A 57,076-nucleotide genomic window follows, 5' to 3' on the forward strand; every position below is an offset into this window, starting at 1 on the left:
TCGACCTCAACCTCTGCAGACGATAAGTGACAAAACTGTTCGCGATGTCCTCGCACACCTGTTCGCGATGTCTCCGGTCCAAACACCCCCTTGCGGGGGAGATGTCCGGCAGGACAGAGGGGGGTGTGACGGAACGGGCCTTCGCTATCTGCGCGCCTAAATCATCTCCAGCCCGCGTTTGCGCGTCGGTGGCGGAAAGCCACGGTCGAGATCGGCGATGTCCTGAGGCGTAAGCTTGATGTCGAGCGCGGCGACATTCTGGCGGACGTGCTCCTGGCTGCTGGCCTTCGGAATGGCGATGACGCCGGCCTGATGCATCACCCAGGCCAAGGCGATCTGGGCGGCCGTGGCGTTGTGGCGGGCGGCGACGGCGTCGAGCCTGGCATTGCGCGCCAGCGCGCCCTGCTCGACCGGCGAATAGGCCATCAAGGGAATGTTGCGCTGCCGGCTCCAACGCGCCAGGTCGAATTCGAGGCCACGCCGGACCAGATTGTAGAGCACCTGGTTGGCCTGGACACTGCCGCCATCGGGCAAGGAGGTCAGCTCTTCCATCTCGTCGGTGTCGAAATTGCTGACGCCCCAGTGGCGGATCTTGCCGGCCTTTTTCAGGGCCTCGAAGGCCGCGACGGTTTCCGTCAATGGCACGCTGCCGGGCCAATGCAGCAGATAGAGATCGATGCGGTCGGTGCGCAGGCGTTTCAGGCTGTTTTCGCAGGCGCGCTGCACGCCCGCGCGCGAAGCATTTGATGGCAGAACTTTCGAAACCAGGAAGGTCTCGTCGCGGCGCCCGGCAATGGCTTCGGCCACCACCTCCTCGGCGCCGCCGCTGGCATACATTTCGGCGGTGTCGATCAGTGTGATGCCAAGGTCGAGGCCGAGCTTGAGGGCGTTGACCTCAGAGGTGCGGCGATTGTTATTCTCGCCCATCTTCCATGTGCCCTGGCCAAGCACCTGAACTGCTTCGCCAGAGGGCAGTTTGGTGGTTCTGATGGTCGATGGCATGGCGGGCTCCAGTTGGGGCTGGATCGCATCATAGGCTGGACGAGAAATCCAGAGGCGTTCTCGCCGCGCTGGCTATGGCTGAAGACTTACTTCACCGGATGGGCGGCGAGCCAGGCCTGCATCTGCTTGATCTCGGCTTCCTGCGCGGCGATGACGCCTTCGGCGAGCTTGCGGATTTCCGGGTCCTTGCCATTGGCAAGTTCGACCTTGGCCATGTCGATCGCACCCTGATGGTGCGGGATCATGCCTCTGACGAAATCGACGTCGGCATTGCCGGTATAGTCGGACGCCATCATGTCGGCATGCATCTTGTCCATCGCCGCCTTGTAGCCTTCGGTCGAAGGGCTGGTCGCATCCGCCGCCATAGCGCCCATGTCGTGTTTCATTTCCTCACTCTGCGCCGGAACGCTTTCGAGGAAGACGGCAACCAGCATTCCGGCCGCCATCAGCAGCAGCACGAGTTTTTTGGCCAAGGTCATTCATGGTCTCCTGTTGAGTGGTTTCGTATTTGGGGGCTTGGATCAGAGTTTCAATGTTCTCAGCCGCAATGCGTTTGCGATCACCGACACCGAAGACAGACTCATCGCCGCGGCCGCCAGCATCGGCGACAGAAGCGTGCCGGTGAGCGGATAGAGCACGCCGGCGGCGACCGGCACGCCCAGCACATTGTAGAGGAAGGCGAAGAACAGATTCTGACGGATGTTGCGGATCGTCGCCTGCGCCAGCGTGCGGGCGCGCACGATACCGTTGAGGTCGCCCTTGACCAGAGTGATACCCGCGCTTTCGACGGCGACATCGGCGCCGGTGCCCATGGCGATGCCGACATCGGCGGCGGCAAGGGCCGGTGCGTCGTTGACGCCGTCCCCGGCCATGGCAACGCCGGCGCCTTTTGCGCGCAGTTCCTCGACAAGGGCTGCCTTCTGTTCCGGCAGCAGGCCGGCGCGGACCTCGTCGATGCCGAGGCTTCTGGCGATCGCGTTGGCCGTGCGTTCATTGTCGCCGGTTGCCATGATGATCCGCAAGCCGCTTTCATGCAGCGCCTTGATCGCCTCGGCCGTCGTTGCCTTGATAGGGTCGGCGACGGCGACGATGCCGGCCAGTTTTTTGTCGACAGCGACGAACATCGCCGTCTTGCCTTCGAGTTGCAACGCCTCGGCCTTGGCCGAGATGGATGCGATGTCGACGCCAAGGTCGGCCATCATCGCGGCATTGCCGAGCGCGACCGTCTTTCCCGAGACCGAACCGGACACGCCCTTGCCGGTGACCGCCTCGAAGGCGCTGGCCTCGGCAACTGTCACGCCGCGCGTAGCGGCGCCGTCGACGATGGCTTCAGCCAGCGGATGCTCCGACCCCTTCTCCAGACCGGCGGCAAGCGCCAGCAATTCCTCCTCGGAAAAACCGTTTGCCGCAACGACATCGGTCAGCTTCGGCCGGCCTTCGGTCAGCGTCCCCGTCTTGTCGACGATCAGCGTGTCGACGGAAGCGAAGCGTTCGAGTGCTGCGGCCTCCTTGATCAGCACACCGGCATGCGCTCCGCGCCCGGTGGCGGTCATGATCGACATCGGCGTGGCAAGGCCGAGCGCACAGGGGCAAGCGATAATCAGCACCGACACCGCCGAGACGATGGCAAAGATCAGGCTGGGCTCGGGTCCAAACACGGCCCAGGCGGTGAAAGCGACAATCGCGACAAGGACGACGGCCGGGACAAAGTAGAAAGAAACGCGATCGGCCAACCCTTGAATCGGGGCGCGCGAGCGCTGCGCCTTGGCGACGAGCTCGACGATGCGCGCCAGCGTCGTCTCGGCGCCAACCTTCTCAGCGCGCATGATCAGCGCACCATTCTTGTTGAGCGTGCCGCCGGTCAGCGCATCGCCCTCGACCTTCTCGACCGGCAACGGCTCGCCCGTGATCATCGATTCGTCGATCGAGGACCGCCCTTCCAGCACCGTGCCATCGACCGGCACGGCGTCACCGGGGCGTATGCGCAGGCGATCGCCGGCCTTGACGGCGTCGAGGGGCACGTCGTTTTCGGAACCATCGGCGGCAATCAGCCGCGCGGTCTTCGGCGCCAGATCGAGCAAGGCGCGGATCGCCGAACCGGTCTTTTCACGGGCGCGCAGCTCCAGCACCTGACCAAGGAAGACCAGCGCAACGATGACGGCGGCAGCCTCGAAATAGACGGGCACCGCACCGCCATGGCCGCGGAACTGATGCGGGAAAATGTCCGGAAACAGCGTGGCGACGACGCTGTAGAGATAGGCAGCGCCAACGCCGAGCGAGATCAGCGTCCACATGTTGGGGCTGCGGTTGACCAGCGAGTCCCAGCCGCGGTGGAAGAAGGGAAAGGCGGCCCAAAGCACCACCGGACTTGCCAGGACCAGTTCGATCCAGACCTTTGTCCGGTCCTCGACCAGGCCTTCAAACATCAAGCCGATCATGGGCGCCATTGCGATGATCAGAAGGGGGACCGAAAGGACAGCGCTCACCCAAAACCGCCTGGTGAAATCGACCAGCTCGGGATTTGGCCCTTCATCGCCCGTCGGCACGCCCATCGGCTCCAGCGCCATGCCACAGATCGGGCAGGATCCTGGCTTGTCGCGGATGATTTCGGGATGCATCGGGCAGGTGTATTGCGTGCCTTTGGGCATCGGCTGCGGTGCCGGCCTGTCGCCGAGATATTTTTGCGGCTCCGCCTCGAATTTCGCCTGGCAGGCGGCCGAGCAGAAGTAAAAGCCCTGGCCTTCGTGGCGGGCAAAGTGCCTGGCTGTCGCGCGATCGACGCTCATACCGCAGACCGGATCGGTGGCCGTCAGGAATTTTTCCGGCTCGGCGACGAATTTCGTGCGGCAGCCCTGGCTGCAGAAATGATAGGGATGGCCATCATGCTCGGTCGTCGGCTTGCCGGCGACCGGATCGACAGTCATGCCGCAGACCGGATCGCGGACGACGCTCTTCGTGGTGGGCACGGCGCCTTTTGTCGAGCAGCAGCTACCATGCGCGTGATGATCGTGATCGGAATGCGTCATTCGAAAATGCCTTGATTTATCGGCGTGTGACGTGGAGATAGGGCTTCCAGTAACTGGAAGGTCAAGGGCTGTTTCGACTTTTCTTCTCCGGTCCACGGCGCGTCCATCCTCCCCCAGAAAAAGTCTCACGCGGCAACACCACGCCTGCTAGAGAGCGAGCGTCCCGGGGGTGAGATTTTCTTTGGCAATGAAGCGTCTGGTCATCAATCTCGATCGGTCTCCCGATCGCCTTGCCCGTGTGACGGCGGAGTTTGCCCGCATCGGCGTCCCGTTCGAACGCGTTCAGGCCATCGACGCACGGGATCGGCCGGACCTGGACCAGCTGCCGCAAAATGTCGGATATCGGAACAGGCTGCCATTGACTGACGGCGAGATCGCCTGCCTGCTCAGTCACCGGGCCTGCTGGGCCGCCATAGCGCAAGGCGACGCTCGCTACGGGGCAATCTTCGAGGACGACATCGTCTTTGCCGCGAAAGCCGGCGCATTGCTTCGCGACAGCAACTGGATTCCAGCCGATGCCGAAGTCGTCAAGCTCGAAAGCTATTTTTGCAAGACCGTGATCCGACGCAAGCGCATTGACATCGGTCACGGCTTTTCCACATCCAAACTCGACGCTGGACATATAGGAACGCCGGCTACATCATCTCCAGGCAAACCGCGCTCGACCTGATCAAGGCCACCGAGGAGATCGGCATCGCTGTCGACGACCTTGTCTTCAACCCCGAGTTTTCGGTTTTGCGAGGCGAGACAATCTATCAGCTTGTTCCTGCGCTCTGCGCGCAAGATCAGTTCCTTGGCGACAGGGCGCTCCAATTGCCAAGCCTGCTCAGGGAAAAGCGGGATATCCAGTGCGCCGCCGGGACCGGGAAACGCAGAAAGACAGCCATAGCGAAGGTCAAAGCCGAGGCTCGGCGGATAGGCAAGCGCATTGTCGATTTCTGTCGACTGAAGCGGAGAATGGTTATTCCATTTACTTATCCGAGCCAAAGCTCAACCGGGTCTTGAACCGGCTTTCAACGCCCCATACCCAGCGCCACGAAAACGCGCTATAGACGCCGCCGAACGGCAAGGCCGACTGGATATATGGCAAGAATCTCCCTGAAGCTCGACGAATTGATCGACGGCGAAGCCTTGCGCCGCGAGATGACCGCGCTGACCGCGGCCACGGCGGATGATGGCTCAGGGCAGGCCGCGCGCAATGGCGTGCTCCAACTGCTCAAGGGACGACTGGCGGAAGGGCGCGCCATTGCCGAACGAATGCTGATGGACGATGGCGGCGGCAGCGCCTGCGCGGCGCGGCTGTCGCATCTCATGGACGAGATCATCCGGGCGCTTTACGATTTCGCCGTCACCCATGTCTACCGGGTCAAGAACCCGTCCTCGGCGGAGCGCATGGCCGTCGTCGCTGTCGGCGGCTACGGCCGTGGAACGCTGGCGCCCGGATCCGACATCGACCTTCTGTTCCTGCTGCCCTACAAGCAGACGCCGTGGGGCGAACAGACAGTCGAATACATGCTCTACATGCTGTGGGACCTGGGGCTGAAGGTCGGCCACGCCACCCGTAACATCGACGAATGCCTGCGCCTGTCGCGCACCGATGTCACCATTCGCACCTCGATCCTCGAAGCACGTTTCCTGTGGGGCGAGGAAAAGCTCTATGATGAACTGATGCTGCGGTTCGATCATGAGGTGGTGCGCACGACCGGCCCCGAATATGTCCAGGCCAAGCTTGCCGAACGCGATGACCGCCATGCCAAGGCCGGCGAAAGCCGCTATCTGGTCGAGCCCAACGTCAAGGACGGCAAGGGCGGCCTGCGCGACCTGCAGACGCTGTTCTGGATCGGCAAATATTTCTATCGGGTGCGTACCGGCGAGGAACTGGTCGACAAGGGCGTCTTCACCGAGGGCGAATACCGCGAGTTCCAGAAGGCGGAGGATTTCCTGTGGGCGGTACGCTGCCACATGCATTTCCTCACCGGCAAGGCCGAAGAGCGGTTGCATTTCGACATCCAGCGCGAGATCGCCGAACGGCTCGGCTACACCACACACCCCGGCCTGTCGGCGGTCGAGCGCTTCATGAAGCACTACTTCCTCGTTGCCAAGGACGTCGGCGACCTGACCCGCATCTTCTGCGCGGCGCTCGAGGAGGAGCAGGCCAAGCACGTTCCTGGCTTCAACCGCATCTTCCTGACTTTCTCCAGGCGCAAACGCAAGCTGGCCGGCACCTCCGATTTCATTGTCGACAACCACCGCATCAACATCGCCGACGACCAGGTGTTCGAGCGCGATCCGGTCAATCTGCTCAGGCTGTTCTGGTTCGCCGACAAGCACGGTCTGGAATTCCACCCTGACGCGCTCAAGCTGCTGACCCGTTCGCTCGGCCTGGTCAACAAGTCGCTGCGGCGCGACGAGGAGGCCAACCGGCTGTTCCTCGACATATTGACCTCGGATCGCAATGCCGAACTCAATCTGCGTCGCATGAACGAAGCCGGACTGCTCGGCAAGCTGATCCCGGATTTCGGCAAGATCGTCGCCATGATGCAGTTCTCGATGTACCACCACTACACGGTGGACGAGCATCTGATCCGCTGCATCGGCGTGCTGGCCGAGATCGAGCGCGGCGACGGCGAAAAGGTCCACCCCCTCTCGCACACGCTGATGCCGGGCCTGAAGAAGAGCCGCGAGGCGCTCTATGTCGCCGTATTGCTGCACGACATTGCCAAGGGCAGGCCGGAGGACCATTCCGAGGCGGGGGCCAGGATCGCCCGTCGCATCTGCCCGCATATGGGGCTGTCGCCTGCCGATACCGAAACCGTGGCCTGGCTGGTCGAGAACCACCTCGTGATGTCGATGACGGCGCAGACCCGCGACCTCAACGACCGCAAGACCATCGAGGATTTTGCCGCGATCGTGCAGTCGGTCGAGCGGCTGAAGCTGCTTTTGATCCTCACCGTCTGCGACATCAGGGGCGTCGGACCCGGTGTCTGGAACGGCTGGAAGGGCCAGCTGCTGCGCACGCTCTACTACGAGACCGAATTGCTGCTGACCGGCGGGTTTTCGGAAGTGTCGCGCGCGCAGCGCACGGCGGCGGCGCGCGAGCGCCTGGCCGAGGCGCTTGCCGACTGGCCGGACAAGGCCCGCAAGCGCTATGTCGGCCAACACTACGAGAATTACCTTTTGACCGTCGATCTCGCAGACCAGTTGCGCCATGCCGAGTTCATCCGCGAAGCGGACGTGTCAGGCAACAAGCTTGCCACCATGGTCAAGACCCACCAGTTCGAGGCGGTGACCGAAATCACCGTGCTGGCGCAGGACCACCCCCGCCTGCTCTCTGTCATCGCCGGGGCTTGCGCCGGAGCCGGCGGCAACATTGTCGACGCGCAGATCTTCACGACGTCGGATGGCCGCGCGCTCGACACGATCCTGATCAGCAGAGAATTCGATCGCGACGAGGACGAGCGCCGGCGCGCCGAACGGGTCGGCCGGCTGATCGAGGACGTGCTGTCGGGCAAGAGCTGGCTGCCGGAAATGATCGAGAAGCGCACCAAGCCGCGGCGCGGCTCCAAGGTGTTCAAGATCCCACCGCGTGCCGAAATCCGCAACACGCTGTCGAACCGTTTTTCGGTCATCGAGGTCGAGGGCCTCGACCGGCCGGGACTGCTGTCGGAGATCACCGGAACGCTTTCCGACCTGTCGCTCGACATCGCATCGGCCCACATCACCACCTTCGGCGAAAAGGTCATCGACACTTTCTATGTCACCGATCTCACTGGCCAGAAGATAGATAGCCCGGCCCGCATCGCCACCATCCGCAATCGGCTGATGGCAACGCTCGAAGGCATCGTGCCCGAACGCGGCGGCAAGCCCAGGGCGGCGGCCGAGTGACAACGACCATCACTTTGTCCCAATTGCGCAGGCAGTTCCCAAAAGCATGAGCCTCGTCAAGAAATTCGCAACGGTCGCTTCCGGCACGCTGATGAGCCGCGCGCTCGGTTTCGGCCGCGAGATGCTGATGGCTGCTGCACTCGGTACCGGACCGGTTGCCGATGCCTTCAACGCCGCTTTCCAGTTTCCCAACACCTTTCGCCGGCTGTTTGCCGAGGGGGCCTTCAACGCCGCCTTCGTGCCGCTGTTCGCCAAAGAGATCGAGACCCACGGTACCGAAGGCGCCAAGCGCTTTTCCGAGGAAGTATTCGGCGTGCTGTTCACGGCGCTGCTGGCGCTGACGATCATCATGGAACTGTCGATGCCGCTGATCGTGCGCTATCTGGTGGCGCCGGGTTTTGCCGGCACGCCGGGGAAGTTCGACACCACGGTGACGCTGGCGACGATCATGTTTCCCTATCTGATCTGCATGTCGCTGGGCGCGATGATGGCGGGCATGCTGAATTCGCTGCGCCGCTATTTCGCCGCCGCAGTGGCACCGGTGTTCCTCAACATCATCCTGATCGGCGTGCTCGCCTATGCCTGGTACAAGGGCTCGGATGCCCTCGCAGTCGGCTACGGGCTGTCCTGGGGCGTGCTTGCCGCCGGACTGGTGCAGTTGGCGATCGTCTGGGTGGCGGTGCGCCATGCCGGCATCTCGATCGGCTTTCGCCGTCCCAAAATGACGCCCGCGGTCAAGCGGCTGCTGATCCTGGCGCTGCCGGCGGCCATCACCGGCGGCATCACCCAGATCAACCAGCTGATCGGTACGGCGATCGCCTCGGCGCAGAACAGCGCGGTGTCCTCGCTCGCCTACGCCGACCGCATCTACCAGTTGCCGCTCGGCGTGGTCGGTGTTGCGGTGGCGATCGTGCTGTTGCCCGAACTGTCGCGGGCGCTGAAGTCGGGCAATCTGATCGAGGCGGCCAATCTGCAGAACCGCTCGGTCGAGTTCACGCTGTTCCTGACTTTGCCGGCAGCCGCGGCACTCTGGGTGATGTCGGAACCGATCGTGCGGCTGGTCTATGAGCGCGGCGCGTTCGCCGCCAACGGATCGACGCCGACGGTGGCGGCGATCCTGGCCATCTTCGGCCTCGGCCTGCCGGCCTTCGTGCTGATCAAGGCGTTCACCCCAGGCTATTTCGCCCGTGAGGATACGCGCACGCCGATGATCTTTGCCGCCATCTCGGTGGCGGTGAACGTCACCACGGCGCTGACGCTGTTTCCACGGATGGGGGCGCCCGGCATTGCGGTGGCCTCGGCCGTCGCCGGCTGGGTCAACGCGGTGATGCTGCTCGGCGTCTTGATCCGGCGCGGCCATTGGGGCCGCGACGTACCGCTGATGAAGCGCATTCCACGTCTGGTGCTGTCCGCCGTGGTGATGGGCGCTGCGCTCTATTTTGCCGAACACTGGTTCGCCATCAGGCTTGGGCCGGGCTCGCCGCTGGTGGTCAAGGCGGCGACGCTGCTGTCGCTGGTTGCCGGCGGGGCGCTGCTTTATTTCATCACCGCGTTTGCCACCGGCGGCGCCGATTTCGGGATGATCCGGCGCAATGTCGGACGGAAAGGATCGCCGCCGACTAGGGAACAGTCTCCAGATCCGTGAGCCGGAATTTATTGCAATGTCCCACCCCTCATTGCGACGATAGCGGCTGCTTCGACAAACATTAGTCTTCTCCAGACAATTCGTCGTAGACGGAGGGTGGCAAGGTGTTGCGCGCCTGCCCCCTCAGTTCAATTCCGAGTTCGGCCCGAAGCCGTGCCGCGGTCTCCAGCGGCGTCTCGCGGCTGCGCCTGCGCTGCAGTGCCTCTTGCATACCGACCACGCCGGCGGGGCGCTTCTGACCTTCAGATCCGGTGGGCATTCAAGGCGTCTCCTCCAAGGTCGCTATGTAATGCACCCGGCTGCCGCTCGCGTACATGATGAAGTGCTTGTTGCCAAAGCGGTCGTTTTTGACAGTGAGCGACGTAGGAAGCGCGGAGCGTTTCGTGGCAATGGGGTCGTGGCGACGGGTGGCAGATGGCTCGCGGCTAGCCGCGATAGAAGCACGACTAATTGCCCTTCGGCCAGCGACTTCTCTGGGATGGAATCCTCCCATTGATCGGGCGCCCCGTGGCGTACAATCTTCCAAACTCGCGCCAAGTCTCCGGCCCCTGCTTTCCGCGAAGCATATAGGTGCTTTTGCATATTTCAAATTTCAAACTGAGACACTCCCGGTTTCTTGTCCCTGTTCCTTGTAGTCTGCTCCAAGGCCCAATGGCCTCTTGATCCTCTCACCGCTCTCGTCCATAAGCGCGCCGTCGCAAGACTTTCGCCGCGCGCGGTTTCCAGCCGCGTGATTGGCTCCGAAAAGTCTGCAACTTTTCGGAATCACGCTTATACGGCCCTCCACAAGCCATGAGGACAATCATGACCGCCTTCAAGCCACTCGTCTTTTCCGGTGTCCAGCCGACCGGCAATCTGCACCTCGGCAACTATCTCGGCGCCATCAAGAAATTCGTCGCCCTGCAGGAAACCTCCGATTGCATCTATTGCGTCGTCGACCTGCATTCGCTGACAGCTCAACTCGTTCATGAAGACCTAGCCGACCAGACGCGGTCGATCACCGCTGCGTTCCTGGCCTCGGGCATCGACCCGAAGAAGCACATCGTCTTCAATCAGTCGCGGGTCATGCAGCATGCGGAGCTCGCCTGGATCTTCAATTGCGTGGCGCGCATCGGCTGGATGAACCGCATGACGCAGTTCAAGGACAAGGCCGGCAAGGACCGCGAGAACGCGTCGCTCGGCCTGCTAGCCTATCCTTCGCTGATGGCTGCCGACATCCTGCTCTACCGTGCCACCCACGTGCCGGTGGGCGAGGACCAAAAGCAGCATCTGGAACTCACACGCGACATCGCGCAGAAATTCAACAACGACTTCTCCGACCGCATCGCGGCCCTTGGCATCGGCGTCGAGATGCAGGTCGGCGAAGAGACCGTGAACGGCTATTTCCCGCTGACCGAGCCGGTCATCGGTGGGTCGGCGGCGCGCATCATGTCGCTGCGCGACGGCTCCAAGAAAATGTCCAAATCGGACCCGTCGGATTTGTCGCGCATCAACCTGACCGACGATGCCGATGACATCTCGAAGAAGATCCGCAAGGCCAAAACCGACCCGGAAGCGTTGCCGAGCGAGCTGGACGGCCTGGCCGGCCGGCCCGAGGCGGAGAACCTGGTCGGCATCTATGCGGGTCTCGCCGAGATGTCGAAGGCGGATGTACTCAAGGAATTCGCCGGCCAGCAGTTTTCCGTGTTCAAGCCGGCCTTGGCCGATCTTGCAGTGGAAAAACTGGCGCCGATCGCCAGCGAGATGCGCCGCATTTCGGATGACCGCGCCTATGTCGACGCGGTCCTCAAGGATGGCGGCGAGCGCGCCGGCGTGCTGGCCGAAGCGACGATGAAGACGGTGCGCGACATTATCGGCCTGTTGCAGGGCTGATCGCGACATCGGGTGCACTGGCACAAGGCCGGCGGCTTGCCGCCGGTCCCCCGCAGTGGCAGATTGCGGCCGCACGACACCGAGTAGATAGACATGGTCTCCAAACGCCTCAGCCGCGAAGCCGGCCATCGCAGGAAATTCCTGACGATCATCGACGACACGCCGGAATGCGAGCGCGCCGTCGCCTATGCCTCGAAACGGGCGCAGAGCACCAGCGGCACGCTGGTGCTGCTCTATGTCATCGTGCCGGACGATTTCCAGCATTGGCTGGGTGTCGAGAAGATCATGCGCGAGGAAGCCAACGCCACGGCGCGCGCCGCACTCGACAGCTATGCCAACAAGGTGCGCCAGAAGCTCGGCATCGAGCCCGAGATGGCGGTGCGCGAAGGCAAGCCGACGGAAGAGATCCACAAATTGATCGAGGAAGACCAGGACATCGCCATCCTGGTGCTGGCCGCCGGTGCGGGCAAGGAAGGCCCGGGGCCGCTGGTCGGCGCCGTGGCCGGCAAGGGTGCCGCCTTCCCGATCCCGGTGACTGTCGTGCCGCAGAACCTGTCGGACGAGGAAATAGACAGCCTGGCCTGAGATTTTGCTCTTCAGGTGATGCCGCTCCGATTTTGGGCGCGAAAAAACATTCCGCCAGCCAGCCGTTCCGGCGATGCGTTTCGCTTGAATGTCCATCCAATTGAGCCTATTTAGAATTGTTCCAAACTAGATGCCCAAACGGGCACGGAGACGGCCATGTTCATCCAGACCGAATCGACGCCAAACCCGGCGACGCTGAAATTCCTGCCCGGCAAGGAAGTGCTTCTGGAAGGCACCGCCGATTTCCGCGATGCCGACAGCGCCGCCGTCGCCTCGCCGCTGGCCGGCCGGCTGTTCGAAATTCCTGGCGTCACCGGCGTTTTCTTCGGCTATGACTTCATCACCGTGACCAAGGATGGCCCCGACTGGCAGCATCTGAAGCCGGCGATCCTCGGCGCCATCATGGAGCATTTCATGTCCGGCGCGCCTGTCATGACCAAGGCTGGCCCGGCCGCAGAGACCAGCCAGACCGGTGAGTTCTACGACAAGGCCGACGAGGAGCTGGTCATCACCATCAAGGAACTGCTCGATACACGGGTGCGCCCGGCGGTCGCCCAGGATGGAGGCGACATCACCTTCCGCGGCTTCGAGAACGGCACGGTGTTCCTGCACATGAAGGGCGCCTGCGCCGGCTGCCCGTCCTCGACGGCGACGCTGAAGCACGGCATCCAGAACCTTCTGCGCCATTTCGTGCCGGAAGTGCAGCAGGTCGAGCAGGTCTCGTAGAGACCTCCTTCTCGAGGCATTAGAGGCAAACAACAAAAAACCGGGCCGAATTGCCCGGTTTTCTGCTTGGGACGTCCGTTGTTGCCTAGACGGTCCGCGTACGAAAACTGCCTCTAGAGAACGATGACCTTGGCGCCGACCGAGGCGCGGTCATAGAGGTCGATAATGTCCTGATTCATTAGGCGGATGCAGCCAGACGACATAGCCTTGCCGATCGAATTCCATTCCGGGCTGCCATGCAGGCGATAGCCCGAATCGCCGCCCTTGTTGAACAGGTACATGGCGCGCGCGCCGAGCGGGTTCTTCAGGCCCGGCTCCATGCCGCCGGCAAACTTTTCCAATTCCGGCTGGCGCTGGATCATCTGCCTCGGCGGTGTCCAGGTCGGCCATTCGCGCTTGAGCGCAATGTGGGCGGTGCCATGCCACTCGAAGCCCTCGCGGCCGACGCCGATGCCGTAGCGAATGGCCCTGCCGTCGCCCTCGATGAAGTAGAGGAACTTGTTCTGCGTATCGACTATGATCGTGCCCGGCTTTTCCGGGCTGTCGTAGTTCACTTCCTGCCGATGGTACTTCATCGGCACTTTCTCGATCGGGATCCGCGGCAGCTGATAACCGGCGTCGGTGACCGCGCCGTAGTCGTTGGAGAAGATCTGCGAGCCGATGGTGCTGCAACCGGCGATAGCAGTGGAGAGCGCCAGTGCGGCGATGATTGCAAACGACTTCATGCGCATCAGGTGATCCGGTGCCCCGCCCAACTTCGGCGGCACGAGTCGGCCGCTCTCTCATCGTCATTCATGCTGGCATTTGCTTTGCTTGCCAAGCGCGCGATGCCTATATGCCTGCCTTGACGTACCGGTAAGCGTATCACTATGGCATTTTGGCAACAGGACTCACAGGATTGTGAAGCAAATTCAAGGGGCCTGCTCCATGGGCTCCTGGAAATCGAGGAGAACCGTCATGAATGTCGGTGACGCCGCCCACCGCTCCGGCCTGCCGGCCAAGACTATCCGCTACTATGAAGAGATCGGCCTGATCGCCCCGGCGCGGGCCGCCAACGGCTACCGCGATTATTCCGGAGACGACATCCATCGGCTGGCCTTCCTGCGCCGCGCGCGCAATCTGGGCTTTTCCATCGACGATTGCCGCCAGTTGATGGCGCTTTACCAGGATCGCAGCCGCGCCAGCCACAACGTGCGCGAAATCGCCGCCGCCCATGTCACGGCGATCGAGGAGAAAGTGCGCGAGTTGCAGTCGATGCGCTCGACGCTGCAGAAACTGATCCATGCCTGCCACGGCGACGAAAGGCCGGATTGTCCGATCCTTGATGACATGGCGGGAGCGGCGTTGCTCAGCGACAGGGGCACCTCTGCGGCTGCATAATGACCCTACGTCGACGAGGCCCGACGCCTGGTCGACTCCTGCCGGGAGGACGTCCACAAATGGTCTCGATGAGCGTCGAACTGCGCAATATGGGGGGCACGCAGGCGGCCATGGGCTGGGCCGGCGGCCACACGATCATCGTCGACCGGCCCGAAGGCAAGGCCGGCGGCATGGGCCTGGGCTTCAATGGCGGCCAGCTGCTCGCCCTGGCGATCGGCGGCTACTTCTGCAACGACCTTCGCTACGTTGCCGAGGAAATGGGCATAACGCTCAACAAGATCGCCGTGACCGTGACGCTGAACCTCGAAGGCAAGCCTTTGCTCGCGACTTCGTCAACCATGACGGTTTCCTGCACGACGCTGGACGGCTCCGACCCGGCGGAGATCATCACAAGGGCCGCGGCGATTTCCACGGTCAGCAACTCCCTGCGCCAGGGCGTGCCGGTGAGCATCGAAACGGACGCAACGGCGACCGGCTTGTCGGAGGAATGATCCCCGGGAACAGGCGCATTTGGCCGCGTGGATTGTCAGAGATCGCTAAATAGGCCCACCGCCGGCACAGCAGAGCGATTGATCCAATTTTCTTCGGCATCTGGGCGCGTCAATCTGACGCGCTATGTCTTCCCTTGTTGCAATGATCAACGATGGAGATTGGCATGGATCGGCGATTGTTTCTGACTAGAATGCTTGGGCTGGCAGGGGCTGCGACCGTCGTCGCAATCGCGCGTCCTGCCACCGCCTTGGCCGGCATCCCCAATACGGGGCCGGGCATTCTCGATGAGCTCGACAAACCGTCCGACGACATTCTCGACCCGGATGGTCCCGATGTCCAGGACGGCGTCGAGTTCGTGCGGCACCGCAGGTGGCACCGCCGCCGTCGTCGACGCGGGTGGAGGCGGGTTTGCCGTCGCTATTGGCGCCACGGTTCCTGGCGCCGCAGGTGTTTCCGCAGATCCTTCTGGATCCACTTCTGACGAGACCTGCAACGCGAAGGTCCCGGAGTCCGCCGGCGCCTTCGCTATCGCTGCAGGCTTGAACCCAATCGGTAAAAAAGGCCCGCCGCCCCTCGGCAGCGGGCAGGTCCTGGAGTGCCGGGGGATCAACCCGGCATGGGTCAACGAGCGGGTCACCGGTTGGTTGCAGGGATCGGCCCGGTAGCCTTCCTTTGGGTGGACCGCCACCGGGCCTGACCGGAGCGGGGTGTATTGGGGGAGCCCCGGCTGCTTCGAAAATATCACCTTTCACTTATATTCGCTCTAGCTAATTAACAGGAGCGACGCAGCCCGGAGTGTAGCTGGGTGGGCCTCATCGGACAGGCGCGCGCCCTTGCAATCGACGAGACTCTGCGCCGCTCGCGGCGAGGCACGATCACGGGAAAGTGAACGTGACGCCATCGTAGCGTTCTGATCATTAGATGCCTCCCGCCACTGGAGGTTCATCGAATGCCAGCTTATGCCATTCTTGCCCTGGCTATTGTCGGTGAGGTCATCGCGACCAGCGCGATGAGGCCTCGGAAGGCTTCACCAGGCTTGGCCCGTCGATGTTGGTGCTGCTCGGTTACGCCACGGCGTTTTTCTTTCTGTCCCAGGTGCTGGACCGCATACCGGTCGGCGTTGCCTATGCAGTATGGGCGGGCGGCGGCATTGTTCTGGTCGCGCTGGTCGCTTGGATTGTCTACGGGCAACGGCCCGACGTGGCAGGTTTTGTCGGCATGGGCCTGATCTTGGCTGGAGTGCTGGTTTTAAACCTGCTGTCCAAAACGGGCGTTCATTGAGGTCCGACAACTACACGATCGCCTACATAAAGGCGGTTATATATTTGACAGGCCTAACGCCAAAATGGCCGGCGCAGGTTGCCGGATGAATGATGATCCGCGCCGGCCACTGCGGCTTCTTTGAGGGGTTGCCGCCTGCCGGGAGCTAGAGCGCGCGAATTGGCCGGCAATTGAGGCCCAGCCGCTTGGTTAAAAATGTACAGTGAATCCTTATTGAAGCCACCTCACAGCGTATTAAAATCCCAAGGTCACCGGCTACGGGTTAACGGCGCACCGGTGATTGAGAGTAACGCTAAGCTCCCGCCCTTATGGATGGGAGGTTGGCCATGTCTCAGTTCGATAGCTCGGTATCGGCTTTTGACTGCGATATTTTGCGCAGCGCGTTCATAAAAATCGTCATCCAGAAGAACATTCCAGAGGACAAATGGCGGGCCGAGGCCGAGCTTTTGATCCGGGAGTATACGGATAGCGACGACATTGAGCCCGGTTTAGCGGAATGGATCGCGCGGAAGTAGCCCGCGATGAAAGAGTGGAAGCCCGACGATTACCTGAAAGCGCCCACATAAAACAGGTTCAAACCGTGAACAGAATCTGGCATGGTGCCTGGCATGCCGATCATCTCCCCCATCCCCATCAATCCTCTCATCGACGGCCGCCAGTCCGAACGCGCCATGCTGGTGCGGCGCGGCGTACAGCGGCTGCTCATGGATATGGGCGCACATGTGTTGCCCGAGCTGTCGCTGGCCACGGGCCGCCGCGCCGACCTCGTCGCGCTGACCCGGCAGGGCGATATCTGGATAATCGAGATCAAATCCTCGATCGAGGATTTCAGGGTCGACCGCAAATGGCCCGACTACCGGCTGCATTCCGACCGCTTCTTCTTCGCCACCCATCCCGGCGTGCCCTCGGAAATCTTTCCGCAGGAATGCGGCTTCATCCTTTCCGACGGCTATGGCGCCGAGATCCTGCGCGATGCGCCCGAGCACCGCATGGCAGCGGCAACGCGCAAGGCGCTGATGCTGCGGGTCGCGCGGGCCGGCGCTTCGCGGCTGCTGGCGGCAGAGCTTGCCGGCGTGTCGGTGCCGGCGCTGGAGGGTGAGAGCGAGTAACGGCCCGTCCTTCAGTCTATGACCGGCTCTGCTCTTCATCGTCCTCCACGCCACCCTTGGCGGGCGCCATGAGCAGCACGGCAGCACCCAGAATGGCGGCGATGAAGGAGCCGGCGAGGATGCCGACCTTGACCGCGTCCTGCAGCGCCACGTCGCCGGCGAAGGCGAGCAGGCCGATGAACAGGCTCATGGTGAAGCCGATGCCGCACAGCAGCGATATGCCGATCATGTGCGTCCAGCCGGCATTGGCGGGCAGGTCGGCAAGACCGAGCCGGATCGCAAGTGCCGAGGAGCCGAACACGCCGACCAGCTTGCCAACCACCAGGCCGGCGGCGACACCCAGCGTCAACGGCTCGATCAGCGCACTGACGCTGAGGCCGGCCAGCGAAACGCCGGCATTGGCAAAGCCGAAGATCGGGATGACGACGAAGGCCACAATCTTGTGCAGGCCGTGCTCGAGCCGGTGCAGCGGCGAATGGTCGAGATCGTGGCCGATGCCGGCGGAGCGCTCAAGCGGGATGGTCAGCGCCAGCGCCACGCCGGCGAGCGTGGCATGGACGCCGGATTTCAGCACCAGCATCCACAAGATGACGCCGAGCACGAGATAGGGAACCAGCGTCATCACCCGCATGCGGTTGAGCACGACAAGCGCGGCAATGACGGCGAAGGCAGCACCCAGATAAGCCAGCGACAGGCCGCTGGTGTAGAAGATGGCGATGATGATGACGGCACCGAGGTCGTCGATGATCGCCAGTGCTGTGAGGAACACCTTCAGCGAAGCCGGCACGCGGCTGCCGAGCAGCGACAGCACGCCGAGCGCGAAAGCGATGTCGGTGGCGGTCGGGATCGCCCAGCCGGACAGGGCGGCCGCATTGTCGCGGTTGACGGCCACATAGACGAGTGCGGGAACCACCATGCCGCCGGCGGCTGCAATGCCGGGCAGCACGCGCCGGGGCCAGGTGGAGAGCTGGCCGTCCAGCATCTCGCGCTTGATCTCCAGTCCGACGAGCAGGAAGAACACCGCCATCAGCCCGTCATTGACCCAATGCGAGACGCTGAGCGGGCCGAGATAGGCGTGGAGCGCGGAGAAATAGGTTTCGGCGAGCGGCGAATTGGCGACGATCAGGGCCAGTGCCGCCGCCACCATCAGGATGATGCCGCCAGCCGCTTCACTATCGAGGAATTCGCGGAAGACGGAAACCGGCCGATGCTTCAAGTCCTGCATGTCGCCTCCGTCATGCCGTTTGTTTTGGCGGGCTTCGATCCCGCAAGATGGGAAACGGCGGCCTTAACGCGGCGCCCGCTTGGCCAGTATGCGCTGCAAGGTGCGTCGGTGCATGTTGAGCCGGCGCGCTGTCTCGGAGACGTTGCGCTCGCACATCTCATAGACGCGCTGGATATGCTCCCATCGAACGCGGTCGGCTGACATCGGGTTTTCCGGCGGCGCCGCGCGCTCGCCGGCGGTGCGGGTGAGTGCCGCGAAGATATCATCGGCGTCGGCGGGCTTGGAGAGATAATCGACCGCACCGAGCTTCACCGCGGTCACCGCGGTGGCGATGTTGCCGTAGCCGGTCAGGATGATGGTGCGGGAATCCTCGCGCTTTTCGCGGATGGCCGCGACCACGTCGAGGCCGTTGCCGTCGCCGAGCCGCATGTCGACCACGGCGTAGGCGGGTGGATTGGCGCGCGCCTTGGCAACCGCCTCCTCGACGCTCTCGGCCGTCTCGACCACGAAGCCCCTGGCTTCCATGGCGCGGGCCAGACGCGTGAGGAACGGCTTGTCGTCATCGACGACAAGCAGCGAGGTGTCCTCGCCTTCAACCATTGCGCCAATATTCTCGTCGCCTGTCATAGTCTCAAAATTCCTGCTGCCTTAATTTTACGCAAATATAGCTCCTGAGCCTCCTTGTCCAATTTTTAGAGGTCCTTCAAGGCTCTCAGGCGGTGTCGAACATGCTGGCCGAAGTGATTTCCGGATTGAGGAACACACCACGCGGCCACGATATCTGGACCATGGCGCCCTCGCCCAGGCCGCTCGAATTGCGGAAATCGAGCACGGCACCAGAGCGTTCGAGCAGGGTCTTGGCGATGAACAGGCCGAGGCCCAGACCGCCGCCTGTTTCATTGCCTTGGCGCGTCGACATATAGGGCTCGCCGATGCGGTCGATGATCTCGGCTGGAAAGCCGGGGCCGTCATCGATGATCGAGAAGGTGACGATGGCCTCGTCCCAACTCCAGCGCACGGTTACGCTTTTGCGGGCAAAATCGACGGCGTTCTCGACCAGGTTGCCGAGGCCGTAGATGACGCCCGGATTGCGTCGCCCGACCGGCTCGGGGCCGATGCGTTCGCCGGGCCGAAGCTTGATCGAGATGCCGAAGTCCCGGTGCGGCGCGGTGACCTCCTCGACCAGCGAAGTCAGTGGCAATCGCGAAAGATGCGCCTCGCCCTCGGAGGACAGGCTGGTCAGCCGCTTGAGAATCTCGCGGCAACGCTCGCTCTGCGAACGCAACAGCGTCACATCTTCCCCGTATTTCGGATCCTTGCCGAGCGCCTTTTCCATCTCCTTGGCGACAAGCGCGATGGTGGCGAGCGGCGTGCCGAGCTCGTGCGCGGCCGCGGCGGCCAGCCCGTCGAGTGCCGAAAGGTGCTGCTCGCGCTGCAGCACGAGCTCGGTTGCGGCGAGCGCATTGGCCAGAAGCCGGGCTTCGGCGGCCACCCGGAAGGCGTATATGGCGGTGAAGGCGATCGAGGACAGCACCGCCATCCACATGCCGGCGACATAGAGAAAAGGCATCGCCAGCGGCGCGTCCTCATGCCAGGGCAGCGGCAGATGGACAAAGACCAGAAAGGTCGCCGCCGACATGACCAGCCCGCCGAGGATGGCGGTCAGGCGCAGGGGCAGCGATGTCGCCGAAATGACGACAGGCACGGTCATCAGCAGCGAGAACGGGTTGGTGAGGCCGCCGGTCATGTAGAGCAGGCCGGCAAGCTGCAGGCTGTCGAAGATGAGGATGCCGAAGGCCGCAAGCGGCGTGAGCCGGTGCGCTGCCGGAAAGCGAAAGGCGAGAAACAGGTTCATCCAGGCCGAACAGGCGATTAGGGCAAAGCAGAGGCTGACCGGCAGTGGAAACTTCAGCCCATAGGCGACGACGAGCACCGTCAGGCTCTGACCGACAATGGCAAGCCAGCGCAACCGGATCAGCGTGTTGAGGCGCAGTCTCTGGCTCTGCTGGAAATCGGGCGAACGCAAAACGTTGATCATGGCCATGAATTACAGCCGCGAAGCGCTGAAGGCTAGGTCCCGCCCCAATCCGAGGAGTCGGATGGGGCTCTACTTCTTGTTTGAGCATGACCTTTCCAAAAACCGGTTTCCACTTTTTGGGATCATGCTCTGGGTTTTGCGCGGGCGGTGGCGGTCGCGAGCAGCGGGTTTTCCGGCCAGACGTGCTTGGGATAACGGCCGCGCATATCGGCGCGCACATCGGCCCAGGAGCCGCGCCAGAAGCCGGGCAGGTCGCGCGTCGTCTGGATTGGCCGGTGCGCCGGCGACAGGAGTTCGAGCGTCAGCGGCACACTGCCATTGGCGATGGCGGGATGGCGGTCGAGGCCGAACAGCTCCTGCACGCGAATCGCCAGCACCGGCCATTCGCCGTCATAGCGGATCGGCACATGGCTGCCCGACGGGGCATCGAAATGGGTCGGCGCCAGCGTATCGATCCTGCGCTGCAGATCATGCGGCACGAGGCTGGCCAGCCCGGCCGAGACAACGCCCGCATCTATGGCGGCAAACGATGCCGCGCCGGACAGGTAAGGCAGCAGCCAGTCATTGAGGCGCGCGATGAGAGCAGCATCCTCCATATCGGGCCAAGGCGCGCCAAGGCCGCGATGCAGCCAGCCAAGCCGCTGGCGCAGCGTTTGCGCCTCCTTGCTCCAATTCAGCAGCGACAGCCCGTGCTGGCGCACCGCATCGAGGACGGCGCGGTCGGCGTCGGGCCCCGTTGGCGGCGGCAGCATGCGTTCGGCGAGCGTGATGGCGCCAAGGCGCACGGTTTCACGCACACGCACGGCGCGCTTGTCGCGGTCGAAGCTCGTTTCGCGGCGGACCTCGATCCTGTCCGCCAGCGCAGCGCGGACATCGTCCTCGCCGATCGCCGCCGCCGCCGTGATGCGCGCATTCTGTGCCTTGCCCTGCAGGTCGGCGACGACCAGAAACGGCTCGCCCGCCAGCGGATCGCCGGCGTCGAGCATGGCGCCGGAGCCGTTGGCCAGCACGAAACGACCACGCTCGCCACGCGCCTTCGCCACCCGATCCGGCCAGGCGTGGACGAGCAGGGGACCGGCTGACTTACCCTCCCCCTTGTGGGGAGGGTCGGCGAGCGCGCCTTGCGCAGCAAGGCGCGGGAGACGGGGTGGGGGTGCAGCGCTCGGCCTGGGCCCCCCCCCCCCCCCCGCGGCGGGCCGGCCCCCCCCCCCGCCGGGGGCGCGGGGGGGGGGGGGCAGCGCTCGGCCTACCCCCACCCCGCTCCGCTTCGCGGATCGACCCTCCCCACAAGGGGGAGGGTGAAGAGGTGCCGGCCTGCCGCGCCAGCCGTTCGGCGAGCTGCTTGGCGGCGGTAGCGCGCGGAGATCTTTCCCCGCGAAAGCGCATCAGCCGTCGCTCCAGATCGGCGCCGTCGCCACCAAGACCCCGTTCGGTGAGCAGCACGGCAAGCATCGCCGCCTCGAAGGCATGGCCGCTCCGGGCTGCCTCGGCAACCATGTGCGCCAACCGCACCGGCAGAGCGAGCTTGCGCATCGCTGCACCCGCCTCCGTCAGGCGCCCCGTCTCGTCGATGGCGTCCAGCGCGCGCAACAGCCCCTTTGCCTCATTAAGGGCCGGAACAGGCGGCGGATCGAGAAAAGCGAGCCCTGCCGGATCGGCAACGCCAAAGGCAGCGCAATCGAGCAGCAGTCCGGACAGATCGGCCTCGAGGATTTCCGGCGGCGTGAAAGTGGGAAGTGCAGCCGTCTGCTCGGCCCGCCACAGCCGGATGGCGACGCCTGGCTGCGTGCGTCCGGCACGGCCGGCGCGCTGGTCGGCGGAAGCCTTGCTGACGCGCACGGTCTCCAACCGGGTGAGGCCGCTGGCCGGCTCATAGCGCGGCAGCCGCGAAAGGCCCGAATCGATGACGACGCGCACGCCGTCTATGGTGATCGAGGTTTCGGCGATCGAGGTGGCCAGCACCACCTTGCGGCGGCCGGCCGGCGGCGGCTTGATCGCCGCGTCCTGCGCCTTGCCGTCGAGCATGCCGTAGAGCGGCACGATGTCGGTTTCAGTGCCGACCTTGCCGGCCAGCCGCTCGGCGGTTCGCTCGATCTCGCGTTGGCCGGGCAGGAAGGCAAGCACGCTGCCGATCTCGTCGGCAAGGGCTGTGCGGATCGCCTTGGCCATCGCGTCCTCGATGGCGATGCCGGCGGGACGCTCGTCATAGCGGATGTCGACAGGGAAGGCGCGACCCTCGCTCTCGATCACCGGCGCGCCCGACATGAGTTTGGCGACACGTGCGCCGTCGAGCGTCGCCGACATCACAGCCAAGCGCAGGTCCGGCCGCAGCGCACCCTGCACGTCGAGCGCCAGTGCGAGCCCAAAATCGCCATCGAGCGAACGCTCGTGGAATTCGTCGAAAATGACAGCCGAAACGCCGGGCAATTCGGGATCGTCGAGGATCATGCGCGCCAGCACGCCTTCGGTGACGACTACGATCCTGGTCTTTGCCGAAATGCGGTTTTCCATGCGCATGGCATAGCCGACGGTGGCGCCAGGTTCCTCACCAAGCAATTCAGCCATCCGGCGGGCGGCGGCGCGGGCGGCGAGGCGGCGCGGTTCAAGCAGGATGATCTTGCCGGCGCCGAGCCAAGGCGCGTCAAGCAGCGCCAGCGGCACCAGCGTCGTCTTGCCGGCGCCCGGCGGCGCCACCAGCACGGCGCTGTTGCCATGGCCGAGCGCTTCCCTCAGCGCCGGCAGCACGGCAGATACAGGAAGCTCCGGCAGGGGTTTTGTGGTCATGGCGCCCGCATATCAGCGGTTGTGGCCACGGCGCAACCAGAGACGGTTCAAAGCCGGGTGCGCGAAAACGGGTTCCAGCGCACGGTGCCCAGCCGCGCTTCCTCCCGCACCATGGTCAACAGGCCGGCGCCGCCAACGACCGCCAGACCAACCAGCGACAGCCCGTCCGGATATTCCTGGAAGAACAACGCGCCGAGGACCACCGCCCAGGCGATCTGCGAATAATGCGTCGGCGCAACGCGGTTGGCGGGCGCGTATTTCATGGCCAGCAGTTGAAGGAATTGTCCACCTGCGGTGAAGGCTCCGGCCATTGCCAGCCACAGCAACTGCTTTCCGCTGGGAACAGTGAAGGCGGTGGCGGCGGCACCGATGCCGTTGAACAGCAGGCCGCAACCGACCAGCACGCCGAGCATGGTGGTGCGCTTTTCCTGCTGCGCCAGCGAGCGCATCAGGATGACGCTGATGGCGGCGAGGAAGGCAACGCCGAAGGCGGCAAGATGGCCGAGATTGAGCTCGCGAAAGCCAGGCCGCACCACCAGCATGACACCGGCAAAACCGGCGACCACCGCCAGCCAGCGCCAGGGGCCGACCTTCTCCTTGAGGATCACCGTGGAGAGGATGGTGACGCAGAGCGGCGCCAGGAAGATCAGCGCATAGGACTCGGCCAGCGGAATGGTGGTGAAGGCGTAGACGCTGAGCACGCCGGAAGCGATACCCGCCCAGGCGCGCGCCTGCACCGCCCATGGCCTTTTGGTGCGCCAGAAATCGCGCCAGCGTTCGCCCGCAGGTCGCGTGAAGAATAGGAAGAAGCCCGCGAACAAGGTTATGAAAAAGCCGATCTCGAAGATCGTGAGCTGACCGCCCAGGCTTTTGACAACGGCATCGCTGCCCGAATAGCTTGCGTAGGCGATCAGGGCGAGCAGGATTCCGTTCGTCACGTTGTTCCAGTTCCGGGGAGAGAGTGATTTGAAAATCCTAGCGCTCGGTGCGCATCCGGACGACATCGAGATCTTCATGTTCGGTACGATGGCCGCCTATGCCGCGCAAGGCGCAGAGCTCACTTTTGCCATGGCCACGGATGGTGCCAGGGGCGGCACGAGTGATCCCGCTGTTCTCGCTCGTGTCCGTCGCGATGAAGCAACGGCCGCGGCTGCGCTGGTAGGCGCAATGCCACGCTTCCTCGACTTCCCGGACGGCGAGTTGGTGGCCGATGCAGCGCTGATCGGAGCTCTGAAAGCACTGATTGGTCAAACCGGCCCGGATCTGGTGATCACGCATGCGCCCAACGACTATCACGCCGACCATCGCGCGCTGTCGGACGGCGTGCGCATCGCGGCGTCTTTCGCCGTCCCGGTGCTGCATGCCGACACGATGGGCGGCACCGGTTTTTCGCCGACGCACTACGTCGACATTTCCGGGTATGCCGACGTCAAAGCTGAGGCGATCCGAATGCATCAGTCGCAGGATCCCGACCGCTTCGTCGACATCGCGCGGACACAGAACGCCTTTCGCGCCGGCCAGTGCAACAGCGCGCAAGGCTCATCGGCCGAAGCGTTCCGTTTCGAACCGTCGTTCCCGTTCGCCGATATCCGCGCGCTGCTGCCGCCGGCGCCGCCAATCCGCAAGGTGATGGTGAGCACCAGAAGGGTGGATTGAAAACCGAGGCTGCCCCACGTCCTGGTCAGAATCGGCCTGAAGAGCTTCGGTAGGCCGACCAGCGACCCGCGCTTTTCCCAAGGTTTTCAGACATCGCCATAAGCATGCTGCGGCGCAGCAACGAATTCGCTTGCCTTGTTTAGTAAAAATTGCATCACTAAACAAATTACTAAACATCCGCAGCGTGACCGCGCCGCCATGTTTGGGCCCCTGAGGAGAGGGGTTGAGGGCTTTTTGAAACCGTCATCCGGGCGCGTTTCGCAAATGGGAGGAAGTCATGAAATCGAGCTTGAAACTGGCGTTGGGACTGACCTCGGCGATCACAGCGTCGACAGCCGTCTCGAATGTCGCGCACGCTGAAGACCTGACGCTGTGCTGGGCCGCTTGGGACCCGGCCAACGCGCTTGTCGAACTGTCCAAGGATTTTACCAAGGAAACCGGCATCGGCATGAAATTCGAGTTCGTGCCGTGGACCAATTATGCAGACCGTTTCCTCAACGAGCTGAATTCGCACGGCAAATTGTGCGACCTGATCATCGGCGACAGCCAGTGGATCGGCGGTTCGGCCGAGAACGGCCACTATGTCAAGCTGAACGACTTCTTCGACAAGGAGAAGATCAGCATGGACGACTTCGTGCCGGCAACCGTCGTCGGCTATTCGGAATGGCCGAAGAACACGCCGAACTACTGGGCGCTGCCAGCCATGGGCGACGTCGTCGGCTGGACCTATCGCAAGGACTGGTTCTCCAAGCCGGAGCTGCAGAAGGAATTCAAGGAGAAGTACGGCTGGGATCTCGGTCCGCCGACCACCTTCGACCAGTTGAAGCAGGTCGCCGAGTTCTTCCAGAAGCGCGAGATTGACGGCAAGACCGTCTACGGCGCCTCGATCTATACCGAGCGCGGCTCGGAAGGCATCACCATGGGCGCCATGGACGTGCTCTACAGCTACGGCTTCCAGTACGAAAACCCGAAGAAGCCCTACGAGATGGAAGGCTTCGTCAACTCCGAGAAGTCGGTGAAGGGCCTGGAATTCTACAAGGCGCTTTATGATTGCTGTACCCCTCCGGGCGCGTCGAACAGCTACATGGGCGAAGGCGTCGATGCCTTCAAATCCGGCCAGGTGGCGATGCACATGAACTTCGCCTTCACATGGCCGGGCCTGCAGAAGGACGAGAATGTCGGCGGCGACAAGATCGGCTACTTCGTCAACCCGAAGGGTCCCGACGGTGAGCAGTTCGCCCAGCTCGGCGGCCAGGGCATCTCGGTAGTGTCCTATTCCGACAAGCAGGAGGCGGCGCTGAAATACATCAAGTGGTTCGCCAACAAGGACGTGCAGGCCAAATGGTGGTCCCTCGGCGGCTATTCCTGCCTCAACGCGGTGGTCAAGGATCCGAAGTTCCCGGCCAGCCAGCCCTACGCGCAGACCTTCCTCGACTCGATGGCCATCGTGAAGGACTTCTGGGCCGAGCCGAGCTACGCACCGCTGCTGCAGGCTTCGCAGAAACGCTTCCATGACTATGTCGTGGCCGGCCAGGGCTCGGCCAAGGATGCGCTCGACGGCCTGGTCAAGGACTGGACGCAGGTCTTCCAGGACGACGGCAAGATGTAACCCCGGCTCCTCCCGAGCTAGGGCCCTAGCGTCCCGTGCCGCCCTTGGCACGGGACGCAGTTCAGATAAATTCCATGACAGAGACGACCAAGTGACCGAAGCAGGACTCACCATGCTCAATCGGACTGCCGAGAACGTTGCCCGGGCGACCCCGGAACCGTTGGCCGGCAAGGTCCGGGGCATCAGCGACAAGGGCCTCGCCTGGCTGTTCATCTCGCCGACAATCCTGTTGCTGCTGGCCATCAACATCTTTCCGCTGTTCTGGGCGATCTATCTGTCGTTCACCAACTACCGGGCCAACCGGCCGAACGAGGTGGTGAAGAATCTCGGCTTCGCCAACTACCAGCGCATCCTCGGCGACAAGGATATCTGGATCGCCATGCAGACGACGGCGCATTTCGTGTTCTGGACCATCCTGTTGCAGACGCTGATCGGCTTCACGCTGGCCTGGCTGATCGACAGGAAGTTTCGCGGCCATGCCTTCTGGACGACGCTGATCCTGGTGCCGATGATGCTGTCGCCGGCGGTGGTCGGCAATTTCTGGCGCTTCCTCTACGAGCCGCAGATCGGCCTGTTCGCCTACGCCATCTCCTTCGTCACGAGGATCCCGCCAACCGATATCCAGATGCTCTCCAACGTGTCGCTGGCGCCGTGGTCGATCATCATCGTCGACACGTGGATGTGGACGCCCTACGTGATGCTGATCTGCCTCGCCGGCTTACGCTCGATCCCCGAATACATCTACGAGGCGGCCGAGGTCGACCGCGCCTCCAACTGGCGGCAGTTCTGGTCGATCACGCTGCCGATGGCGCTGCCCTTCATCATGCTGGCGGTGCTGTTTCGCGGCATCGAGAACTTCAAGATGTTCGACATGGTCAACCTCTTGACCGGCGGTGGGCCGGGCTCGACCACCGAGGTCGCCTCGATCACGCTGAAGCGGCAGGCTTTTGAGAGCTGGCGCACCGGCTACTCCTCGGCCTTCGCCATCATCCTGTTCGTCGCGGTGTTCGGGCTGGCCAACATCTACGTCAAGGCGCTCAACAAGGTGAAGCAGAGATGAGCCTGACCACTGCCCACTCGGTCGTCGCACCGTCCACGAATTCGAAGCGCATCGCCGGCACGATCATCGTGCTCTACGCGCTGATCTCGATCGTGCCGCTGCTGTGGATCTTCGCCACCAGCTTCAAGACGCCGCCGGATTCGATCGCCTATCCGCCCAAGATCCTGTTCCAGCCCAGCCTCGAAGGCTACTGCAATCTGTTCACGACGCGGACGCGGCAGACGCCGGAATACATCAACTCGCTGGGTCCCGCGACGGGCTTCTGCGACGAGACCACGCGCAAGCGCAACATGGTGATCGCCGGCCCGTCCAACTTCCTGCCGCGCTTCGTCAATTCGCTGATCATCGCCTTCGGTTCGACCTTCTGCGCCGTGTTCCTCGGCACGCTGTCTGCCTATGGCTTCTCGCGCTTCAAGGTGCCGCTCGCCGACGACCTTTTGTTCTTCATCCTGTCGACGCGCTTCATGCCGCCGATCGCTGTCGCCATTCCGATCTACCTGATGTACCGCGAGCTTGGCTTGTCGGACACGGCGCTCGGCATGATCCTGCTCTACACGGCAGTCAATGTGTCGCTGGCTGTATGGCTGCTGAAAGGCTTCATCGATGAGATCCCGCGCGAATATGAGGAGGCGGCGATGATCGACGGCTATACGCGGCTGCAGGCCTTCTGGCGCACAGTGCTGCCGCAGGCGACGACCGGCATTGCCGCGACCGCCATCTTCTGCCTGATCTTCGCCTGGAACGAGTATGCGTTCGCGGCACTCCTGACTTCCGGCACCGCGCAGACTGCGCCGCCCTTCATCCCAACCATCATCGGCGAAGGCGGCCAGGACTGGCCGGCGGTAGCGGCCGGCACGACGATCTTCCTGGTGCCGATCCTGGTCTTCACCATCCTGCTTCGCAAACAATTGCTGCGCGGCATCACCTTCGGCGCGGTGCGCAAATGAGCCTGACCAAGCCTGATAAACGCAAATCGCGCTGGCCGGTCTGGGCACGGCGCGGGCTGATGGAAAACATCGCGACGGCGCTGATCGCCATCGGCTTCCTGATGCTATTCCAGCCCTTCGTGCTGTCGCTCTACACCTACTCCTTCATCACCATGCTCGCCGGCACCGTGATGTTCATCATCGTCTCGAAATTCCCGGAATAATCATGGCCGAAATCCGCGTCCAGCACCTGAGAAAGGCCTTCGGCGATTTCGTCGCCGTGCAGGATTCCAACTTCGTTGTCGAGGATGGCGAGTTCTTCGTCATGCTCGGCCCGTCCGGCTGCGGCAAGACGACGACCTTGCGCATGATCGCGGGACTCGAATTGCCGACCGGCGGCCAGATCCTGCTCGGCGGCGACGACGTCACCATGCTGCGGGCCCGCGAGCGCGACATCGCCTTCGTCTTTCAGCTCTTCGCGCTCTATCCGCACATGAATGTGCGCAAGAACATCGGCTTCCCGCTCCTGGCGCAAGGCATGCCTTCGGCCGAAATCCGCACCCGTGTCGAGGAGACGGCGAAGCTGCTGCGCATCGACCATCTGCTCAACAAATCCGTCTCCGGCCTGGCCGGCGGCGACCGCCAGCGCGTCGCGCTCGGCCGCGCCATCGTGCGGCGGCCAAAATGCTTCCTGATGGATGAGCCGCTCGGCACGCTCGACACCGAATTCCGCGATCTGATGGTCCGCGAGCTGCGCGAGCTGCACAACCGCATCCACGCCACGACGGTCTATGTCACGCACGACCAGATGGAAGCGATGTCGATGGCCGACAAGATCGCGGTGATGAACCATGGTGTCATCGAACAATTCGGAAGCCCACGCGAAATCTACGACCGCCCGGCGACCATGTTCGTCGCCGACTTCATCGGCTCGCCGCCGATGAACTTTCTGGGATTTGGCGGCGGACTCGCCAAGGGCGCCAGGGAGATCATCGTGCAAGGTGCAAAGGTGGCGGTGCCGGAGGTGCGCGAGGACATCGCACCGAGCGACATGGCGCTCGGCATCCGCCCGGAGCACATACGCTTCGACGACGCCTCCAAGCTGCGTGGCGCCATCTATGGCACCGAATATCTCGGCACCACGCAGATCGTCGCGGTGGAGACGGCGGACGGCATCATCAAGGCGCGCGTGCCGGCTGAAATCCGGCTCTCGACCGGCGATCATGTCGGCCTGACGCTGAGCAGCGCGCGGCTGTCGCTGTTCGAGAAGGGGTCCGGCCGCGCGGTGAGAACCGCGATCCACGATGTCGCCTCGGAGCGGAGGGCCCAGCATGGCTGAGGTGCACATCAAGAACGTGACCAAGAGTTTCGGCGACCATGTCGCCGTCGACGGCCTCGACCTGCACATAGCAGATGGTGAATTCGTCGTGCTGCTCGGGCCGACCGGGGCCGGCAAGACAACGACGCTGCGGCTCATCGCCGGGTTGGAACGGCCGGATACCGGCACGATCGAGATCGGCGGACACAATGCCACGACACTGTCGCCGGCGGAGCGCGACACGGCTTTTGTGTTCCAACAATATTCGCTCTATCCGCATCTGTCGGTGTTCGACAATCTCGCCTTCCCGCTGCGCTCACCGGCCCGAAAGATGCCGGAAGAGCAGATCCGCCGCCGGGTCGAGGAGGTGGCCAGGATGGTGCGCATCCATCACAAGCTCGCCAATCGCTCGACCAAGCTTTCGGGCGGCGAAATGCAGCGCGTTGCCATCGGCCGGGCGCTGGTGCGCAAGCCCTCGATCTACCTGATGGACGAGCCGCTGTCGTCGCTCGATGCCAAGCTGCGCGGCGATCTCAGGCTCGAGCTGAAGCGCATCCAGACCGAACTCGGCGCCACCATGCTTTATGTCACGCATGATCAGATCGAGGCGATGACCATGGCCGACCGTATCGGCATCCTTGCCGATGGCGTGCTGGTGCAGATCGGTTCGCCGCGCACCATCTATTCCGAGCCGGCAAACCTGCATGTCGCGGCAAGGCTCGGCCAGCCGGCGATCAATCTTCTGCCAACCGGACTGCTGCCTGACGGCGGCGCACCGGCCGGGACCAAGACGATCGGCGCGCGCACCGAACATCTTTCGATCGCGAAGGCCGCGAATGGTCACGCCGACGGCGTTGTCGACTGGGTGGAGCATCTCGGTGATCAGAACCATTTGCATGTGACGGTAGGGACCAAGAAACTGGTGACGCTGACCGATCCCGACACGGATCTGGCGCAGGGCGACAGAGTGGTGATCCGCTACCGGGCGCCGCTGTATTTCGACGCCGATGGACAGCGATTGATGTGAGCGGTTTTCGGTGATTCAGCACCGGTTTTGACTTTGCCAGTACGGGACGAATTCGATGAAGCACTTTTTCAATCGCAGGGAAACGATCGTCACCGAGGCGCTCGACGGCCTGTTACGGACCATTGGCTCCGGCGATCTCGCGCGCCTCGACGGCTATCCCGAGATCAAGGTCATCCTGCGCACCGACTGGGACAGGACGAAAGTCAGCGTCGTCTCCGGCGGCGGGGCCGGGCACGAACCGTCCCATGCCGGCTTCGTCGGCAAGGGCATGCTGACGGCGGCGGTTTCGGGCGAGATCTTTGCCTCGCCAAGCGTCGAGGCGGTGCTGGCAGCGATTCGCGCGGTCACCGGTTCGGCCGGCTGCCTGCTGATCGTCAAGAACTACACCGGCGACCGTCTCAATTTCGGCCTCGCGGCAGAGAAGGCGCGCGCCGAGGGTTTTGCCGTCGAGATGGTGATCGTCGCCGACGACATCGCGCTGCCCGACATTGCCCAGCCGCGCGGCGTTGCCGGCACCTTGTTCGTCCACAAGATATCAGGCCACCTGTCGGAGACCGGGCACGATCTTGCCGATATAGCGGCTGTCGCGCGAGCGGCAGCGAAGGACGTTGTTTCGCTCGGCATGTCGCTGTCGTCCTGCTCGATTCCCGGCCAGCCGCACGAAGACAGGTTCGGCGAGAACGATGGCGAGCTCGGCCTCGGCATCCATGGCGAGCCGGGCGTCGAGCGGATTGCGGTGCAGAGCGCCGACAGGCTGGTGGCGATCATGGCGGCGCGCCTAGCGGCACGGCTTGATCCCAAGGCCGGCCACGCCTTGCTGATCAATAATCTCGGTTCGGTGCCGCCGCTCGAAATGTCCGTTATCGCCAACGCAGTGCTTGCCTCGCCGCTGGCCAAAACCATCAAGCTGGCGATCGGCCCGGGCCCGCTGATGACGGCGCTCAACATGAACGGCTTCTCGCTGTCGCTGATCCGGCTCGACCCCGCGCGCGAGACGGCCTTGCAGGCGCCGGTCGGTCCGCACGCCTGGATGCCGGCAAAGCCGGTTGTGCCGCCTGCCGTGGTGCCGATGGCGAAAGCGGCCGGACAGAGCGCGGCACGCAAGCCCAGCCAGGATGCACGGACCCGCTCTCTTCTCGTCACCATCTGCGAACGACTGATCGCGCTGGAAACCACGTTGAACGGGCTCGACGCCAAGGCGGGCGACGGCGACACGGGCTCGACGGTGGCGACCGGCGCGCGCAGCATCCTCGAGCGGCTTGATGCGCTGCCGCTTGCCGAGCCGGCGGCGACCCTTGGCGCGATGGGCGACATTCTGAGCGCCTCGATGGGCGGCTCCAGCGGCGTGCTGCTGTCGATCTTCTTCACGGCGGCGGCGCAGGCTCTGGATAGCGGCGCGAGCTTGGCCAAGGCGCTGCTTGCCGGCCTTGAGCGGATGACCTTTTATGGCGGCGCAAGGATGGGGGATCGTACAATGGTCGATGCCCTGGAGCCTGCCCTCAGAGCGCTCGATGCCAAGAGCCTGGACGAAGCGGCTATCGCGGCTCGCCATGGTGCCGAGGCCACCGCTGCCATGGACAGGGCAAAATCCGGGCGGTCCGCCTATGTCGGCAGCAAGCTGCAAGGCGTGGCCGACCCCGGCGCCTATGCAGTGGCCGAGGTTTTCGCGGCGGCGGCCGCGCTCCACGAAGCGGCCTGATTCATGCTCCAGTTGTCGAATGAGCGTTCTTTCGATACTGCGGGTGACATGGCGGCATTGAACCTTGCCCGGCTGATCGCGGCCGCTGCGGATACCATTGCCGCTCACGCCGAGGAGTTGACGGCGCTCGACCAGGCGATCGGCGACGGCGACCACGGGCTGAACATGAAGCGCGGCTTCGAGGCCGTGCGCGCCGAAGCCGAAGCATTTTCGGCCAAACCGCTGCCCGATGCCCTGAAGGCGATCGGCACCAAGCTGGTGATGACGGTCGGCGGCGCCTCCGGCCCGCTATTCGGCACCCTGTTCCTGGCGCTCGGCAAGGAGATTTCAGCGGCGCCTAATCGCGCCAATCTGACGGCAGCGTTCGGCAAGGCAATCGAAGCGGTGGCCGCGCGGGGCAAATCGCAGATCGGACAAAAAACCCTGCTCGACGTGCTGCAGCCGGTGCATGACGCGCTGCTGCAGGGAAAGACAGCTCTTGAAATCGCCGATATCGCCGACGCGGCGGCCGAGGCGACCGTGCCTATGAAAGCCTTGCGTGGCCGCGCCTCGTTCCTTGGCGACCGCTCGATCGGCCACATGGATGCCGGTGCACGTTCGACCGCGCTTCTGGTGCGCACGATCGTCGAAACGTTGGAAGGTCAGCCATGAGCAATGTCGGCATCGTCATCGTTTCGCATTCGCCGCTGGTTGCCGAGGGCACGGCCGACATGGTGCGCCAGATGGTGGGCGACGAAGTGCCGCTTGCATGGTGCGGCGGAAACGGCCATGGCGGGCTCGGCACCAATGTCGAGGCGATCATGGGCGCCATCGACAAGGCCTGGTCGGAAGCCGGTGTCGCCATTCTGGTCGATCTCGGCGGTGCCGAGACCAACTCGGAAATGGCGGTGGAGATGATCGGCGAGCCACGCTCGCACAAGATCATCGTCTGCAACGCGCCGATCGTCGAAGGCGCGGTGATGGCGGCGACCGAGGCCTCAGGCGGCGCCTCGCTCAGGGAAGTGGTGGCGACGGCGCACGAATTGTCGCCGTCGTGAGTGAACGGGAAGCTTGAAGACATGTCCGCATCCGCCGAAGCGACCGTTGTCGTCACCCACGAGGTGGGCCTGCACGCGCGTCCTTCGGTGAAGTTCACCAAGCTGGCCAAGACTTTCGCCGCCGAGGTGGAAATAGCGCTGGCCGCCAACGGGCCATGGTTCGACGCCAAGAGCATCGTCAAGGTGATGGCGGCCAAGGCGCCGAAAGGCACGCTGCTGCATATCAGGGCCAGCGGCGACGGCGCCGATGATGCCGTCGATGCGCTGGTCGAGCTGGTGCGCCGCGATTTCGACGAAGGCACGGACCATGTCCGAACCGCTTAGGCTGCAAGGCATTTCGGCCTCGGCCGGCTATGCCGAAGGGCCGCTGTTCGATCTCGACCAGACTGTCGGCTCCTATGTCGGCAAAGAAACGGCCGACGACGAGAAGGCGGCGCTCGAAACCGCAATCGCCATCGCGGCGGGCCGCCTCACCGCATTGATAGACGCGGCTGAAGGCGACGCCGCCGACATCCTCGAGTTCCAGATCGCCATGCTGGAAGATGATGCGCTGAGCAGCCCGGCCTTTGCCGCTATCCACGCCGGCCAGCCGGCCGATCAGGCATGGCGGCAGGCGCTCGACGCCGAAATCGCCGGCTACGATGCTTCCGACCAGGATTACTTTCGCGCACGTGCCGCCGACATACGCGACATCAGGGATCAGGTGCTGCGGGCCCTGACCGAGGCTGGTGACGTCCAGGTTCCAGCCGGCGCCATTCTCTGCGGCGAGGACATCGCGCCGACGCGCTTTCTCGAATCCGACTGGAGCAGCGGCGGCGGCATCGCGCTGAAGGCGGGCAGCACAGCCAGCCACGTCGCCATGCTGGCGCGCTCGCGCGGCGTGCCCATGATAGTCGGGCTTGGTGCTTTGCCGGCTCACTTTGCCGGCATTGCACTGCTCGATGCCGAACATGGCGGCATCGTGCTGTTGCCGTCCAAGGCTGAAATCGACGCCTTCCGCCAATTGTCTTCGTCGTTCACGGTGCGCCGCGACCAAGCCGGGACTTTCCTGGCGCGGCCGGCGGCGACCAGGACCGGCACGCCGGTACGCGTGCAGGTCAACATCGCCGACCCGTCCGAAGTCGACGGCATCGACATCGCCACCTGCGACGGTGTCGGCCTGATGCGCACCGAATTCCTGTTCGGCAAGTCGCTGCCGGATGAGGAGACGCAGTATCGCGCCTACCGCAAGGTGCTGGAGTGGGCCGGCGACAAGCCGGTGACGATCCGCACCGTCGATGCCGGCGGCGACAAGCCGGTGCCAGGCTTCACGGTCGACGAGAGCAATCCGTTCCTCGGCCAACGCGGAATCAGGCTGTCGCTGGCAAGACCGGAGGTGTTTCGTGTACAGATCCGTGCGCTGCTGCGCGCCGCCGTGCATGGCAGTCTGAAAGTGATGTTCCCGATGATCGCCATTGTTGAGGAATACAGGCAGGCAGCGGCGATGTTCGCCGAGGAGCAGGCGGTGCTTGCCACGCGCGGCATCGCGCACAAGATGCCGCCGCTTGGCATCATGGTCGAGGTGCCTTCGGTGGCGATCGTGCCGGAAGCCTTTACTGATGCCGCCTTCTTCTCGATCGGCTCCAATGACCTCACCCAGTATGTCATGGCGGCTGCCCGCGATAACGCTGCCGTGGCGCATCTCAATTCGGTCCGTCATCCAGCCGTGCTGCGGCTGATCGCTGCCGTGACCGCGTTTGGCGAACGAGAAAAAATACCGGTCAGCCTGTGCGGCGATGCCGGCGGCGATCCCGCCTCGATACCGTCACTGCTCGAGGCCGGCCTGCGCGATCTTTCCGTCGCTCCGGCGCAACTCGCCATGGCCAAGGCAGCCATCGCGGACGTTTCTGTCTAGGCGCGGCTGGCATGGTCGACATCAAACCCGAACCTGGCTCCGAGGAGGCGATCCGCGCCTACAAGACGATCCTGTCGCACGTCATCGACCAGCGCCCATCCGGCATGCGCCAGCGCCTTGCCGATGCGCTCGGCAAGCACCGCAGCTTCGTCACGCAGATTTCCAGCCCGGCCTATTCGATCCCGATTCCGTCAAAACATTTGCCGGCTATATTTTCGGTGTGCCATTTCAGCCCGGCCGAGCGTGACCAGTTTCTCGCCGCCTACCATCAGGCGCATCCGGGAAAAATGTCGATCGCATCAGGCATGCGCAAGACGCGGCATGTCTCGCTGATCGTGCCGGATTTCGGCGACGACAAGCAGAACGCCGCGCTCGACAAAGCGGTAAACGACTTCATCCAGAAGATCACCAGCATCACTGGCAAGGGTAGCTGATCGAACGCTTTGTTTTACGCAATTCCGGAAAAAACGCGACACACTTTTCCTGGAATTGTTTGGAAGGCCTATTTCCGGAGGAGACGATCGTGAAGAAGTTCATGAACTCGGTGGACACGGTGCTGACCGAGAGCCTCGACGGATTCGTGGCCGCCCATGCCGACATCCTGGTGCTTGGCGACGCGCACAAATTCATCCGGCGCAAGACCTTGCGGCCGGGCAAGGTGGCGCTGATCTCGGGCGGCGGCTCCGGCCACGAGCCGCTGCATGGCGGCTTTGTCGGTCACGGCATGCTGGACGCCGCCTGCCCCGGCCAGGTGTTCACCTCGCCGACACCGGACCAGATGCTGGCGGCGGCGCAAGCCGTCGACACCGGCGCCGGCTGCCTGTTCATCGTCAAGAACTATGAGGGCGACGTGATGAACTTCGACATGGCGGCCGAGATGTCGGAAGGCGTCCAGCAGATCGTGACCAATGACGATGTCGCCGTCGAGAATTCTTCTTATACGACGGGCCGGCGTGGCGTCGCCGGCACGCTGGTGGTGGAAAAGATCGTCGGCGCGGCGGCCGAACATGGCCTGGCGCTGGCGCCGTTGAAGGCGCTGGGCGACCGCGTCAACACGGCAACCCGCTCGATGGGCGTGGCGCTGACCAGTTGCACGGTGCCGGCGGCGGGCAAGCCGACTTTCGGCATCGGCGACGGCGAGATGGAATTCGGCGTCGGCATCCATGGCGAGCCCGGTCGCCGGCGCGACACGTTGAAAAGCGCCGATGCGATCGCGCAGGAGATTTGTGCCGCGATCCTGGGCGATCTCGGCGACAAGGCGAAAGGCCCGGCGCTGCTGTTCGTCAACGGCTTCGGCGGCACGCCGCTGATGGAACTCTATCTGATGTACAACAGCGCACGGCTGATCTTCGAGAAGCGTGGCGTGACGGTGGCCCGTTCGCTGGTCGGCTGCTACGTCACTTCGCTCGACATGGCCGGCTGCTCGATCACGCTGACCATGCTCGACGACGAGACGACCGGATTTTGGGATGCGCCGGTACACACGGCAGCGCTGCGCTGGGGTATGTAAAGCTGGCTTCCACCCTGCTTTTCTGCAACATCTTTCCCTTCAATCGCAACATTGTCCGGGTTGATGCTGCCACCGCTTACCCCTGCCGAAGAAAAGCTGCTGCTGCGCTACGCAGATCCGGAAGCGCCGACTGTCGACGTCGATAATTTGTCGGCAAAGACGCTGATGTCGCTGCTCGACAACGCCGAATTCCATGGCGTCCTGCCGATCATGCTGCGCAAGCTCAGCGGCGACGCGCAACTGCCATCGGATCAGGAGTTGGGAGACAAACTGGAGGACCTGCGCCAGAAAGCGACGATCGCCACCGGCCAGTCGATGCTGTTGAAGTATCATGGCGACCGCATCATGAAGGGACTGGCGGCGGACAATATTCCGGCGCGGATCGTCAAGGGGCCGGCCTTCGCGCGAAAGCTCTACCGCAACGTCGCCGACAGGCCGTTCACCGATATCGACATCCTCGTCGAACCCGCCAATCTGGCCAGGGCAAACCGGGTGATCGCGGCATGCGGCTTCGAGCTTGGCAGCAACGAGGCCGAATCCTACGAATTGCAGGAATTCAAATGGCTCGAAAAGGAGAATTCCAGCCTGCTGGTCGAACTGCATGGCGACCTCGTGCATGACACCGGCATGCGGCGGCGCCTGTCGCTGGGTTTCCCAGAATTGCGCGCCATTGACGGCGACGCGACCGACACGCCGGCGGCTCTTCTGACGATCGCCATCGTTCACGCCGCCGGCGGCCACAAATTCCACCGGCTGCAGCTTTGCGTCGACGTGCTGCAAGGGGTGCGGGCGCTGCAGTCGCCGGAAGCGGAAACATGCCTGTTCGATGCTGCCCGCATGACCGGCATCGAACTCGAACTGGCTGTTGTGCTCGATGTGACGGGCCAATTGTTCAAGGAGAGCCGAGCGCTTGAACTCGCCGCCCGGATCAAGCCCGATCTCTCGATACGGCTGGCCAAGCGGTTGATCACCACGAATACGCTGCTCGGCGTCAATTCCAGGGACAGACTGGGCTCGCGCCTGCGCCGCGACGCCTTCCGGTGGATCCAGAGATTGGCCAAGGCCAGGCCGCAAGTAGCCTGACTTGACGTCAATCCAGGGTGGCGCTGATCAGCGCCGCAGCGTCAGCCGGGCGCGCGCCCACCTCCAGCCGGAAGGTCGGCACCGCATTGACCAGCCCGCCGATGGTCGCCAGCCGGCGCTTCTGCATGGGCAGCAGCCCGGTCATGCCCGTGCGGACATTGTCCACTGCCAGCGCCACCATTGCGTCGGTCCCGGCCATGGCGACGAGCCGGGTCTGGCTGTCGGCGGAACGCGCCAGGTGCAGGAGGGCCGCCACCGGCCGGGCGGTCGCGTTTTCGACCCGAACGATCCCACTCAGCCTTTCAAGCGGGACGGGCTGTTCGCTGTTGCGATCCCACGTCTGGCCAAGGCATCGCGCCACCTGCGGGATCATTTCGGCAGTCTTCTGGTGGATTTTTACGGCGCGCGGCAAGCCCCAGGCGACGACCTTGCCAGAAGCGACATTCAGGATCATGGCGTCGTCGGAGCAGAGGCCAAAGCCCTGTGTTGCCAGCGCGAGCGACGTCGTGGTCTTGCCGGTGCCGCTCGGAGCATGGATCAGCACCACCGCATCGCTGTCCGGCAACGTCAAGCCGGCAGTGTGCAGCATATGCTGGCCACCGGCGTCGAGCGCGGCGTCGAGCACCAGCATTGCCGGTGTCCACGCGGCTTTCGCGCCAGGGCGGATCCGGAGTTCGGCCCAGCCCGCCACGCCATTGATGGCAACGGTCTGACGCTCGGGAAAGACCAGATGGATGATACCACCATCCTCGATCATCCGGCAGTGACCATCCTCCGGCACCTCGCCATCGAAGACGAGGGATCCGTTGGGTGCCTCGTCCAAGGTGACTGTCTCGGCGATCTCGAGACGAAAGTCCGGCTCGACGGGTTCCGCGATACGCAGGCTGCCCAGCATCCGGTCGAAATCCTGCCACAGCTCGGGGCGCTCGGCCGATATGCCAAGGATCAGGCCGTTGAGGCCATAGCAGGCTGAAGGTCTGGTCAAGCGGGGCGCGCCTTTACGGCATCGGCATGATGACGATAGATTTCGACCATGCCGGGAAGCTTGTCGCTGACCACCGGCCTGCCATCGAGGCAGACCCAGCAATGCGCTGCCAGGCGCTGCGCTTGCATCGACTGCGGATCGACGCCGAAGCGCAGGTCCGGATCGAAACCGGCTAGGCGCAGGAAACGATGACCTAGCAGACCCTCCCTCAGGCACCTGCGGTCACGCATCAGCCAGGGATGGCGGACGGCGCGGTTGACACTCGCGACGATGTAGGCGGACGGCAGACCGCGATAGGGCGTCGACGAGGCGAGCGGCGCCCATTTGAGCACCTCCTCGAAGCTCCGGTTGGTGACAAGGACCGGCATCAGCCGCGCGCTTGCCCAGAGATGGCAGCGAAACAGAGCGCGCAGGAGCGGGCCGTCAGCCATCAAGCACCTGGCGCGGCGAGGATACCTTCAGAGATCAGATCCGTGGCCAGTGCCGCCATGTCCTGATCGAGCGTCCCCTTGTCAACCTCGAACTCCTCGCAAAGCAGGTCGACGATCTGGTCGAGGTTGCGCGCGCCGTCCACCTTGTCGAGAAAGGCTTCGGTCGTGCCGTTGCATGTATAAAGCTGGCCGCTGCGCGCCAAAAGCACGACTGCGCCATCGCCCACATGCTGCACGGAGGCATCCTCGGCTAGCCGCAGAACGGTTCCAGAGACTATTTCCACCACGCCCCTCCAAGCCACGCTCATCCCGGAAATCAGATAGCGCGGAGGTGGAGCGCTGTCTATCAGCCGATCATGGGAGCCCAGTGCACCGGACCAACGGCTTTGCTGACAGATTCTCCGCCCCAGTCGCGTTAGAACCTGCTCGGTTGCGTCTTCCCGGCCGCATTCGTCCCAGAAATAGTCATCGGTGAAATGTGACAAGCAGCGGGCCGGCCGGCAGCGGACGTTGCATTTCTTCCCCTAAGTAAGATAAAACCTGTCCGGGTATTGGGGAGATAGCGTATGCGTTACAATTGGGAGCGAGCTCCGACGAGCTTCGAACGTCACAGAAAAGCGCTGGCTACAGCCATTTTGATCGCTGGCGGCATTGGCTTCATGCTTGTGGCCCTGCCGATCTAGAAACAACCTTCAGACACAGCGGCTGCCGGCGCCTGGGCGCAACCTCTCAGCGTGGCTGCCCGGTCACCGCGAGGAAGCGACGATCGCGCCCCTCGAAACCCTGGCTGAAACGCTGGACCAGCACGACGATCACCGCCGGCTTGCCGGCCGGGGTGAATTGGTAGGATTCCGACAGGCTGTAGGAGGTCGGGCAGTTTCTTGAGCCCGGCACGGTCTTGTCCTCGTGCAGGATCTTGATCGGCTTGCCATCCTGGCCTTGGAGCGTCAGCCGGAAGCCGAGCGCCTTGCCTGCCTTCTCACCTTGAAGTGGCTTTTCCCCTTGAAGTGCCTGGTCGCCTTGCTGCGTCGCATCGAAACTCGCCGAACAATCGGTCGCGCTGGCCGCCAGGATTTCGTCGAGCTGGATGGTCGAAATGCCTGTTTCGCCATGGAGCGGCGCCAGCCATTTCCGCGACACCTGTTCGAGGCGGGAGATGTCGTTGTAGGCAACCATTTCGCCCGGGAAGGTAAACTTGTCGGAAGCGGCCTGCTCGGCCACAGATGTGATCGCATATTGGGCGAGAACGGGCGCTGCCTGAGCGGCGGCCTGCGCCCTCGCCTGCTCCAGGGTCAGTGTCGCTTCCTCCGTCTCGTCGACGACGAGGATCGGCTTGCCGCCAACCACCTGATCCGTACGGGTATCGATGATATCGATCTGCGACCAGCCGGAGTCCGAGACACCGGCGTCGAGCGTTCCATATTGCTCGAAGGCGAAATAAGCGCCATCCGGCGAAAAGCCGATGATGTGCCGTGCCGCGGCATCGCCGGCTTCAGCGGTTCCGGTGGACATAGCAAGTAGGGCGCCCGTGACCGATGATTGCGCAAAGCGCCCGATGAACCGCACAGCAGCAAACATCACCAACCCCAATCCTGTCTCGCAATTCATAGCTGCTTGCCCCCAAGCGCCAGGTCGATGCCGTCGCCACAATGGCGTGGATTTGCGGCCAAGGTTAGAGCGCGCTATCTGGAAGGAAGAAAACATTTCCCGGGGAGGTACGGATGGCTTCACGCTATCACGAGGTCTATGAAGGCTGGAAGCGCGACCCGGAGCGCTTCTGGGCGGACGCGGCTAGCGGCATCGACTGGTATTCGCCCTGGGACAAGGTGTTCGACGCCGCGGCCGGCGTCTATGGCCGCTGGTTCACCGGCGCCACCTGCAACACCTGCTACAACGCCATCGACCGCCATGTCGCGGGCGGGCGCGCCGATCAGATCGCGCTGATCCATGACAGCGCCATCACAGGAATGGTCAGGAAGTTCACCTATGCCGAGCTGAAGCGCGAGGTGGTTGCACTCACCTCTGTGCTGAAGAATCGCGGCATCGGCAAGGGCGACCGCGTCATCATCTACATGCCGATGGTGGCCGAGGCGGCCATCGCCATGCTCGCCTGCGCCCGCATCGGCGCGGTGCATTCGGTGGTCTTCGGCGGCTTTGCCTCGCATGAGCTTGCCACCCGCATCGACGATGCCAGGCCGAAGCTGATCATTTCGGCATCCTGCGGCCTGGAGCCGGGCCGCGTCGTTGCCTACAAGCCGTTGCTCGACAAGGCGATAGAGATCTCCCGCCATAAGCCGGACGCCTGCCTGATCCTGCAGCGCGACCAGTTGCGCTGCGAGATGAAGGAGCATTTCGACATCGACTATGCCGATGCGGTCGCCCGCGAACGGGCAGCGGGCGCCAATGTCGATTGCGTGCCGGTGCTGGCCACCGATCCGCTCTACATCATCTACACATCGGGCACGACCGGCCAGCCCAAGGGCATCGTTCGTGACAATGGCGGCCACATGGTCGCGCTGAAATGGACGATGGAAAACGAGTTCGGCGTCAAGCCGGGCGAGGTGTTCTGGGCGGCGTCCGATGTCGGCTGGGTGGTCGGCCATTCCTACATCGTCTATGGACCGCTGCTGCATGGCTGCACCAGCATCCTGTTCGAGGGCAAGCCTGTCGGCACGCCCGATGCCGGCACCTACTGGCGGGTGATAGCGGAGCATGGCGTGGTCGCGCTGTTCACCGCGCCGACCGCATTCCGCGCCATCAAGGGGCAGGACCCGAAGGGCGAGTTCATTGCCAAACACGACCTCTCGAAATTCCGCACGCTGTTTCTTGCCGGCGAGCGCGCCGACCCGGAAACCATCAAATGGGCGGAGCAGAAGCTAGGCGTGCCTGTGGTCGACCATTGGTGGCAAACCGAGACCGGCTCGCCGATGACGATCAATCCCGCCGGCCTTGGCCTGCTGCCGGTGAAATACGGCTCGCCCGGCGTGCCGATGCCCGGCTACGACATCCGCGTGCTCGACGATGCTGGCCATCAGGTGCCTCGCGGCACACTGGGCAATGTGGTGGTCAAACTGCCGCTGCCGGCCGGCTGCCTGCCGACGCTGTGGCATGCCGACGCACGGTTCCGCCAAGCCTATCTCGACGAGTTCCCCGGCTTCTACAAGACGGCGGATGCCGGTATGGTCGACGACGACGGCTATCTCTACGTCATGGCCCGCACCGACGACATCATCAATGTCGCCGGCCACCGGCTTTCGACCGGCGCCATGGAAGAGGTGCTTTCGGCCCATCCCGATGTCGCCGAATGCGCGGTCATCGGCATTGCCGACGCCATGAAGGGCCAGGTTCCGCTGGGCTTCGTGGTGTTGAACGCAGGTGTAACCCGCGATGTCGGCTCCATCGAGAACGAGGTGGTCGGCCTGGTGCGCGAACGCATCGGCCCGGTAGCCGCCTTCAAGACGGTGGTGACGATCAAGCGCCTGCCCAAGACGCGTTCGGGCAAGATCCTGCGCGGCACCATGCAGAAGATCGCCGACAAGGAAGAATGGACCATGCCGGCGACGATCGACGATCCGATCATCATCGAGGAGATCACCAAGGCCCTGAAGGACCGTGGGATCGGCCTTTGAGCGGCTGAAGGCTTTGGCTTGTCGAGGCCGCTTTTCGGATCGACGAGCAATCTTTTATTGTGCAACGCAGCAATGCGCCCTACAGTGCTTGCGGGGGGCCATCGACACAGGTCGCATGGCTCAAAAGAAGATTACATTTGGCGGCGTCGACATCCTGCGCTTTCTCGCCGCCCTCATGGTCATGGTTTACCACCATGGCTTCTGGGTGTGGGCGTATCCGGACGGTGTTTCGGCGCGCGCGACGGGCGGCGTTCCCCCGCAGCCGGCAATAGGCGCCTGGGTCGAATCCGGCTGGGTCGGCGTCCAGATCTTCTTCGTCATCAGCGGTTTCGTCATCGCCTTCAGCGCCGAAAGGTCGACACCCCTACAGTTTTTCGAAGCAAGGGTGAAACGGCTGGCGCCGGCGGTTTGGATCTGCGCACCGGTCACGGCGGTGGTGCTGCTGCTTGTCGGCCTCAGTTGGCCGACCGATGCCGTTATCAGGCTCCTACGCACCGGCCTGTTCGTTCCGTACGCGCCTTGGGTGGACAGCGTCTACTGGACGCTGGGCATCGAGATCGCCTTCTATGCTATCGTCTGGATCTTACTCAGCCTTGGCCGCTTCCATCTGATGGAGATTGTGGCCGTCGCCATCGGCTTGGTCAGCACGCTGTTTTGGTGCCTGTATTACCCGCTCGGCTGGGCCGATCTTGCCGAAACACGCACGCTCGCCCTGCTTCTGGTGCATCACGGCGTTTTCTTCGCCACCGGCGTCATGCTGTGGCTGATGCGCTTCAAGGCGGTGACAGGCGCCCGACTTGCCTTCTGCGCCCTGTTCCTGGCCGGTGGTGTGCTGCAGATCGCCAGTTCGGTCGACGTTCATATCCTGAAGGTCGGGCGGGATATGCCGTTCGCGCCGCCGATCCTCATCTTCCTCATCGGCATCGCGCTGATGGCATGGTCGCTGCGGCTCGACCTTTCCTGGAGCGGCTGGCGCCGGATCGGCCTGATGACCTATCCGCTCTACCTGCTGCACGATGTCGTCGGCGCGGCCCTGCTCGGCATCCTGGTCCGCGCCGGTCTGCCACATCTGTTCTCGATGGCGGTCGTCGGCGCGACGATGATCGCGGCAAGCTGGCTGGTGGCGATCGAGGCCGAACCACGCATCCGGCTGCTGCTCGACCACACCGTTTTCCGTTATCGGCTCAAGGCAGCCTGACGACGATCCGGCATTACCGGCCCAACGGCCGACGTAAAGCATGTCGCGCCTGAGCGGATTCAGGCTTTGTTTCCACACAGGCCGTTCTTCCAAAACCGAGCTCATTTTTGGGCGACATGCATTGGCGGTCCCAACCCGGCGTGGTTGCATTTTCCACGATTGCGGAATTCTCCGTTTTGGTCAAGATATCAGGCGCTTATGCCTTCCGCATGAGAGTTCGCCTCGAGACGCCGCACGTGACCCTGTTCCAGCGAAAACCCCGCATCGCGGCGCGTCCGCGCCTGGATATCGACATGCAGGATGCCGTTGTCTACGCGATCGGCGACGTGCATGGCTGCTACAAGGAACTCCGCGCCCTGGAGCAGAACATCCTGCTCGATTCGCTGCGCTTCCAGAGCCGCAAGATCATCGTCATGCTTGGCGACTACATCGACCGGGGGCTCCAGTCGGCGCGGGTGCTCGATCACCTTCTGGCGCCGGCGCCGAAAGGGTTTCAGCGCATTTGTCTTGCGGGCAACCACGAAGTGGCCATGCTGAACTATCTCGACGGACATTTGTCGCGCGAGCCCTGGCTGGCGACGGGCGGCCTGCAAACCCTGTTTTCCTACGGCATCGATCCGGCGCGCCTCACCAGCCTCTACGGGAGCAGCGCGCAGATCGACAGGCGCATAAGGGAGATCATTCCAGAGGATCACGTCAGCTTCCTACGCGGGCTGCCGATCATGGTCCGTTCGCGGAAGTTCGTGTTTGTCCACGCCGGCATCAGGCCCGGCGTCGACCTTGCGGCGCAAACCGACCACGACCTAATTACCATCCGTTCGGACTTCTTCGAGGCAACACACCTGCTCGACCGCTGGGTGGTGCACGGGCATACGCCGGTGGATGTCCCGAAGCTCGAAGGGCGCCGGCTCGGCATCGACACAGCCGCCTTCCAGAGCGGACGCCTGACCGCCGTCAGGATCGCCGACAAGCAAGGCAGGCTGATCTTCTCCTGACGCATCGATGTTCAGGTGTGCTGACCTGAAGATCGATACACCTCAAAGTGGCCCCACGCGCGCAATGACCGATGTCAGACCGGCGCCTTGCCGCGCACTTCCGACTTTTCCAGATAGTAGCTCGAATATTTATCGAAGAACTTTTCCGAGCCACCGAACGATCCGTATTTGGCCAGTTTCTTCAAATCGACCTTGTTCAGCACCGCGCCGACGATCTTGTTGGCGACATAGGGTTCGGATTCCAGCATCGACCTGACCATCGCGCGAGGCGTGCGCCCCCACTCGGTGACCAGGACAAACCCGTCGACCAAGGGGGCGAAGGCCTTGGCGTCGACCACCGGTCCGAGCGGCGGCAGATCGACGACGATGTATTCGAACGTCTCCTTGGCGTTCTCGATGAAGCGCCGCATGCCGGCCGAGGAGAGAAGTTCGCTGGTATGCGAGAAGTGACCGCGCAGCACCGCCGGGATGATCGCCAGCTTCGTCTGCCTGTCGATCTTGCCGACAGACTGCCAAGTCTGGCCGCTGACAACCGCTTCCATCAAACCCTGCTCGGCTTCCATGCCAAGGCCCCGGCTGAGGCCGGGATTGCGCAAGTCGCCGTCGATCAGCAGCGTCTTGGCGCCATTGGCGGCAAGCAAGCCCGCGAGATTTGCCGCGACCGTCGACTTGCCCTCGCCGGGAAGCACCGAGATAATGCCGATGACGCGGCTGCCTTGCCCTTCCATCACGACGTCGAAGGCGATCTTGGCGCTGCGCAGCGTTTCGGAGAACATCGAGGCTGGAGAATCGATGCTGACCCGCATGCGCGCCCGCCTTTCGGCCGCCGACAGCGATTGAGTGGTCTTAGCGTCCACCTGGATATCGCCCGGCTTTTCTTCCTTGCCGAGCTTGCCGCCGATCGTCGGCAGATAGCCGAGGAATTTCAGGTTGACGCGGTCGCGCACGTCCTCGCCGGTCCTGAAGAAGCGTTCATTGAACTCGTTCAGCCCACCAAAGCCGGCGCCCATCAGCAGGCCAAGCACCAGCGAAAGTCCGAGCACGACGATGGTGCGCGGGCTTGACGCGGCAAACGGCATCGAGGCGTCCGAGATGATGCGGATTTTGCCGACCGGGAAGGATTGCTGCTGCGCGGCTTCCTCGTAACGACCCAGGAATGTTTGATAGAGCGTGGTGAGCGCCGTCGCCTGCTGATGGAGTTCACGCAGCTTGACTTGCGTCTGGTTGTCGACGGAACTCTTGCCTTGCGCGGCCGCGACGTTGGCCCTGAGCGCGGTCTCGCGTGCCTGCGCCACCTCATATTCGTTGCGATAGCTTTCGGTCAGCTGCTTCAGCTCGCCGAAAATCTGCGTCGATATGTCGGCCTTCTCCTTGGAGAGAGCCACCGCCTGCGGGTGCTCGGGGCCGAAATTCGCCTCGACGTCCTGCAGCCGCTTGGCCACTGTGAGGTAGCGGGTCTTGAGCGCCGATATGACCGAACTGCTTGGCTGGTCGCTCGATATGGCGGCATCTTTGAAGGCGTTTTCGGAGCCGCTGTCGACAATGGCCTTGTACTGCTGGTAGCGGGCGCTGGCGCGTGCGGTGTCGGCCTGCGCCACGATAAGCTGGGCGTTGAGGTCGGAAAGCTGCTTGTCGCTCATCAGCTGGCCATCGCTGTTGGCGGCCAGCCCATGTTCGGCCCTGAATTTCTCAACCGCGAGCGAAGCTGCCTGCGAACTCTGGCGCAGCTCCGTCAACCGGCCCTGCAGCCACACCGCAGCCCGCTCGGTGGCATCGAAGCTCGCATCGAGCTGATCGGCGAGATAGGCATCGGCATAGGCCTTGGTGATGGCGTTTGCCAAGGCCGGATCCGTCGCCTGATAGCCGAGCGCGATGACGTAGCTTCGGCCGACGCGTTCCGCCCGGATCTCGTTCTGCAGCTTGAGGATAGCGTAGTCGCGGCGCGACGTGGCGATCAGCGCATCGCGGGCGGCGGGGTCGAGCTTGCTGAAGTCGGCGCCACCCGGAAGGGAAGGGCTGGGGCGGACATACTGGATCACGCTGCGGATGAGGCCTATGCCTTGGGCAAGCGCCGACTGGGGCGGATTCATGAACGTGTCGTTCTGGTCGAGCTTCAGCTTGTCGACGACCACGGCGGCAAGCCGCGTCGAGGTCAGGATCTCGATCTGGCTCAGGATGGCGGAATCGGTCTGCATGGTTGTCGACGCCGCCGAGATATCGTCGACAATCTTGTTCAAGCCTTCGTCGATCAGCACGCTCGCGACCGACTGATATTTGGGCGGCGTTGTCTGCAAATAGAACAGGCCCAGGAAGAGACCGATGACGGCACACACGGCAACCACCTTGGCCTGCCGTGCGGCCATGCCAAGCAGCCGCTCGATATCGATGAAGTCTTCGCCGTCTCCTGCGTCCGAATTCGGCAATGGCATCCTCTTGTCGAGAGGAAAATTGGCATAATTCATCTTCGGTCCAATTCTAGAGCCGGTCCGTCGCAATGGGCTCTATCTCACTGTTTCAACATGATCTTTTCCGGAAACCGGGACCCACTTTCCGGGATCATGCCTTGGCTTGCAGGCGCCTCGAAGATCGGGAGCATCGCCAGAAGCGAAGCAAGCGTCGTGCCAGACGGCGAGAACCTGCCGGCCCCTCTTCGCCAGCCATCGGACCATGCTCCCGAAAGATGGGCATTATGCGGCTTCTTCCTGGCGTTCATGCGACCGGACGAACTCCTGAAGCATCTCGAAAACCGGACCCTTCATGTCATCGCGCGCCAGCGCGAAGGCGATGTTGGCCTGGATGAACCCTTCCTTGGAACCACAGTCGAACATGCGGCCGAGGAAAGGCTGGGCGAAGAACGGCTGATCCTTCGACAGACGAACCATGGCATCCGTCAACTGGATCTCGTTGCCGGCGCCGCGCTGCTGATTGCCCAGAAGAGCGAAAATCTCGGGCTGCAGGATGTAGCGGCCGTTGATGTAGAAGTTCGACGGCGCATTGGCCGGCGCCGGCTTCTCGACCATGGCCGTCACCTCGAAACCGCCACCGATCTCGGCGCCACGGCCAACGATGCCGTATTTGTTGGTCTCGCTCGGTTCGCAACGCTCGACGGCGATCACGTTGCCGCCCGTGCGCTCATAAAGCTCGACGGTTTCGGCTAGGCATCCGCGCCCGCCGAAGGACACCATGTCCGGCAGCAGCAAGGCAAAGGGCTCGTTGCCGATAACCTCGCGCGCGCACCAGACGGCATGGCCGAGGCCTTGCGGCGATTGCTGGCGGATGAAGCTGGTGGCACCGGCCACAGGCAGCATGCTTTCGAGCGCCTCCAGCTGGGTCTTCTTGCCGGTCTGCTCCAGGGTGCCGATCAATTCCGGATGCAGGTCGAAATAGTCCTCGATCACCGCCTTGTTGCGACCGGTCACGAAGACGATGTGCTCGATGCCCGCTTCGAAGGCCTCGTCCACCGCATATTGCACGACAGGCCTGTCGACCACGGGAAGCATTTCCTTCGGCATCGACTTGGTCGCCGGCAGGAACCGTGTTCCAAGCCCCGCCACCGGTATCACGGCCTTCCTGATTTTCTTCATCGCAAATTCCTTCTGAGGAGATCGACTTCAGTCCATTCACAGGCCACGAAAAATCCCTCCATGTGCCTGCATCTTCACCTCCCCGCCCCAACGGCAAATTGTGCCGCCATTCTTCGCAACCGCACGGCGATCGGCATGCCCATATGCCTGACCGCCGCCGGGTCGCTGAGCGCTGTCCGGATCGCCTTGAGCGGGGACCGCGCCTTGATGTGCTGTACCAGTGACAGAAACGATGCCGCCTTGCGCAGGCTGCGGCCGCGCCGGGCAAACGCGGCTTGCGCAGCCTCATCCATCGCATGGGTTTGAGCGAACTCGGCATCTGCCTGGCTCATCGCTTCGACGTGGTGAAGCTCGAGCACGCGCGAGATGGAGCCGCTGCGGATATGATAGGCATAGCCGATATCAGGCTCGACCACGCATTTGCCACCCCTGGCCAGGGCTTCGGCAAATAGGACGTAGTCTTCGCCGATCCTCAGCTTTTCGTCGTAGCGAAGCCGGTTTTCGTTCAGGAACTCGCGCTGGAAGATCGGCTTGAGATAGCCGAGGTTGAACTTGGATTCGAAGACAACGTTGCCGGCGATGTAGGTGGCCAGCGAAATCTCGCGCAAGCCTTCCAGATACTGCCGCGGAAACATCGCGTCCTCGATGACGCCATCTTCGCGAACGACCTGCAGATTGTCGACGGCGATCTGGGCATCCGCGCTTTCGGCACGAGCGATCATGGCCGCGAGCCGGCCGGGAAAGACCGCGTCGTCGGAATCGAGAACCGCGATCCATCTGCCTCGGGCGGCGTCGAGGCCGGCATTCCTGGCGCCGCCGGGGCCGCGGTTGCTGGCCAGGGCGACGACACGGACGATATCCCCTGGATAGGCCCGCGCCACGTCGAGCGTAGCATCGCGCGACTTGTCGTCGACGACGATGATTTCGACGCTGACACCCTTCTGGGCGATGGCGCTGGCAATCGCCCGATCAAGGGTCGCCTCGGCGTTGTAGGCGGCAATGACGAAGGAAACATCGGGGACAGAGCTGACGTCAGACTGCACGCTTGCCTCCCTCCTGTGGCGACGGCTGGCCATAGAGGCGGATTTCGCGGATGCCGACGAGGCCGCTGACGACACCGACATGCATAATGCCGCGCAGCACGCTGCGGTTCCTGCGGACCGGACTGACGACGACCGGAAGTGCCGAGGCGAAGCAATAGATGGCCTTTGCCGAGGCCAGGCCGACCTGCTTGACCAGGCCGATGCCGCTGGCGCTGCTGCCCAGGAGATGGCCATGCGTCTGGCCGACGCGGAAGCGGCGGCGGCCGAGCCAGTCGAATGCCGCCCTGGAGCGCGGCACCACTTCGTCGACCCAGGCCTCGGGCGAGAACGCGATGCGGCCGCCCGCCTTGTGCATCTGATCGAAGAATTCGGTGTCCTCGCCGCCGGTCTGGCCACGCGCCAGGCTGAAGCGGCGGCCGCGCAGGCTATCCGAGCCCATCCGCAGCAGAACATTGCAGGTGTAGCCGGTGCGGATCTCGCCGCGCACCCAGACGGGCAAGGTCGAATGGAAATCGCCGCGCCGCATCCAGTCCGGCGCATCTGGGCGATAGCGCGCCCTGACCGGGCCGAGCACGACGGCGACACCGCTTTGCTGCGCCATCACGACCAGTTCGGCGAGCCATTGATGCGTGGCCGTCTCGTCGTCATCGATGAAGGCGACGAAATCCGCTGTGCTCGCATCGAGGCAGGCATTGCGGGCGATCGAGATGTTGCGCGCCGGGGCATGCCGATAGTGGATCGGCACCGTCAATTCCCGCGACAGCGCCGCCACCAGGTCACGGGCCGTCGGGGTGTCGTCATTGTCGGCGACGATAATGCGGATATCGAATCCCGCCGGCATCTCCATGGCGTCGAGCGAGCGCAGCGTGTCAGCCAGCTCCGGCCGGCGGAACGTGCAGACGCCGATGTCGATGCTGCGGTTCTTTGTCGACACTGCCATCAGGCCACTCCGCGTCGCGAGCCGAGGCCGAGAAGCTGCAGCCAGAAGCCAACCGACCAGCCAAGATGCATGACCATGGCCGAGACACCGGCCAGCGCAACGTCAGCCTTGCGCTGGCGGATAGCCGTCACCAGTCCGTAGCCCAGGCACACCGACGCCCACAGCAGCAGCGGCACCGCCGCCAGCCAGTGCACGCAGGAGAAGGCCGCCAGCAGCACCACCGGGAACACCAGCAGCGGCACCATCTGCCTTACCTTCGGGATGACGCGATGCTTCAGCACATTCTTGGCACGCCCGCGACCGTAGCCGAGATACTGGAAATAGAGGCCTGAGAGCGAGGCGCGCGGATAGTAGACCATCTGCGTCTTGCCGCTCATCCAGATCTTGTAGCCGGCCTTGCGCAGGCGGTAATCGAGCTCGGCGTCCTCGTTATGGCTGAACGCTTCGTCGTAGCCGCCGACGGCGCCGAACGCCGATATCCGCATCAGTGCATGATGGCCGTGATCGATCCACTGTCCCTGCGAAAGATGCCGATGCTTCGAGCCGCCGGTGCCGAGCTTGGAGTTCTGCGCCGCGGCGGCCGCCTTCTGCACGGCACCGCTGCCGCTGGTCAGCATCGAAACGACGACCGAATCCGCTGATGTAGCCAGGGCTTCCTCGACCAGCCGGTCGCAATAATCGTCGGGATAACCGCCATGCGCATCGATGCGGATGAGATAGTCGGCACCATCGCCGAAGGTACCGACGGCGAGATTGATCGCCGCGCTCTGGATGCGCCGCTTGTTGTGGAGCAGGATGACCCGCGGGTCCTTGGCAATCACGTCCTCGACGATGGAAAGCGTGCCGTCGGTGCTGCCGCCGTCGGCGACGATGATCCGGGCGCCAAGCCGGGCGGCCGCGGGCCGCAATTGATCGAGCAGCGCACCGATATGGGCGGCTTCGTTCAGGCACGGGATAACGATCAGGCTGGATGAGGGTTTTTCCGTCGGCGTCATCAACCTCTGTCCATCTTGCCTCTGTCCATCCTTGGCCATCCTATGCCAATGCCTCGGCGGCAAAGGAGCCGGGCACGGCCGTCAGGCTGCGCAGCCGCTCGACAAGCGCCCGGCAATCGCTGCGATCGTAGCTCCAGGTCCTCGGATTGCGTGCCAGAACACGCCCTTTCAGCCTGGCGAAGCGATGCTCTTCCATCTTGCCGAGCACGGCTTCGAGCGCTTCGGGCGACGCCTGCGGCAACAGCACGCCGATATCCTGCTGTTTAAGGAACCGCCCGGTCTCGGTGTTGCCCATCGAGATCGGCACCGCTCCGAAACGGCAGCCTTCGTAGAGCCGGTTGGGCAGAAGCCATTCGGAGTTCTGCCCCGCTTCGAAGAAATCGATCGCCCAGGAAAAATGGACATCGTTGTAGATCGCCGCCATGTCTTCCGGATTGCGGTAGGGCCCGAGAAACGACAGCCACGGCTCGGCTTCGACAAAGCCGTGAAAGTCAGGGAATTCCGACAAAGCCGGACGTCCGCGCAGCACGATTTCAAAGCGGCCCTCCATGCGGCGGGAGAAATCGGCCAGCAGCTCGAGCGAGCGGCGGCAGCGCAGCGCACCGAACCAGCCGATCCGCCATGGCGGACCGGCCGGGCTCTCTTCAGCCTCCGGAGCGCCGGGCAAGATCGTCGCGGCCTCGAAATATTTGTTTTCGACCAGCTCGATGGGTGCCGCGACCTGGCCGAACGGCTTGAAATAATTGGCGATAAAGGCAGGAGAACTGGTCACCAGCAGCTTCACATCCCTGGCCAGAAAGCGTTCGGTGGCGCGCAGCGCCTTGCCCAGGACATCGTTGCGCAGCACAAGCCGATGAATGTCGAGGCACTCGTATACGATCGGGACCGATGCACCGAAGGCTGACCTGGCGCGGCGGGCAAGCGCCAGCATTTCCAGGTTGCGCGCGATGATGAGATCCGGTTTTGGCATGCCGCCAAGCTTCGAGCCTATCGAAACGGCTGCTTTGGCGACGGCCGCGAGGCGTTGGCCGAATCGCCCGTCACGCGTCGCGCCGAGGTCGATCGGCCGCAGTCCCTCGATATCCGCAATCGGATTCGCGGTGCGACGGAAGCCGGCCAAAGTGACCTGGGCCCCACCTGCCCTGAGCATCGTGATCCGCCGGCGCACCGCCGGGTCGGAAACGTCGTGCACAAGGTACAAGACATGCAGCATAAAAACTCGACCGCTGTTGGCCCACCCGAGGGAATGCTAGTACAGCTCTTGCTGCATCGCAACATTTTTGCTGCACGCATCGACGTTTTCTGTTGCACTGCAAAATTATTGCCGTAGTTTGTGGTCGGCGGCGGTCGTGGATTTCGGGCTCGGAAATCCACGTAAAAAATCAGGAATCCTGAATTTGGAAGCCAATGCATTCGATCCGCCAGAAGGCTCCTTGCGCAAGTCGGTTGGGCGCGGCGCGGTTGTCACGGCCATGGCGCAATCGGTGCGGGTCGCGACACAGATCCTGTCCGTCATCGTGCTGTCGCGGTTATTGTCGCCACAGGATTTCGGTGTCGTGGCGATGTGCGCGCCGGTGCTTGCCTTTATCGCCCTGTTCCAGGATTTCGGCCTGACCCAGGCGACGATCCAGAAATCAGGCATCCGGCATGAGGAGGTGAACTACCTCTTCTGGATCAATGTCGCCGTCAGCGCTATCCTGGCTTGCGTGCTTGCGGGTGCGGCGCCGCTGGTTGCTGCCTTCTACGGCGAGCCGCGCGTGACGGGCCTGGTGGCTGCGTTCGGGCTGCAGATCATGGCCTATGGGCTGGGCGCCCAGCATCTGGCGCTCTTGACACGCCGCATGCAGTTCGGCCGGCTGGCCGTCATCGACGTCGCCAGCGCCATTGCCGGGCTTGCGGTGTCGATCGCCTGGACCTTTATCGATCGCTCCTATTGGGCCCTGTTTGCCGGTACGCTGACCGGTGCCGTGTTGCCGACGCTCTGCTATTGGGCGAGCTCGCGCTGGCGTCCGGGCCTGCCGCGCAAGGTCGCCGGCATCGGCGAGCTGATCAATTTCGGCGCCGGCATCACCGGCTTCAACTTCGCCAATTTCTTTGCCCGCAACCTCGACAATGTGCTGATCGGCAAATATTGGGGCGAGGCGCAACTCGGCCTCTATGACCGCGCCTACAAGCTGCTTCTGTTTCCGCTGAGCCAGATTACCAACCCCTTGTCGAAGGTGATGGTTCCGGCGCTTTCCAGGCTTAAGGACGAGCCGGATCGCTACCGCAGCGCCTATCTGCGCGTCATGCCGCTGATCCTGCTGGTGGCGCTTCCCGGCGTCGCCTTCGCCACCGCGATGTCGGATGTGCTGATCCCCTTCGTGCTCGGCGAGCAATGGCGCGCAAGCGCCTCGATTTTCCTGGCGCTCGGCTTTGCCGGGCTGCTGCAGCCGCTCAACAATCCGGCCGGGTGGCTTTTCGTCAGCCAGGGTCGCTCCGGCGATTTCATGCGCTGGGGCATCATAACGGCCGTGACGTCGGTGCTGGCTTTCATGCTCGGCCTGCCCTATGGCGCGCTGGGCGTGGCGATCGCCTATGCGATCAGCGAATATCTGCGGACGCCGTTCTTGTGGCTTTATGTCGGCAAGAGCGGGCCGCTGCAGGCGCACCATGTGCTTCGCGCGGCAACGCCGTTCGTGCTTGGCGCCCATCTGGCGCTGGCCGCGATCTGGTTCATCAAGCCCCTGCTGCCCCAGCAGCATGTCGTCGCCCTGGCCAGCGGCGCCGTGCTCGCCTACCTCATTACCGTCGTCATCGCACTGGCATTCGCCTCCGGCCGCGAAGCCTTGCGCGAGGCCCTCAAGATGCTGCCGGCAAGGCTGCCTGCGGCGGCGGCGCGCGAAGCGCAATAATTTGGGCGTCTTCGACTGCTACGGACATCTCCTCCAGGACCAGGTCTGAACCATGCACTACCGATCGATCTCCGATATGAACGACGCCATCGTCAGGGGCCTGCACCGGCTGCCGCGCGACATCGACCTGGTGGTCGGTGTGCCGAGAAGCGGCGTTTTGGCAGCGACGCTGGTCAGCCTTGCCGCGAACATCCCGATGACCGATCTCGACAGCTTCCTGGCAGGTCGGATCTATACGTCTGGCGTCACCAAGCGCCGTGCCGCTCTCGACCGCAAGGTTTCCGAGATGCGCAAGGTGCTGGTGATCGACGACAGCGTCGCCGGCGGCAACGCCATGCGCGACGCACGCGCCCGCATCCAGGCTTCGGGCATCGAGGCGGAGTTCACCTTTGCCGCCGTGTTCGGCCTTGAGCCCCAGCACCAGGAAACCGACCTCGTCTTCGAAGTCGTGCCGCATCCGCGCATGTTCCAGTGGAACTTCATGCATCATAAATTCCTGGCGCAATGCTGCGTCGATATTGACGGCGTGCTGTGCCTCGATCCGACAGAGGCGGAAAATGACGACGGCCCGGCCTATGAGAAATTCCTCAGCGAAGCGCGGCCGCTCCATGTCGCGACCCACAGGATCGGCTGGCTGGTCACCAGCCGGCTGGAGAAATACCGCGCGCTCACCGAGGCATGGCTCGCCAAGCATGAGATCAAATACGACCAGTTGATCATGCTCGATCTGCCGAGCAAGGCGGAACGGCAGCGGCTCGGCGCGCATGGCAGTTTCAAGGCCGACTTCTACCGCAAGTCCGATGCCATCCTGTTCATCGAGAGCGAGCACGAACAGGCGCTGAGGATCACCGAGCTGTCAGGCAAGCCGGTGCTGTGCGTCGAAACGCATATGGTCAGCTTTCCCAACACGCTGTCGCTGCCGGCACTTGGTCAGGCGGCCAGGAACCTGCCGGCAAGGCTGCGGCAGATCAAGTCGCAAGAGGGCCGCAAGAGCGCCGCCAAGACCATTGCCCGCGCCCTGCTTGGCGCTCGCGGCTACGAGACGCTGAAAAGCCGGGTCAAACGCCCGGCCTGACCTGCTCAGGCGGCGCCGTTAGGGCAATTCCAGGAAAAGTGTGAACGGTTTTCCCGGGAAAAGCGCGTAGCGCTTTCCCTTGGGAATCGCGTCAAAACAAAGAGTTAGAGGAGTTCGCCGTTTCCGTGACATGGCGAACTCCTCTAGGCCGCCTGCCGCGCGCGCTGCTGCATGGCCCTGTCCAGTATCGAGAAGAAGGTGATGAACTGGCGATCGGGATCGAGTTCCGGGCGCCCGGCGAAGCTGCGGGCGAGGCTTGAAAGCCGGTCATATTCCTGGTTGTCGTTCCACAGCCGCCTGACGGCCGCGACCCAATCGGCCAGCGGAGCATCGTAATCCAGCACCACGCCACCGGAGCCGACAGCCTCGGGCAGACCGCCGCGCCGCGAGCCGACAACCGGGATTCCGCTGCAATGGGCCTCCGAAGCGACGCGGCCCCACGCCTCTTCCCACTTGCTGGGAGCAAGCAGGATCTTCGTGCGGCCATAGACCGTCTTCATGTCGCTGGTGCGGCTCTCCAGGACGACATTGCCCAAGGGAGCGATCGTCTGTTCGATCCGCGCCCGGTGATCGTCGTCGAGCTTCCAGCTTTCGACGAACAGGAATGGGATTTCGCGGCAGGCGCCGGCGATCCGCACCGCAAGTTCAAACCCCTTTTCCTCATAAGGGTTGATCAGCGTGACGAACTGGCCCGTCGTTGGCGTCGAGTAGTGCGCCGGGTTGATGGTGGGCGGGATTACCACCGCCTCGATGCCGAACTCCTGTCTGTAGGTACGTGCGGTGAAGTCCGAATTGGCGATGTAAAGCGCTGAATGCAATTCGCGCAGATCGCCGCCCAATTCATGGAACTCGACATTGCGGAGATAAACGACCAGAGGCACGCCCTCCGCCTGCAGCGCCTTGCCGATCGGAACCGATTTGTGACACTGGACCACGGCGACATCGGGTTTCAGCCTGTCGACGGCATAGCCCGCCGCTTCCCAGGGAAACCAGGCCCGCACCACCGGATAGCCGGGATAGCTGTCGACAACCGCCGGCTGCCGCAACAGCTTCATCTTGGCGCGCGCCTTGAAGCCGAAGACACCATCACCGAACAGGGCGGCGAGCACAGCGGCTTCATGACCGTGCTCGATCAGCTGTTCGGCCAGATGATGCGTGCTCGACTGAACGCCGCCGCTGAACTCAGGCGGGTAGCCGTTGCCGCCTGCAAAGAGAACTTTCATGATCGGGCTCCTTGTCGCATCTCGTATTCCTTGCTCGGAGACAACAGGCAAAGTCCGCCGCCTCTCTTTTCGACGTCAGGCAAGTTTCGGCGGCTCCAGATTGGCGAAGGGATTGGTACAGGATTGCCAGCCGGTAAATCGGATCGGGTCGTTGGGCGAACTGCGCCAGGCGTAGTCCGTCAGCATATGGAATTCGGCGACGACCCAGCGGTCGA

General features: G+C 63.4%; 52 protein-coding genes and 2 pseudogenes (1 of these 54 cut by a window edge). 31 read left to right on the forward strand and 23 right to left on the reverse strand.

Going from position 1 to position 57,076, the window contains the following annotated elements:
- Window positions 1–156: 156 nt before the first annotated feature.
- From NKH95_RS19820 to NKH95_RS19830, 3 genes are all read right to left on the reverse strand, one after another.
- Entirely contained in the window at window positions 157–1,002 is an 846-nt protein-coding gene (locus NKH95_RS19820; protein ID WP_128302888.1) for an aldo/keto reductase, read from the reverse strand.
- An 86-nt stretch (window positions 1,003–1,088) separates the two neighbouring features.
- Window positions 1,089–1,481 carry a CopM family metallochaperone gene (gene copM / locus NKH95_RS19825; RefSeq protein WP_128302887.1) on the reverse strand — a complete coding sequence of 131 codons (393 nt, stop codon included), beginning with the start codon at window positions 1,479–1,481 and terminating at the stop codon, window positions 1,089–1,091.
- Window positions 1,482–1,523: 42 nt separating this feature from the next.
- Window positions 1,524–4,028: a heavy metal translocating P-type ATPase gene (locus tag NKH95_RS19830; RefSeq protein WP_352892654.1), complete on the reverse strand. Its 2,505-nt coding sequence runs from the start codon at window positions 4,026–4,028 to the stop codon at window positions 1,524–1,526.
- 187 nt (window positions 4,029–4,215) lie between these two features.
- Here NKH95_RS19830 and NKH95_RS19835 point away from each other — a divergent pair, with 187 nt between their 5' ends.
- Window positions 4,216–4,698: a glycosyltransferase family 25 protein gene (locus tag NKH95_RS19835; protein WP_352892761.1), complete on the forward strand. Its 483-nt coding sequence runs from the start codon at window positions 4,216–4,218 to the stop codon at window positions 4,696–4,698.
- Here the strand turns inward: NKH95_RS19835 and NKH95_RS19840 are convergent.
- Window positions 4,614–5,015 carry a hypothetical protein gene (locus tag NKH95_RS19840; protein ID WP_352892766.1) on the reverse strand — a complete coding sequence of 134 codons (402 nt, stop codon included), beginning with the start codon at window positions 5,013–5,015 and terminating at the stop codon, window positions 4,614–4,616. The genes NKH95_RS19835 and NKH95_RS19840 overlap by 85 nt on opposite strands.
- 96 nt (window positions 5,016–5,111) lie before the next feature.
- Between NKH95_RS19840 and NKH95_RS19845 the strand changes: the two genes are divergently transcribed.
- Window positions 5,112–7,913 carry a [protein-PII] uridylyltransferase gene (locus tag NKH95_RS19845; protein WP_352892656.1) on the forward strand — a complete coding sequence of 934 codons (2,802 nt, stop codon included), beginning with the start codon at window positions 5,112–5,114 and terminating at the stop codon, window positions 7,911–7,913.
- A 46-nt stretch (window positions 7,914–7,959) separates the two neighbouring features.
- Entirely contained in the window at window positions 7,960–9,558 is a 1,599-nt protein-coding gene (murJ, locus tag NKH95_RS19850; protein WP_352673416.1) for a murein biosynthesis integral membrane protein MurJ, read from the forward strand.
- 61 nt (window positions 9,559–9,619) lie between these two features.
- Here the strand turns inward: murJ and NKH95_RS19855 are convergent, their stop codons facing one another.
- A complete protein-coding gene (locus NKH95_RS19855; RefSeq protein WP_050592693.1) occupies window positions 9,620–9,817 on the reverse strand; it encodes a hypothetical protein in 198 nt (65 codons plus the stop codon).
- Window positions 9,818–10,362: 545 nt separating this feature from the next.
- On the opposite strand from NKH95_RS19855, the gene trpS reads away from it, so the two are divergent.
- From trpS to NKH95_RS19870, 3 genes are all read left to right on the forward strand, one after another.
- Window positions 10,363–11,430, forward strand: coding sequence for a tryptophan--tRNA ligase (gene trpS, locus NKH95_RS19860; protein ID WP_352892658.1), 1,068 nt, complete (start codon window positions 10,363–10,365; stop codon window positions 11,428–11,430).
- Between the two features lie 93 nt (window positions 11,431–11,523).
- Window positions 11,524–12,015: a universal stress protein gene (locus NKH95_RS19865; RefSeq protein WP_352892659.1), complete on the forward strand. Its 492-nt coding sequence runs from the start codon at window positions 11,524–11,526 to the stop codon at window positions 12,013–12,015.
- 156 nt (window positions 12,016–12,171) lie between these two features.
- The gene (locus tag NKH95_RS19870; RefSeq protein ID WP_128302883.1) at window positions 12,172–12,741 is read left to right on the forward strand and encodes a NifU family protein; all 570 of its coding nucleotides are present in this window, start codon (window positions 12,172–12,174) and stop codon (window positions 12,739–12,741) included.
- A gap of 113 nt (window positions 12,742–12,854) precedes the next feature.
- Here NKH95_RS19870 and NKH95_RS19875 read toward each other — a convergent pair whose 3' ends face one another.
- Window positions 12,855–13,472 (reverse strand): L,D-transpeptidase, encoded by a 618-nt coding sequence (locus tag NKH95_RS19875; protein WP_013528066.1) that lies wholly within the window; start codon window positions 13,470–13,472, stop codon window positions 12,855–12,857.
- A 226-nt stretch (window positions 13,473–13,698) separates the two neighbouring features.
- Here NKH95_RS19875 and cueR point away from each other — a divergent pair, with 226 nt between their 5' ends.
- From cueR to NKH95_RS19900, 5 genes and pseudogenes are all read left to right on the forward strand, one after another.
- Window positions 13,699–14,121: a Cu(I)-responsive transcriptional regulator gene (cueR, locus tag NKH95_RS19880; RefSeq protein WP_023811630.1), complete on the forward strand. Its 423-nt coding sequence runs from the start codon at window positions 13,699–13,701 to the stop codon at window positions 14,119–14,121.
- 59 nt (window positions 14,122–14,180) lie between these two features.
- Window positions 14,181–14,612 (forward strand): OsmC family protein, encoded by a 432-nt coding sequence (locus NKH95_RS19885; RefSeq protein WP_023811629.1) that lies wholly within the window; start codon window positions 14,181–14,183, stop codon window positions 14,610–14,612.
- Window positions 14,613–15,562: 950 nt separating this feature from the next.
- Window positions 15,563–15,894: pseudogene (locus tag NKH95_RS19890) on the forward strand (SMR family transporter).
- Window positions 15,895–16,220: 326 nt separating this feature from the next.
- Complete coding sequence (locus NKH95_RS19895) at window positions 16,221–16,409, forward strand: hypothetical protein (protein WP_127289952.1); 189 nt, start codon at window positions 16,221–16,223, stop codon at window positions 16,407–16,409.
- Between the two features lie 93 nt (window positions 16,410–16,502).
- Window positions 16,503–17,003, forward strand: coding sequence for an MmcB family DNA repair protein (locus NKH95_RS19900; RefSeq protein WP_023811626.1), 501 nt, complete (start codon window positions 16,503–16,505; stop codon window positions 17,001–17,003).
- 16 nt (window positions 17,004–17,019) lie between these two features.
- On the opposite strand, the gene nhaA is transcribed toward NKH95_RS19900, so the two are convergent.
- The 5 genes and pseudogenes from nhaA to NKH95_RS19925 form a co-directional block, all read right to left on the reverse strand.
- Complete coding sequence (gene nhaA, locus NKH95_RS19905) at window positions 17,020–18,228, reverse strand: Na+/H+ antiporter NhaA (RefSeq protein WP_023811625.1); 1,209 nt, start codon at window positions 18,226–18,228, stop codon at window positions 17,020–17,022.
- A 63-nt stretch (window positions 18,229–18,291) separates the two neighbouring features.
- A complete protein-coding gene (locus NKH95_RS19910) occupies window positions 18,292–18,855 on the reverse strand; it encodes an ActR/PrrA/RegA family redox response regulator transcription factor (protein ID WP_013528072.1) in 564 nt (187 codons plus the stop codon).
- Window positions 18,856–18,940: 85 nt separating this feature from the next.
- A complete protein-coding gene (locus tag NKH95_RS19915; RefSeq protein ID WP_032909257.1) occupies window positions 18,941–20,272 on the reverse strand; it encodes an ActS/PrrB/RegB family redox-sensitive histidine kinase in 1,332 nt (443 codons plus the stop codon).
- Window positions 20,273–20,388: 116 nt separating this feature from the next.
- A pseudogene (gene hrpB / locus NKH95_RS19920) lies at window positions 20,389–23,050 on the reverse strand (ATP-dependent helicase HrpB).
- 47 nt (window positions 23,051–23,097) lie between these two features.
- The gene (locus NKH95_RS19925) at window positions 23,098–23,988 is read right to left on the reverse strand and encodes a DMT family transporter (RefSeq protein ID WP_023811623.1); all 891 of its coding nucleotides are present in this window, start codon (window positions 23,986–23,988) and stop codon (window positions 23,098–23,100) included.
- 28 nt (window positions 23,989–24,016) lie between these two features.
- Between NKH95_RS19925 and NKH95_RS19930 the strand changes: the two genes are divergently transcribed.
- The 15 genes from NKH95_RS19930 to NKH95_RS20000 all read left to right on the forward strand — a co-directional run bounded on the left by NKH95_RS19930 (window position 24,017) and on the right by NKH95_RS20000 (window position 37,869).
- Window positions 24,017–24,706 (forward strand): PIG-L deacetylase family protein, encoded by a 690-nt coding sequence (locus NKH95_RS19930; RefSeq protein ID WP_023811622.1) that lies wholly within the window; start codon window positions 24,017–24,019, stop codon window positions 24,704–24,706.
- A 277-nt stretch (window positions 24,707–24,983) separates the two neighbouring features.
- A complete protein-coding gene (locus tag NKH95_RS19935; RefSeq protein ID WP_352774514.1) occupies window positions 24,984–26,315 on the forward strand; it encodes an ABC transporter substrate-binding protein in 1,332 nt (443 codons plus the stop codon).
- A 112-nt stretch (window positions 26,316–26,427) separates the two neighbouring features.
- A complete protein-coding gene (locus NKH95_RS19940) occupies window positions 26,428–27,375 on the forward strand; it encodes a carbohydrate ABC transporter permease (RefSeq protein ID WP_023811620.1) in 948 nt (315 codons plus the stop codon).
- The gene (locus NKH95_RS19945) at window positions 27,372–28,322 is read left to right on the forward strand and encodes a carbohydrate ABC transporter permease (protein ID WP_023811619.1); all 951 of its coding nucleotides are present in this window, start codon (window positions 27,372–27,374) and stop codon (window positions 28,320–28,322) included. Before NKH95_RS19940 ends, NKH95_RS19945 begins: the two co-directional genes overlap by 4 nt.
- Window positions 28,319–28,525 (forward strand): hypothetical protein, encoded by a 207-nt coding sequence (locus tag NKH95_RS19950; RefSeq protein WP_352439744.1) that lies wholly within the window; start codon window positions 28,319–28,321, stop codon window positions 28,523–28,525. Before NKH95_RS19945 ends, NKH95_RS19950 begins: the two co-directional genes overlap by 4 nt.
- A gap of 2 nt (window positions 28,526–28,527) precedes the next feature.
- A complete protein-coding gene (locus NKH95_RS19955; protein WP_023811617.1) occupies window positions 28,528–29,640 on the forward strand; it encodes an ABC transporter ATP-binding protein in 1,113 nt (370 codons plus the stop codon).
- Window positions 29,633–30,646 (forward strand): ABC transporter ATP-binding protein, encoded by a 1,014-nt coding sequence (locus NKH95_RS19960; protein ID WP_023811616.1) that lies wholly within the window; start codon window positions 29,633–29,635, stop codon window positions 30,644–30,646. Before NKH95_RS19955 ends, NKH95_RS19960 begins: the two co-directional genes overlap by 8 nt.
- Window positions 30,647–30,701: 55 nt before the next feature.
- Window positions 30,702–32,345, forward strand: a complete 1,644-nt coding sequence (locus NKH95_RS19965; protein ID WP_023811615.1) for a dihydroxyacetone kinase subunit DhaK — start codon at window positions 30,702–30,704, stop codon at window positions 32,343–32,345.
- 48 nt (window positions 32,346–32,393) lie between these two features.
- Window positions 32,394–32,996: a dihydroxyacetone kinase subunit DhaL gene (gene dhaL / locus NKH95_RS19970; RefSeq protein WP_023811614.1), complete on the forward strand. Its 603-nt coding sequence runs from the start codon at window positions 32,394–32,396 to the stop codon at window positions 32,994–32,996.
- On the forward strand, window positions 32,993–33,382 hold the full coding sequence (gene dhaM, locus NKH95_RS19975) for a dihydroxyacetone kinase phosphoryl donor subunit DhaM (RefSeq protein WP_013528085.1): 390 nt from the start codon (window positions 32,993–32,995) through the stop codon (window positions 33,380–33,382). Before dhaL ends, dhaM begins: the two co-directional genes overlap by 4 nt.
- A gap of 21 nt (window positions 33,383–33,403) precedes the next feature.
- Window positions 33,404–33,706, forward strand: coding sequence for an HPr family phosphocarrier protein (locus tag NKH95_RS19980; RefSeq protein ID WP_023811613.1), 303 nt, complete (start codon window positions 33,404–33,406; stop codon window positions 33,704–33,706).
- Complete coding sequence (gene ptsP, locus NKH95_RS19985) at window positions 33,690–35,276, forward strand: phosphoenolpyruvate--protein phosphotransferase (RefSeq protein ID WP_128302875.1); 1,587 nt, start codon at window positions 33,690–33,692, stop codon at window positions 35,274–35,276. Before NKH95_RS19980 ends, ptsP begins: the two co-directional genes overlap by 17 nt.
- 11 nt (window positions 35,277–35,287) lie before the next feature.
- A complete protein-coding gene (locus tag NKH95_RS19990; protein ID WP_128302874.1) occupies window positions 35,288–35,710 on the forward strand; it encodes a hypothetical protein in 423 nt (140 codons plus the stop codon).
- Between the two features lie 89 nt (window positions 35,711–35,799).
- Window positions 35,800–36,786 carry a dihydroxyacetone kinase subunit DhaK gene (gene dhaK / locus NKH95_RS19995; RefSeq protein ID WP_128302873.1) on the forward strand — a complete coding sequence of 329 codons (987 nt, stop codon included), beginning with the start codon at window positions 35,800–35,802 and terminating at the stop codon, window positions 36,784–36,786.
- A gap of 63 nt (window positions 36,787–36,849) precedes the next feature.
- A complete protein-coding gene (locus tag NKH95_RS20000) occupies window positions 36,850–37,869 on the forward strand; it encodes a nucleotidyltransferase family protein (protein WP_023811609.1) in 1,020 nt (339 codons plus the stop codon).
- A gap of 7 nt (window positions 37,870–37,876) precedes the next feature.
- Here the strand turns inward: NKH95_RS20000 and NKH95_RS20005 are convergent, their stop codons facing one another.
- The 4 genes from NKH95_RS20005 to NKH95_RS20020 form a co-directional block, all read right to left on the reverse strand.
- Entirely contained in the window at window positions 37,877–38,854 is a 978-nt protein-coding gene (locus tag NKH95_RS20005) for a phosphoenolpyruvate carboxykinase (ATP) (RefSeq protein WP_023811608.1), read from the reverse strand.
- Window positions 38,851–39,285: a lasso peptide biosynthesis B2 protein gene (locus NKH95_RS20010; RefSeq protein ID WP_023811607.1), complete on the reverse strand. Its 435-nt coding sequence runs from the start codon at window positions 39,283–39,285 to the stop codon at window positions 38,851–38,853. Before NKH95_RS20010 ends, NKH95_RS20005 begins: the two co-directional genes overlap by 4 nt.
- Entirely contained in the window at window positions 39,285–39,770 is a 486-nt protein-coding gene (locus tag NKH95_RS20015; protein WP_245273226.1) for a PqqD family protein, read from the reverse strand. Before NKH95_RS20015 ends, NKH95_RS20010 begins: the two co-directional genes overlap by 1 nt.
- Before the next feature lie 244 nt (window positions 39,771–40,014).
- Window positions 40,015–40,797, reverse strand: coding sequence for a DUF2259 domain-containing protein (locus tag NKH95_RS20020; RefSeq protein ID WP_031213397.1), 783 nt, complete (start codon window positions 40,795–40,797; stop codon window positions 40,015–40,017).
- Window positions 40,798–41,006: 209 nt separating this feature from the next.
- Between NKH95_RS20020 and NKH95_RS20025 the strand changes: the two genes are divergently transcribed.
- From NKH95_RS20025 to NKH95_RS20035, 3 genes are all read left to right on the forward strand, one after another.
- Window positions 41,007–42,914 (forward strand): propionyl-CoA synthetase, encoded by a 1,908-nt coding sequence (locus NKH95_RS20025; protein ID WP_352439747.1) that lies wholly within the window; start codon window positions 41,007–41,009, stop codon window positions 42,912–42,914.
- A 115-nt stretch (window positions 42,915–43,029) separates the two neighbouring features.
- Window positions 43,030–44,112: an acyltransferase family protein gene (locus NKH95_RS20030; protein ID WP_352892665.1), complete on the forward strand. Its 1,083-nt coding sequence runs from the start codon at window positions 43,030–43,032 to the stop codon at window positions 44,110–44,112.
- Window positions 44,113–44,348: 236 nt separating this feature from the next.
- A complete protein-coding gene (locus NKH95_RS20035; protein WP_023811603.1) occupies window positions 44,349–45,107 on the forward strand; it encodes a metallophosphoesterase family protein in 759 nt (252 codons plus the stop codon).
- 74 nt (window positions 45,108–45,181) lie between these two features.
- Here NKH95_RS20035 and NKH95_RS20040 read toward each other — a convergent pair whose 3' ends face one another.
- The 6 genes from NKH95_RS20040 to NKH95_RS20065 all read right to left on the reverse strand — a co-directional run bounded on the left by NKH95_RS20040 (window position 45,182) and on the right by NKH95_RS20065 (window position 52,882).
- A complete protein-coding gene (locus tag NKH95_RS20040; RefSeq protein WP_352892667.1) occupies window positions 45,182–47,569 on the reverse strand; it encodes a polysaccharide biosynthesis tyrosine autokinase in 2,388 nt (795 codons plus the stop codon).
- A gap of 225 nt (window positions 47,570–47,794) precedes the next feature.
- Window positions 47,795–48,691: a UTP--glucose-1-phosphate uridylyltransferase gene (locus tag NKH95_RS20045; RefSeq protein ID WP_013528099.1), complete on the reverse strand. Its 897-nt coding sequence runs from the start codon at window positions 48,689–48,691 to the stop codon at window positions 47,795–47,797.
- Between the two features lie 74 nt (window positions 48,692–48,765).
- Entirely contained in the window at window positions 48,766–49,734 is a 969-nt protein-coding gene (locus NKH95_RS20050; RefSeq protein WP_128302869.1) for a glycosyltransferase family 2 protein, read from the reverse strand.
- Window positions 49,724–50,674: a glycosyltransferase family 2 protein gene (locus NKH95_RS20055; protein ID WP_128302868.1), complete on the reverse strand. Its 951-nt coding sequence runs from the start codon at window positions 50,672–50,674 to the stop codon at window positions 49,724–49,726. The genes NKH95_RS20050 and NKH95_RS20055 overlap by 11 nt, the downstream gene beginning before the upstream one ends.
- Window positions 50,674–51,669 carry a glycosyltransferase family 2 protein gene (locus tag NKH95_RS20060; protein ID WP_128302867.1) on the reverse strand — a complete coding sequence of 332 codons (996 nt, stop codon included), beginning with the start codon at window positions 51,667–51,669 and terminating at the stop codon, window positions 50,674–50,676. Before NKH95_RS20060 ends, NKH95_RS20055 begins: the two co-directional genes overlap by 1 nt.
- A gap of 40 nt (window positions 51,670–51,709) precedes the next feature.
- Window positions 51,710–52,882, reverse strand: coding sequence for a glycosyltransferase (locus tag NKH95_RS20065; RefSeq protein WP_352551141.1), 1,173 nt, complete (start codon window positions 52,880–52,882; stop codon window positions 51,710–51,712).
- A 184-nt stretch (window positions 52,883–53,066) separates the two neighbouring features.
- Between NKH95_RS20065 and NKH95_RS20070 the strand changes: the two genes are divergently transcribed.
- Both NKH95_RS20070 and NKH95_RS20075 read left to right on the forward strand, forming a co-directional pair.
- Complete coding sequence (locus tag NKH95_RS20070; RefSeq protein WP_352612495.1) at window positions 53,067–54,563, forward strand: lipopolysaccharide biosynthesis protein; 1,497 nt, start codon at window positions 53,067–53,069, stop codon at window positions 54,561–54,563.
- Window positions 54,564–54,615: 52 nt separating this feature from the next.
- Complete coding sequence (locus tag NKH95_RS20075; RefSeq protein WP_023811596.1) at window positions 54,616–55,638, forward strand: phosphoribosyltransferase family protein; 1,023 nt, start codon at window positions 54,616–54,618, stop codon at window positions 55,636–55,638.
- A 143-nt stretch (window positions 55,639–55,781) separates the two neighbouring features.
- Here the strand turns inward: NKH95_RS20075 and NKH95_RS20080 are convergent, their stop codons facing one another.
- On the reverse strand, window positions 55,782–56,861 hold the full coding sequence (locus tag NKH95_RS20080) for a glycosyltransferase (RefSeq protein WP_023811595.1): 1,080 nt from the start codon (window positions 56,859–56,861) through the stop codon (window positions 55,782–55,784).
- 75 nt (window positions 56,862–56,936) lie between these two features.
- Window positions 56,937–57,076, reverse strand: partial view of a hypothetical protein gene (locus NKH95_RS20085; RefSeq protein WP_023811594.1) — the end only. 310 nt of this gene lie beyond the right edge of the window; only the last 140 of its 450 coding nucleotides appear in the window; its start codon lies beyond the right edge, outside the window; the stop codon is at window positions 56,937–56,939.

This window comes from Mesorhizobium sp. M0848 (assembly GCF_040319805.1).
In the GTDB taxonomy this organism is placed as follows: Bacteria; Pseudomonadota; Alphaproteobacteria; order Rhizobiales; family Rhizobiaceae; genus Mesorhizobium.

Excerpts from the sequence above, each read along its gene's own strand:
- NKH95_RS19885 (WP_023811629.1), top strand. The coding sequence starts at position 14,181 with ATGGTCTCGATGAGCGTCGAACTGCGCAATATGGGGGGCACGCAGGCG.
- NKH95_RS20000 (WP_023811609.1), top strand. The coding sequence starts at position 36,850 with ATGCTGCCACCGCTTACCCCTGCCGAAGAAAAGCTGCTGCTGCGCTAC.
- NKH95_RS19835 (WP_352892761.1), top strand. The coding sequence starts at position 4,216 with ATGAAGCGTCTGGTCATCAATCTCGATCGGTCTCCCGATCGCCTTGCC.
- NKH95_RS20045 (WP_013528099.1), bottom strand. The coding sequence starts at position 48,691 with ATGAAGAAAATCAGGAAGGCCGTGATACCGGTGGCGGGGCTTGGAACA.
- NKH95_RS19955 (WP_023811617.1), top strand. The coding sequence starts at position 28,528 with ATGGCCGAAATCCGCGTCCAGCACCTGAGAAAGGCCTTCGGCGATTTC.
- NKH95_RS19900 (WP_023811626.1), top strand. The coding sequence starts at position 16,503 with ATGCCGATCATCTCCCCCATCCCCATCAATCCTCTCATCGACGGCCGC.
- dhaM (WP_013528085.1), top strand. The coding sequence starts at position 32,993 with ATGAGCAATGTCGGCATCGTCATCGTTTCGCATTCGCCGCTGGTTGCC.
- NKH95_RS19950 (WP_352439744.1), top strand. The coding sequence starts at position 28,319 with ATGAGCCTGACCAAGCCTGATAAACGCAAATCGCGCTGGCCGGTCTGG.
- trpS (WP_352892658.1), top strand. The coding sequence starts at position 10,363 with ATGACCGCCTTCAAGCCACTCGTCTTTTCCGGTGTCCAGCCGACCGGC.
- NKH95_RS20075 (WP_023811596.1), top strand. The coding sequence starts at position 54,616 with ATGCACTACCGATCGATCTCCGATATGAACGACGCCATCGTCAGGGGC.
- NKH95_RS19915 (WP_032909257.1), bottom strand. The coding sequence starts at position 20,272 with ATGGCCATGATCAACGTTTTGCGTTCGCCCGATTTCCAGCAGAGCCAG.
- NKH95_RS19910 (WP_013528072.1), bottom strand. The coding sequence starts at position 18,855 with ATGACAGGCGACGAGAATATTGGCGCAATGGTTGAAGGCGAGGACACC.
- NKH95_RS20055 (WP_128302868.1), bottom strand. The coding sequence starts at position 50,674 with ATGGCAGTGTCGACAAAGAACCGCAGCATCGACATCGGCGTCTGCACG.
- NKH95_RS19895 (WP_127289952.1), top strand. The coding sequence starts at position 16,221 with ATGTCTCAGTTCGATAGCTCGGTATCGGCTTTTGACTGCGATATTTTG.
- NKH95_RS19855 (WP_050592693.1), bottom strand. The coding sequence starts at position 9,817 with ATGCCCACCGGATCTGAAGGTCAGAAGCGCCCCGCCGGCGTGGTCGGT.
- dhaL (WP_023811614.1), top strand. The coding sequence starts at position 32,394 with ATGGCGGCATTGAACCTTGCCCGGCTGATCGCGGCCGCTGCGGATACC.
- NKH95_RS20040 (WP_352892667.1), bottom strand. The coding sequence starts at position 47,569 with ATGAATTATGCCAATTTTCCTCTCGACAAGAGGATGCCATTGCCGAAT.
- murJ (WP_352673416.1), top strand. The coding sequence starts at position 7,960 with ATGAGCCTCGTCAAGAAATTCGCAACGGTCGCTTCCGGCACGCTGATG.
- NKH95_RS19990 (WP_128302874.1), top strand. The coding sequence starts at position 35,288 with ATGGTCGACATCAAACCCGAACCTGGCTCCGAGGAGGCGATCCGCGCC.
- NKH95_RS20010 (WP_023811607.1), bottom strand. The coding sequence starts at position 39,285 with ATGGCTGACGGCCCGCTCCTGCGCGCTCTGTTTCGCTGCCATCTCTGG.
- NKH95_RS19960 (WP_023811616.1), top strand. The coding sequence starts at position 29,633 with ATGGCTGAGGTGCACATCAAGAACGTGACCAAGAGTTTCGGCGACCAT.
- NKH95_RS19865 (WP_352892659.1), top strand. The coding sequence starts at position 11,524 with ATGGTCTCCAAACGCCTCAGCCGCGAAGCCGGCCATCGCAGGAAATTC.
- nhaA (WP_023811625.1), bottom strand. The coding sequence starts at position 18,228 with ATGCAGGACTTGAAGCATCGGCCGGTTTCCGTCTTCCGCGAATTCCTC.
- NKH95_RS19845 (WP_352892656.1), top strand. The coding sequence starts at position 5,112 with ATGGCAAGAATCTCCCTGAAGCTCGACGAATTGATCGACGGCGAAGCC.
- NKH95_RS20020 (WP_031213397.1), bottom strand. The coding sequence starts at position 40,797 with ATGTCCACCGGAACCGCTGAAGCCGGCGATGCCGCGGCACGGCACATC.
- NKH95_RS20060 (WP_128302867.1), bottom strand. The coding sequence starts at position 51,669 with ATGACGCCGACGGAAAAACCCTCATCCAGCCTGATCGTTATCCCGTGC.
- NKH95_RS20025 (WP_352439747.1), top strand. The coding sequence starts at position 41,007 with ATGGCTTCACGCTATCACGAGGTCTATGAAGGCTGGAAGCGCGACCCG.
- ptsP (WP_128302875.1), top strand. The coding sequence starts at position 33,690 with ATGTCCGAACCGCTTAGGCTGCAAGGCATTTCGGCCTCGGCCGGCTAT.
- NKH95_RS20030 (WP_352892665.1), top strand. The coding sequence starts at position 43,030 with ATGGCTCAAAAGAAGATTACATTTGGCGGCGTCGACATCCTGCGCTTT.
- NKH95_RS19830 (WP_352892654.1), bottom strand. The coding sequence starts at position 4,028 with ATGACGCATTCCGATCACGATCATCACGCGCATGGTAGCTGCTGCTCG.
- copM (WP_128302887.1), bottom strand. The coding sequence starts at position 1,481 with ATGACCTTGGCCAAAAAACTCGTGCTGCTGCTGATGGCGGCCGGAATG.
- NKH95_RS19820 (WP_128302888.1), bottom strand. The coding sequence starts at position 1,002 with ATGCCATCGACCATCAGAACCACCAAACTGCCCTCTGGCGAAGCAGTT.
- NKH95_RS20065 (WP_352551141.1), bottom strand. The coding sequence starts at position 52,882 with ATGCTGCATGTCTTGTACCTTGTGCACGACGTTTCCGACCCGGCGGTG.
- NKH95_RS19965 (WP_023811615.1), top strand. The coding sequence starts at position 30,702 with ATGAAGCACTTTTTCAATCGCAGGGAAACGATCGTCACCGAGGCGCTC.
- NKH95_RS19940 (WP_023811620.1), top strand. The coding sequence starts at position 26,428 with ATGCTCAATCGGACTGCCGAGAACGTTGCCCGGGCGACCCCGGAACCG.
- NKH95_RS20080 (WP_023811595.1), bottom strand. The coding sequence starts at position 56,861 with ATGAAAGTTCTCTTTGCAGGCGGCAACGGCTACCCGCCTGAGTTCAGC.
- NKH95_RS19935 (WP_352774514.1), top strand. The coding sequence starts at position 24,984 with ATGAAATCGAGCTTGAAACTGGCGTTGGGACTGACCTCGGCGATCACA.
- cueR (WP_023811630.1), top strand. The coding sequence starts at position 13,699 with ATGAATGTCGGTGACGCCGCCCACCGCTCCGGCCTGCCGGCCAAGACT.
- NKH95_RS19980 (WP_023811613.1), top strand. The coding sequence starts at position 33,404 with ATGTCCGCATCCGCCGAAGCGACCGTTGTCGTCACCCACGAGGTGGGC.
- NKH95_RS19875 (WP_013528066.1), bottom strand. The coding sequence starts at position 13,472 with ATGCGCATGAAGTCGTTTGCAATCATCGCCGCACTGGCGCTCTCCACT.
- NKH95_RS19945 (WP_023811619.1), top strand. The coding sequence starts at position 27,372 with ATGAGCCTGACCACTGCCCACTCGGTCGTCGCACCGTCCACGAATTCG.
- NKH95_RS19870 (WP_128302883.1), top strand. The coding sequence starts at position 12,172 with ATGTTCATCCAGACCGAATCGACGCCAAACCCGGCGACGCTGAAATTC.